This window comes from Shewanella mangrovi (assembly GCF_000753795.1).
GTDB lineage: Bacteria > Pseudomonadota > Gammaproteobacteria > Enterobacterales > Shewanellaceae > Shewanella > Shewanella mangrovi.
In genome coordinates this window covers 57672-115342 of record NZ_JPEO01000008.1, presented here as the reverse complement: position 1 = coordinate 115342, position 57671 = coordinate 57672, and the positions used below count along the sequence as shown (strand labels likewise).

General features: G+C 46.9%; 54 protein-coding genes (1 of these 54 only partly in view). 33 read left to right on the top strand and 21 right to left on the bottom strand.

Annotated features, from left to right (window positions below; all coding sequences use genetic code 11):
• Nucleotides 1-4: 4 nt before the first annotated feature.
• From HR45_RS19070 to sstT, 3 genes are all read left to right on the top strand, one after another.
• Complete coding sequence (locus tag HR45_RS19070) at nucleotides 5-442, top strand: hypothetical protein (RefSeq protein ID WP_052074707.1); 438 nt, start codon at nucleotides 5-7, stop codon at nucleotides 440-442.
• Nucleotides 443-537: 95 nt separating this feature from the next.
• On the top strand, nucleotides 538-1425 hold the full coding sequence (locus HR45_RS12135) for a chemotaxis protein CheV (RefSeq protein WP_037443296.1): 888 nt from the start codon (nucleotides 538-540) through the stop codon (nucleotides 1423-1425).
• 125 nt (nucleotides 1426-1550) lie between these two features.
• Nucleotides 1551-2774, top strand: a complete 1224-nt coding sequence (sstT, locus tag HR45_RS12130; RefSeq protein ID WP_037443294.1) for a serine/threonine transporter SstT — start codon at nucleotides 1551-1553, stop codon at nucleotides 2772-2774.
• A 40-nt stretch (nucleotides 2775-2814) separates the two neighbouring features.
• Here the strand turns inward: sstT and HR45_RS12125 are convergent, their stop codons facing one another.
• Nucleotides 2815-3708 carry a GGDEF domain-containing protein gene (locus tag HR45_RS12125; protein ID WP_037443292.1) on the bottom strand — a complete coding sequence of 298 codons (894 nt, stop codon included), beginning with the start codon at nucleotides 3706-3708 and terminating at the stop codon, nucleotides 2815-2817.
• A gap of 176 nt (nucleotides 3709-3884) precedes the next feature.
• Here HR45_RS12125 and HR45_RS12120 point away from each other — a divergent pair, with 176 nt between their 5' ends.
• Nucleotides 3885-5819, top strand: coding sequence for a monovalent cation:proton antiporter-2 (CPA2) family protein (locus HR45_RS12120; RefSeq protein ID WP_037443291.1), 1935 nt, complete (start codon nucleotides 3885-3887; stop codon nucleotides 5817-5819).
• A gap of 93 nt (nucleotides 5820-5912) precedes the next feature.
• Nucleotides 5913-7295, top strand: a complete 1383-nt coding sequence (locus HR45_RS12115) for a class II fumarate hydratase (RefSeq protein ID WP_037443289.1) — start codon at nucleotides 5913-5915, stop codon at nucleotides 7293-7295.
• Nucleotides 7296-7374: 79 nt separating this feature from the next.
• Here HR45_RS12115 and HR45_RS12110 read toward each other — a convergent pair whose 3' ends face one another.
• The 3 genes from HR45_RS12110 to HR45_RS12100 form a co-directional block, all read right to left on the bottom strand.
• Nucleotides 7375-8484, bottom strand: a complete 1110-nt coding sequence (locus HR45_RS12110) for a patatin-like phospholipase family protein (RefSeq protein WP_037443312.1) — start codon at nucleotides 8482-8484, stop codon at nucleotides 7375-7377.
• Between the two features lie 491 nt (nucleotides 8485-8975).
• Nucleotides 8976-11069, bottom strand: a complete 2094-nt coding sequence (locus HR45_RS12105; protein ID WP_037443286.1) for a TonB-dependent siderophore receptor — start codon at nucleotides 11067-11069, stop codon at nucleotides 8976-8978.
• A 234-nt stretch (nucleotides 11070-11303) separates the two neighbouring features.
• Nucleotides 11304-12305 (bottom strand): DUF4382 domain-containing protein, encoded by a 1002-nt coding sequence (locus tag HR45_RS12100; RefSeq protein WP_052074706.1) that lies wholly within the window; start codon nucleotides 12303-12305, stop codon nucleotides 11304-11306.
• A gap of 215 nt (nucleotides 12306-12520) precedes the next feature.
• On the opposite strand from HR45_RS12100, the gene HR45_RS19065 reads away from it, so the two are divergent.
• Nucleotides 12521-13246, top strand: a complete 726-nt coding sequence (locus HR45_RS19065; protein ID WP_156104068.1) for a 4'-phosphopantetheinyl transferase family protein — start codon at nucleotides 12521-12523, stop codon at nucleotides 13244-13246.
• Between the two features lie 2 nt (nucleotides 13247-13248).
• Here the strand turns inward: HR45_RS19065 and queF are convergent, their stop codons facing one another.
• The gene (queF, locus tag HR45_RS12090; protein ID WP_081933468.1) at nucleotides 13249-14112 is read right to left on the bottom strand and encodes an NADPH-dependent 7-cyano-7-deazaguanine reductase QueF; all 864 of its coding nucleotides are present in this window, start codon (nucleotides 14110-14112) and stop codon (nucleotides 13249-13251) included.
• 58 nt (nucleotides 14113-14170) lie between these two features.
• On the opposite strand from queF, the gene syd reads away from it, so the two are divergent.
• A complete protein-coding gene (gene syd / locus HR45_RS12085; RefSeq protein WP_037443284.1) occupies nucleotides 14171-14812 on the top strand; it encodes a SecY-interacting protein in 642 nt (213 codons plus the stop codon).
• Between the two features lie 9 nt (nucleotides 14813-14821).
• Here syd and HR45_RS12080 read toward each other — a convergent pair whose 3' ends face one another.
• A complete protein-coding gene (locus tag HR45_RS12080) occupies nucleotides 14822-15595 on the bottom strand; it encodes a Zn-ribbon-containing protein (RefSeq protein WP_037443282.1) in 774 nt (257 codons plus the stop codon).
• A complete protein-coding gene (locus HR45_RS12075; RefSeq protein ID WP_037443280.1) occupies nucleotides 15596-15943 on the bottom strand; it encodes a hypothetical protein in 348 nt (115 codons plus the stop codon). It lies immediately after the preceding gene.
• Nucleotides 15944-16097: 154 nt separating this feature from the next.
• Here HR45_RS12075 and HR45_RS12070 point away from each other — a divergent pair, with 154 nt between their 5' ends.
• A complete protein-coding gene (locus HR45_RS12070) occupies nucleotides 16098-16460 on the top strand; it encodes a DUF3192 domain-containing protein (protein WP_037443278.1) in 363 nt (120 codons plus the stop codon).
• Between the two features lies 1 nt (nucleotide 16461).
• Here the strand turns inward: HR45_RS12070 and HR45_RS12065 are convergent, their stop codons facing one another.
• The 3 genes from HR45_RS12065 to HR45_RS12055 all read right to left on the bottom strand — a co-directional run bounded on the left by HR45_RS12065 (nucleotide 16462) and on the right by HR45_RS12055 (nucleotide 18879).
• Nucleotides 16462-16692 carry a DUF2789 domain-containing protein gene (locus tag HR45_RS12065; RefSeq protein ID WP_037443276.1) on the bottom strand — a complete coding sequence of 77 codons (231 nt, stop codon included), beginning with the start codon at nucleotides 16690-16692 and terminating at the stop codon, nucleotides 16462-16464.
• A gap of 790 nt (nucleotides 16693-17482) precedes the next feature.
• Nucleotides 17483-17866: a DUF3301 domain-containing protein gene (locus HR45_RS12060; RefSeq protein ID WP_037443275.1), complete on the bottom strand. Its 384-nt coding sequence runs from the start codon at nucleotides 17864-17866 to the stop codon at nucleotides 17483-17485.
• The gene (locus HR45_RS12055; protein WP_037443274.1) at nucleotides 17863-18879 is read right to left on the bottom strand and encodes a DUF3549 family protein; all 1017 of its coding nucleotides are present in this window, start codon (nucleotides 18877-18879) and stop codon (nucleotides 17863-17865) included. Before HR45_RS12055 ends, HR45_RS12060 begins: the two co-directional genes overlap by 4 nt.
• 98 nt (nucleotides 18880-18977) lie before the next feature.
• Here HR45_RS12055 and HR45_RS12050 point away from each other — a divergent pair, with 98 nt between their 5' ends.
• Together HR45_RS12050 and truC are read left to right on the top strand one after the other, a co-directional pair.
• Nucleotides 18978-19292: a YqcC family protein gene (locus HR45_RS12050; protein WP_037443272.1), complete on the top strand. Its 315-nt coding sequence runs from the start codon at nucleotides 18978-18980 to the stop codon at nucleotides 19290-19292.
• Nucleotides 19273-20091: a tRNA pseudouridine(65) synthase TruC gene (gene truC / locus HR45_RS12045; RefSeq protein ID WP_037443270.1), complete on the top strand. Its 819-nt coding sequence runs from the start codon at nucleotides 19273-19275 to the stop codon at nucleotides 20089-20091. The genes HR45_RS12050 and truC overlap by 20 nt, the downstream gene beginning before the upstream one ends.
• On the opposite strand, the gene HR45_RS12040 is transcribed toward truC, so the two are convergent.
• Entirely contained in the window at nucleotides 20081-20266 is a 186-nt protein-coding gene (locus HR45_RS12040) for a hypothetical protein (RefSeq protein WP_037443268.1), read from the bottom strand. The two genes, truC and HR45_RS12040, sit on opposite strands and share 11 nt — an antisense overlap.
• A gap of 116 nt (nucleotides 20267-20382) precedes the next feature.
• Here HR45_RS12040 and HR45_RS12035 point away from each other — a divergent pair, with 116 nt between their 5' ends.
• From HR45_RS12035 to purU, 3 genes are all read left to right on the top strand, one after another.
• Nucleotides 20383-20832 (top strand): flavodoxin, encoded by a 450-nt coding sequence (locus tag HR45_RS12035; RefSeq protein WP_037443266.1) that lies wholly within the window; start codon nucleotides 20383-20385, stop codon nucleotides 20830-20832.
• Nucleotides 20829-22283 carry a PTS transporter subunit EIIC gene (locus HR45_RS12030; protein WP_037443264.1) on the top strand — a complete coding sequence of 485 codons (1455 nt, stop codon included), beginning with the start codon at nucleotides 20829-20831 and terminating at the stop codon, nucleotides 22281-22283. Before HR45_RS12035 ends, HR45_RS12030 begins: the two co-directional genes overlap by 4 nt.
• A gap of 87 nt (nucleotides 22284-22370) precedes the next feature.
• The gene (gene purU, locus HR45_RS12025; protein WP_037443262.1) at nucleotides 22371-23207 is read left to right on the top strand and encodes a formyltetrahydrofolate deformylase; all 837 of its coding nucleotides are present in this window, start codon (nucleotides 22371-22373) and stop codon (nucleotides 23205-23207) included.
• Nucleotides 23208-23261: 54 nt separating this feature from the next.
• Here purU and HR45_RS12020 read toward each other — a convergent pair whose 3' ends face one another.
• The 5 genes from HR45_RS12020 to HR45_RS12000 form a co-directional block, all read right to left on the bottom strand.
• Nucleotides 23262-23651 (bottom strand): DUF3192 domain-containing protein, encoded by a 390-nt coding sequence (locus tag HR45_RS12020; protein WP_037443260.1) that lies wholly within the window; start codon nucleotides 23649-23651, stop codon nucleotides 23262-23264.
• 102 nt (nucleotides 23652-23753) lie between these two features.
• Complete coding sequence (gene xni, locus HR45_RS12015; RefSeq protein ID WP_037443258.1) at nucleotides 23754-24512, bottom strand: flap endonuclease Xni; 759 nt, start codon at nucleotides 24510-24512, stop codon at nucleotides 23754-23756.
• Nucleotides 24509-25864 carry a nucleotide 5'-monophosphate nucleosidase PpnN gene (gene ppnN, locus HR45_RS12010; protein ID WP_037443256.1) on the bottom strand — a complete coding sequence of 452 codons (1356 nt, stop codon included), beginning with the start codon at nucleotides 25862-25864 and terminating at the stop codon, nucleotides 24509-24511. Before ppnN ends, xni begins: the two co-directional genes overlap by 4 nt.
• A gap of 37 nt (nucleotides 25865-25901) precedes the next feature.
• Entirely contained in the window at nucleotides 25902-27455 is a 1554-nt protein-coding gene (locus tag HR45_RS12005) for a GGDEF domain-containing protein (RefSeq protein ID WP_037443255.1), read from the bottom strand.
• Nucleotides 27456-27594: 139 nt separating this feature from the next.
• On the bottom strand, nucleotides 27595-29742 hold the full coding sequence (locus tag HR45_RS12000; protein ID WP_037443254.1) for a tetratricopeptide repeat protein: 2148 nt from the start codon (nucleotides 29740-29742) through the stop codon (nucleotides 27595-27597).
• Between the two features lie 139 nt (nucleotides 29743-29881).
• Between HR45_RS12000 and HR45_RS11995 the strand changes: the two genes are divergently transcribed.
• Nucleotides 29882-31699, top strand: coding sequence for a M61 family metallopeptidase (locus HR45_RS11995; RefSeq protein WP_037443252.1), 1818 nt, complete (start codon nucleotides 29882-29884; stop codon nucleotides 31697-31699).
• 57 nt (nucleotides 31700-31756) lie between these two features.
• Here HR45_RS11995 and rdgC read toward each other — a convergent pair whose 3' ends face one another.
• The gene (rdgC, locus tag HR45_RS11990; protein ID WP_037443250.1) at nucleotides 31757-32671 is read right to left on the bottom strand and encodes a recombination-associated protein RdgC; all 915 of its coding nucleotides are present in this window, start codon (nucleotides 32669-32671) and stop codon (nucleotides 31757-31759) included.
• Between the two features lie 294 nt (nucleotides 32672-32965).
• Here rdgC and HR45_RS11985 point away from each other — a divergent pair, with 294 nt between their 5' ends.
• The 4 genes from HR45_RS11985 to HR45_RS11970 all read left to right on the top strand — a co-directional run bounded on the left by HR45_RS11985 (nucleotide 32966) and on the right by HR45_RS11970 (nucleotide 37232).
• Nucleotides 32966-33895, top strand: a complete 930-nt coding sequence (locus HR45_RS11985) for a porin (RefSeq protein ID WP_037443248.1) — start codon at nucleotides 32966-32968, stop codon at nucleotides 33893-33895.
• A 188-nt stretch (nucleotides 33896-34083) separates the two neighbouring features.
• Nucleotides 34084-34773: a phosphate regulon transcriptional regulator PhoB gene (gene phoB, locus HR45_RS11980; RefSeq protein ID WP_037443246.1), complete on the top strand. Its 690-nt coding sequence runs from the start codon at nucleotides 34084-34086 to the stop codon at nucleotides 34771-34773.
• A 76-nt stretch (nucleotides 34774-34849) separates the two neighbouring features.
• Nucleotides 34850-36139, top strand: coding sequence for a phosphate regulon sensor histidine kinase PhoR (gene phoR / locus HR45_RS11975; protein WP_037443244.1), 1290 nt, complete (start codon nucleotides 34850-34852; stop codon nucleotides 36137-36139).
• A gap of 121 nt (nucleotides 36140-36260) precedes the next feature.
• Nucleotides 36261-37232, top strand: a complete 972-nt coding sequence (locus HR45_RS11970) for a PstS family phosphate ABC transporter substrate-binding protein (protein WP_037443242.1) — start codon at nucleotides 36261-36263, stop codon at nucleotides 37230-37232.
• A gap of 58 nt (nucleotides 37233-37290) precedes the next feature.
• Here HR45_RS11970 and HR45_RS11965 read toward each other — a convergent pair whose 3' ends face one another.
• Nucleotides 37291-38187 (bottom strand): LysR family transcriptional regulator, encoded by an 897-nt coding sequence (locus HR45_RS11965; protein WP_037443240.1) that lies wholly within the window; start codon nucleotides 38185-38187, stop codon nucleotides 37291-37293.
• 177 nt (nucleotides 38188-38364) lie between these two features.
• On the opposite strand from HR45_RS11965, the gene recN reads away from it, so the two are divergent.
• Nucleotides 38365-40026, top strand: a complete 1662-nt coding sequence (gene recN, locus HR45_RS11960; protein WP_037443238.1) for a DNA repair protein RecN — start codon at nucleotides 38365-38367, stop codon at nucleotides 40024-40026.
• An 80-nt stretch (nucleotides 40027-40106) separates the two neighbouring features.
• On the opposite strand, the gene dapD is transcribed toward recN, so the two are convergent.
• Genes dapD through map form a run of 3 tightly spaced genes read right to left on the bottom strand, consistent with a single transcriptional unit; the run spans nucleotide 40107 to nucleotide 44344 of the window.
• Nucleotides 40107-40931 carry a 2,3,4,5-tetrahydropyridine-2,6-dicarboxylate N-succinyltransferase gene (gene dapD, locus HR45_RS11955; RefSeq protein WP_037443236.1) on the bottom strand — a complete coding sequence of 275 codons (825 nt, stop codon included), beginning with the start codon at nucleotides 40929-40931 and terminating at the stop codon, nucleotides 40107-40109.
• Nucleotides 40932-40950: 19 nt separating this feature from the next.
• Nucleotides 40951-43521, bottom strand: a complete 2571-nt coding sequence (gene glnD / locus HR45_RS11950) for a bifunctional uridylyltransferase/uridylyl-removing protein GlnD (protein ID WP_037443234.1) — start codon at nucleotides 43519-43521, stop codon at nucleotides 40951-40953.
• Between the two features lie 22 nt (nucleotides 43522-43543).
• Entirely contained in the window at nucleotides 43544-44344 is an 801-nt protein-coding gene (gene map, locus HR45_RS11945; RefSeq protein WP_037443233.1) for a type I methionyl aminopeptidase, read from the bottom strand.
• Nucleotides 44345-44701: 357 nt separating this feature from the next.
• Here map and rpsB point away from each other — a divergent pair, with 357 nt between their 5' ends.
• The 14 genes from rpsB to lpxB form a co-directional block, all read left to right on the top strand.
• A complete protein-coding gene (gene rpsB / locus HR45_RS11940; RefSeq protein WP_037443232.1) occupies nucleotides 44702-45427 on the top strand; it encodes a 30S ribosomal protein S2 in 726 nt (241 codons plus the stop codon).
• A 123-nt stretch (nucleotides 45428-45550) separates the two neighbouring features.
• A complete protein-coding gene (gene tsf, locus HR45_RS11935) occupies nucleotides 45551-46402 on the top strand; it encodes a translation elongation factor Ts (RefSeq protein ID WP_037443229.1) in 852 nt (283 codons plus the stop codon).
• 69 nt (nucleotides 46403-46471) lie between these two features.
• Entirely contained in the window at nucleotides 46472-47203 is a 732-nt protein-coding gene (gene pyrH / locus HR45_RS11930) for a UMP kinase (RefSeq protein WP_037443227.1), read from the top strand.
• Nucleotides 47204-47265: 62 nt separating this feature from the next.
• Nucleotides 47266-47787 (top strand): ribosome recycling factor, encoded by a 522-nt coding sequence (gene frr, locus HR45_RS11925; RefSeq protein WP_430742023.1) that lies wholly within the window; start codon nucleotides 47266-47268, stop codon nucleotides 47785-47787.
• A gap of 82 nt (nucleotides 47788-47869) precedes the next feature.
• A complete protein-coding gene (gene uppS / locus HR45_RS11920; RefSeq protein WP_037443223.1) occupies nucleotides 47870-48703 on the top strand; it encodes an undecaprenyl pyrophosphate synthase in 834 nt (277 codons plus the stop codon).
• Nucleotides 48704-48714: 11 nt separating this feature from the next.
• Entirely contained in the window at nucleotides 48715-49572 is an 858-nt protein-coding gene (locus HR45_RS11915; RefSeq protein WP_037443221.1) for a phosphatidate cytidylyltransferase, read from the top strand.
• Nucleotides 49573-49577: 5 nt separating this feature from the next.
• Nucleotides 49578-50765 carry a 1-deoxy-D-xylulose-5-phosphate reductoisomerase gene (ispC, locus tag HR45_RS11910; RefSeq protein WP_037443220.1) on the top strand — a complete coding sequence of 396 codons (1188 nt, stop codon included), beginning with the start codon at nucleotides 49578-49580 and terminating at the stop codon, nucleotides 50763-50765.
• A 16-nt stretch (nucleotides 50766-50781) separates the two neighbouring features.
• Nucleotides 50782-52164: a sigma E protease regulator RseP gene (gene rseP / locus HR45_RS11905; protein WP_037443219.1), complete on the top strand. Its 1383-nt coding sequence runs from the start codon at nucleotides 50782-50784 to the stop codon at nucleotides 52162-52164.
• A gap of 31 nt (nucleotides 52165-52195) precedes the next feature.
• Nucleotides 52196-54679, top strand: a complete 2484-nt coding sequence (bamA, locus tag HR45_RS11900) for an outer membrane protein assembly factor BamA (RefSeq protein WP_037443217.1) — start codon at nucleotides 52196-52198, stop codon at nucleotides 54677-54679.
• Between the two features lie 48 nt (nucleotides 54680-54727).
• The gene (locus HR45_RS11895; protein ID WP_241461115.1) at nucleotides 54728-55234 is read left to right on the top strand and encodes an OmpH/Skp family outer membrane protein; all 507 of its coding nucleotides are present in this window, start codon (nucleotides 54728-54730) and stop codon (nucleotides 55232-55234) included.
• Between the two features lie 3 nt (nucleotides 55235-55237).
• Nucleotides 55238-56263, top strand: a complete 1026-nt coding sequence (gene lpxD / locus HR45_RS11890) for a UDP-3-O-(3-hydroxymyristoyl)glucosamine N-acyltransferase (protein ID WP_037443215.1) — start codon at nucleotides 55238-55240, stop codon at nucleotides 56261-56263.
• Between the two features lie 32 nt (nucleotides 56264-56295).
• Nucleotides 56296-56757: a 3-hydroxyacyl-ACP dehydratase FabZ gene (fabZ, locus tag HR45_RS11885; RefSeq protein ID WP_037443213.1), complete on the top strand. Its 462-nt coding sequence runs from the start codon at nucleotides 56296-56298 to the stop codon at nucleotides 56755-56757.
• Nucleotides 56754-57524, top strand: coding sequence for an acyl-ACP--UDP-N-acetylglucosamine O-acyltransferase (gene lpxA, locus HR45_RS11880; RefSeq protein WP_037443211.1), 771 nt, complete (start codon nucleotides 56754-56756; stop codon nucleotides 57522-57524). Before fabZ ends, lpxA begins: the two co-directional genes overlap by 4 nt.
• 1 nt (nucleotide 57525) lies before the next feature.
• Nucleotides 57526-57671 carry the 5' end (the start) of a lipid-A-disaccharide synthase gene (gene lpxB, locus HR45_RS11875; protein ID WP_037443209.1) on the top strand. 1021 nt of this gene lie beyond the right edge of the window, so only the first 146 of its 1167 coding nucleotides appear in the window; it begins with the start codon at nucleotides 57526-57528; the stop codon falls past the right edge of the window.

The window sequence follows — 57671 nt, the reverse complement described above, 5'->3', positions numbered from 1 at the left end:
GACGATGGAATTCACCAAGTTGGAAAGCGGCCTCGCGCTTGCTGCTGATGTAGATGCCAACACTATTGCTGACACTTTATCTCAACAGGAGATTAAGTCCTGTATCTGGTTAACTGATACTCCTGCTCAAACTATCACTGCGGCAGTGTGTAACGTGCAGACCGTTGCCTTTCCGGTAATTGATACGCCAACTGACAATCTACTAGAGCCTGTTGTGGAAGCCATCCAGAGTGTCAGCATTGATGATGTTAACGCTGACAGTACAGCAGTTGTCGCCAGTTCTTATAACTTGCTCGGTGTTTGGTTAGCGTATTATCTAATGGAAAATGGTGCGGCGCCCGTGCATGCCGTTGCCCGTGTACGCGCGACGTTTGAACAGTGTTTTGTCGAAGATGGCTGGGATCAGTTTGTCTACGATGTGTTATATCGGTTACAAGCTTAAAACTTGTGCAATAGATCAAGCCTAGCTAGCTGAACTATCAGAGCATTATGCTATGCTAACAGCATTCAATTGTGGGATTTTTGAACTGGAACTTTATGAAAAGCAAGGCAAACCAATCTCAAGGACTGCTTTTGTTTCATCTGTCAGCGCGGCAGATGTTTGCCATGGGCACGTTAAAGATCCGCGAGCTAATCCCCTATAAGCCTCTTAATCATCTGCCAAATTCACATCCCGCTATTAAGGGGACGGTCGCGTTTCGCGGGCATACAATTCCAGTTATCGACATGGCGGCGGCGGTGGGATATCGCGCCTTAACCGATGATGAGCTCAAGCAGAGCTATATTATAGTGACTGATTGTCAGCGTATGGTGATTGGTTTTCTGGTACGTGCTATCGATAAAATTATTGAATGTAACTGGCGAGATATTGAATCTCCACCCAATAACTTGGGGCATAATGCACTACTGACTGGAGTGACCAGATTCGACAACCAGTTAATCCAATTGCTGGATTTGGAGCTCTTGCTCGCCAAAATTTTCCCTCAGCACCAGTCCAGTTTAGCGTCTGTGACAGATATTCAACGTGAACAGCTAAAAAGTATGCGGATTTTGCTGGTGGACGATTCCAGCGTGGCTCGTAAACAGCTAAGTGACGCGTTAGATGCACTTAACATTCCATATGACGTCACCTCTAACGGTAAACAAGCGCTAGAGATGATGGAGCAGGGGGCAAAATCTGGCAGACCTGTGACGCTATTAGTCAGTGATATCGAAATGCCCGGCCTTGATGGCTATGAATTAGCATTTGAAGTGCGTGACAACCCTCAGTTGGCCAAAGCTTATATCATTCTGCATACGTCGCTTTCGAGCGAAATCAGTGTCAGTCAGGCGCATCAGGTTGGCGCTAACGAAGCACTGACGAAGTTTGATGCCCATGAGTTGGTGCAGGCAATGTTGCGTGGCGCTCATCAGGCCGCCGCATAAACGACACTTATCGATACATCAATAGGCGTGTTACTTACGCAATGGCGCTGGACAACGGCGCCTATCTTCGATAAAAACGTTATTCCATGGCGCCCGCCATTAAGATAATAACGTTAGGCAATTTCATGAACTTATCCTCTACCTTGTTGGCCCGTATTGCTAACACTAGTCTGGTACTGCAAATCTTTATCGGCATTGTTGCTGGCATATTACTCGCGGTAATTGCGCCTGATTGGGCGATGAATATCGCGTTTTTAGGTTCGCTATTCGTTGGTGCGCTGAAGGCGATTGCACCTATTTTGGTGTTTTTATTAGTAGCGGCCTCAATTGCCAATCAGAAAAAGAATACCCAAACCAATTTACGCCCTATCATCGTGTTGTACCTAGTGGGGACATTATGTGCGGCACTCGCGGCGGTTAGCGTCAGCTTTTTATTCCCATCGACATTGATTTTGCAAACGGGTGACCAGACCATGACCCCGCCACAAGGGATTGGCGAAGTGCTGCATACCTTGTTATTTAAGATGGTTGATAATCCGGTTAATGCACTGTCTAGCGGCAACTACATCGGCATTCTGGTGTGGGCATTGGGGTTAGGACTGACGCTTAAGCATGCCAGCGATGCCACCAAAAAAGTGTTCTGGGATATGAGCCATGGTGTGTCGGTCATGGTGCGCTTCGTGATTCATCTGGCACCTATCGGTGTGTTTGGTTTGGTTGCCGTGTCTATTGCTGAAACGGGCTTTGCCGTTATGCACAGTTATGTGCACCTGCTAATGGTGTTGCTCGGCACTATGCTATTCATGGCCTTAGTGGTTAACCCGCTTTTGGTGTTTATTAAAATTCGTCGTAATCCTTATCCTCTGGTGTTGACCTGTTTGCGTGAAAGTGGTGTTACGGCATTTTTTACTCGTTCAAGTGCCGCCAACATTCCGGTCAATATGGCATTGTGTGAGCGCATGAAATTGCATGAAGATACCTATTCTGTGTCTATACCGCTCGGTGCCACGATTAATATGGGCGGCGCAGCCATCACGATTACGGTACTGACGCTTGCCGCAGTTAATACGCTAGGATATAGCGTTGATATGCCAACGGCGCTATTGCTTAGCCTAGTGGCTTCGGTCTCTGCTTGCGGCGCGTCTGGCGTGGCGGGGGGCTCTCTGCTGCTGATCCCGTTAGCGTGTAGTTTATTTGGTATTGGTAACGATGTTGCAATGCAAGTAGTCGCCGTTGGTATGATTATTGGTGTGTTGCAAGATTCAACTGAAACTGCGCTGAACTCGTCGACCGATGTGGTGTTTACCGCTGCTGCTTGTTTAGCTGAAGAGCGTAAGCAAGGGCAATAAAAATAAAAATGAAGGCCGAGCTAGATGCTCGGCCTTTTTGCTATTGTCTAGCGGCTAGACAATAACGATTGCGGCCGCCGCTTTTTGCGCGATAGAGCGCGTTATCCGCTTGCTCAAACAGTTGCTCGTCAGAAGATGTTTGTTTATCAAACAGGCTAATGCCGATACTGCAGGAGACTTTATTGCTTTGCAAAAATATATCGTCTGCCGTTTGTTGCAAAATCCGTTCGGCGATCAGATGCGCTGAATCTGACTTGCCTTCGGCGATAATCACAAACTCATCGCCACCCAGTCGAAATGCTTGATCAGCAGAACGAATACTATTGCGAACAATATCTGCAAATAGCATTAGGGCCTTGTCGCCTTCTCTGTGCCCCTTGCTGTCGTTCAGCTGTTTGAAGTTATCCAGATCCAGAATTAACAAACTCACTTGATGGGTTGCTTTGGCCCGTTCAGCACGTGCAGTCGCATTTTTTAACGCTTGGTTGAAGAAGAAGCGGTTACCAAGTCCGGTTAATGAATCGAGCATGGCCTGTTCAGCAACTTTTTGATGCCGGTAAGCATTGGCAAGCGGCTGGCTCAGTAAAGGCTCGATACTATCGAGCTGAACAGTTTCACTGATGTTCAGCGGCATCGACAGAAAATAGTCCAATTGCACCGTAACATCATTAAGCAGTACTGTACGAGTGAGTTTGATGCCCTTAGTTCGGCCCCATTTCAGCGGTGTATCGTGGTCATGTAGTGTGACGCCATAAAGCGGCAATGCCGACTGCAGTTGTTTGCCGTAGCTGGCAAAAACTGTCCGTGGGTCGAGACTCGCATGTAATCGTTGCAATAAAGCTAGCATATCAAGTGGCTTTTTCTTGCTGCTGATAGGCTTTTCTTGCCAGTAATAGGTGTCAGCGTATCCTTCGGCTGTGTGTAAAAAATCCATTAAGAATACTCCGTAAAAAACCTTCTTATTCTTTCCTAAGCAATATGCATGCCTAGTTGGTAAACAACAGATTTGTCATTAGTGAATGCTTGATTATGCTTAATAGAGTGATCTAAGCCGCTTTTCGCCGTCGGCTTTTTGACATTATTGAGCGTGAAAAAGCGGGAGTCCTTTGAATGGCGCACCAGATGTTGACGCAATTGCTGATGATGTTGCTGATCGCCATGGTGGCTATTGTGCTGCTGCGCCGGTTAAAACTGCCACCGCTGTTAGCCTATCTCTTCACTGGTGTGCTAAGCGGTCCGGCTGGATTTAACTGGATTTCGCAAAATACCATTCATTCAGCCGCAGAGCTGGGGGTGGTGTTGTTGATGTTTACGCTGGGGCTGGAATTTTCTATTCCTAAATTGTGGTCCATGCGGCGAACTGTATTTGGCTTAGGCAGTATTCAGATGCTGCTGACCGCATTGTTAGTAACGGCCTTAGCGCTGACCTTCATTAATGACTTGCATCAAGCTGTGGTGATCGGATTCGCGGTGGCGTTATCGTCAACCGCAATTGTGCTCAAACTGTTAAGTGATAATGGCCAACTGGCACATCGGCACGGTGAACTAGCTGTCAGTGTTTTACTGTTCCAAGATCTAGCCGTTGTACCTCTGCTTATCTTAATTCCACTGCTGGCTGAAGCGGAACCCGGTGAGTTTATGCCGCTGCTGGGGGTTGCCTTAGCGAAGGGAGTTCTGGCCTTCGTTGCGTTGATGTCAGTAGGAAAGTGGTTGTTGCCAAGACTGTTTGACGAAGTCGCCCGTTCACGAATCAATGAACTGTTCGTATTGTCAGCGTTAGTGGTGGCACTCACTGCTGGCGTCGCAACCTATTGGCTTGGTCTGTCGATGGCGCTGGGTGCCTTTTTAGCTGGCATGATGTTAGGGGAGAGTCAGTATCGACGCCAGCTCGAAGCCGATATTCGCCCGTTTCGTGATTTGCTGATGGGACTGTTTTTCATTTCCATCGGTATGTTGCTAGATATAGGCCATTTGGTGAGTGTCTGGTGGCAACTGTTGCTACTGACTTTGGTACTGATGCTGCTCAAAGGTTTAGTGATTATTGGTTTGATGCGGCTTGCCGGGGAAAATCTCAAAACGTCGGTTGCGACCGCAGCATCGTTAGCGCAGATGGGGGAGTTCTCTTTTGTCATCCTCGCGTTAGCGGTGAGTCAACAACTCCTCGCCAGTGATATTGCTAACCTAATGGTCATGTCTGGGGTACTGTCGATGGCGTTTACGCCGACATTAATCCGTATTGCCACCCGCAAGCTTCCACGATTTTCGACACGTAAAATTAGCCCAGCACCTGCTAAAGGAGCCATTGGTGAAACTCAGGTGTTGCTGCTTGGCTTTGGCCGCGTGGGGCAGGTGATTGCGCGTTTTTTAAAGCAACAACAAATTAGCTATCGCGCCTTAGATTTTGATCCTATGCAGGTGTATCAAGGCCGAGCCGCGGGAGAGCCTTTATTTTTCGGTGATGCGTTTAAGCGTGCCATTCTTAAGCAAGCCGCAATAGCCCATGCGGAAACCATCATCATCACCTTCAGTCAGCATCCTCACATTGATAACCTTGTAGCGTTGTGTCGCCAATTGGCGCCTGACAGCAAAATTCTTGTGCGCACCCGTGACGATAAGCAGATGACCAAGCTAAAGCAGGCTGGTGCAGATCTGGTTATTCCTGAAGTCCTTGAAGGTAGCTTAATGCTGGTATCGCAAGTGTTGCATCATTCTGGTGTTCCCTTAAGCCAGATTTTACGGCTATTAGAAAATGAACGGCGACACCAATACCCCTATTTGCATGGGTATTTTTCGGCGCAGGCAAGCGATCTTGCTTATGAGCAACTTTTTGCGCTGCCATTGGCTGCCGGGGCCTATATCGTCGGTAAATCGATGACGGACATCCCTTGGGATAACTTAGAGATAAAGCTGAGTAACGTGCGGCGGGCCGGTACAGAGCAGGCCGTCGATGAAGCCTGGCAATTTGCAGCGGGTGACGTGTTATTACTGCAGGGCATACCTAGTAAGTTGGAGCGTGCAGAGCAGTGGCTGCTAACCGGGTTATAGCCATTATTAAACAGAGTATTAGACGCATTAAGGCAAAAATTTGAATTCAGAATAGGTATCCATAAACCGTACTAGGTTCAGGTAAGGATTTTTATGAAACACATCTTTCGTATTGAAAAAGACAGTATGGGTGAAGTTAAAGTCCCGGAAAATGCGCTCTATCAGGCTCAAACACAACGGGCCGTCGATAACTTCAATATTAGTGAGTACAAGATGCCTAAAGATTTGCTTGTGGCATTGGCGTATATCAAACAGGCTGCCGCCAAGACTAATGCTGATTTAGGCTTATTACCGCTGGATATTGCTGAGGCAATCTCAAAAGCCGCACAAGCGATTATTGATGGTCAATATCATGATCAGTTTCCCATTGATGTATTTCAAACGGGCTCTGGCACCAGTACCAATATGAATGCAAATGAGGTGTTGGCGACCCTAGCAAGTCGGATTACGAAGGAAAGCGTAAGTCCCAATGACCACGTCAACATGGGACAAAGTAGTAATGATGTGATTCCCACTTCCATTCAGGTGAGTGCCGTCATAACCACGGAAACACGGTTGCTTCCAGCATTAACCCACCTGAGCACTGCGCTCAGAAAAAAACAGCTGCAGCTTGCAGGGGTTGTCAAAACCGGTAGGACACATTTAATGGACGCGATGCCGATTACTTTCAGCCAAGAGTTAAGTGGCTGGGAAGCCCAAATACAGCATGCGTCGGGGGCCATAAGTTCGGCACTGGTATCAGTAAGAGCACTTGCACAGGGAGGAACCGCAGTCGGCACCGGCATAAATGCTCATTCCAGCTTTGCTGCAACGTTTAGCCATCATCTCAGTCAGTTAAGCGGTTTAGCGTTTGAGCCTAGTGAAAACTTCTATTTTAACCTGAGCAGTCAGGACGCGATTGTTGCGCTTTCCGGTCAGTTAAAAACCGTGGCGGTGGCATTGATGAAAATTGCCAATGATCTACGCTGGATGAACTCAGGTCCGCTTGCTGGATTAGGTGAAATAGCACTAAAGGCTTTACAACCTGGCTCCTCCATCATGCCCGGCAAGGTAAATCCCGTGATCCCTGAAGCTGTCGCCATGGCTGCGGCGCAGGTGATTGGCAACGATACCACGATTACTGTTGCTGGCCAGTCGGGAAACTTTCAACTTAATGTCATGTTACCGGTCATCGCACATAACCTGCTTGAATCAATAAATCTGCTGAGCAATGCATGCATTGCCCTTGCTGATAAAGCAATTGAGCCGTTCACTGTGTGTCAGCACAATATTGATAAGAGTCTCGCTAAAAACCCTGTGCTGATCACCGCATTAAATCCGGTGATTGGCTATCTGAAAGCGGCAGAAATAGCCAAAAAAGCCTACAAGGAGGGCAGAGATATCATCGATGTAGCAGAGGAGGAAACTGATCTGAGTCGGCGTGAATTGGAACAGTATCTTGACCCTAAGAGACTCACGATTGGGGGGATTTCATAAACTCATCATTAGTTCTACAGAGCTTCCTTAGTGGCTAGGGGCGCTCTGTATCGGTCTATTGTGAAGCGCTATTGCTGTTTTATCGCAGCGGGAATTGAAAGAAACTCTGCAGTTGATCCATTTGTCGCTGAGCGTCGCGGAAACCCAAATCGATAAGTGCGCTAGTAAAGCTTTTTTCGAACAGCAGGTACGACACAATACTGGATTCAGATTGGCTGTTAATACCAATTAAGCCGAGCAAGCGGCGAATCGCAAACGGCAGATCCATGTAGTAGCGTTTCGCCAGATCACTTAAGTCCTCACTCGGTTTCATCACTAAGGTTTCAATATGGCGCAGTTCTGCTGTTTGCCGTTTAGCCTCAGGGATAAGCGACAAGGTACCGTTGATACGGGTGAGTCGCTCCATATCGCTATTGAGCGTGTCAGAAAAGATGGTATCTAACAGGTGACCAGCAACAGTGGCGGTTTTAGGGTGATACTCCAGCTCTTTGGGCAGATGTTTATGGGGACTTTCAAGGTTAATCACCATGATCCTTTCCGCGCCGAGATGGATCGGGCAAGAAAGCGGCGCTAACTGATGTACTGAGCCATCGCCGTAGTACCATTTACCTAATTTTATTGACGGGAATACCAGCGGAATGGCAGCGCTTGCCATCAAATGTTCCGTATTAAGCCGCGATCTTACCCCACTCCGACGGGCACGCTGCCAATTGCTAATGTTATCTTGCCCCTGAAAAAAGCTGACCGAATGAGAAGTGTTGTAGCACGATGTATCAATGCTCAAGGCTTTAAGATAGCCATTTTGAATATTGCGGTCGATACGCTCAAAGTTGATCAGTTCATTCAGCAGATGGCGCAGTGGATCATTATCTAGCAGACTGCCCGCATCGGTACTTGCCAGATCGGTCTGCATGCCCTTCAGCAAAATAGCCAAGAGATGTCTTAACACGTGTGGTATTGAAGAATGGTAGATTCTGCTGGTATCAAGGTGTTGCCAAATCCATTCCAGCTTTTTTACACCTAAGTGAAAACAAGAAGCATGGGTCGCCATGGCGGTGCCATTGATGGCTCCGGCCGAAGTGCCACAAATAATGCTAAATGGAATCGCGTGATTGCGAGGGTAGTGTTGTACCAGCGCTTTTAGCACGCCAACCTGATAAGCCGCGCGTGCGCCACCACCACCTAACATCAGCGCCGTGTTATTCACCTAATAAAACCTCGTCTAACGTCGTCGACTTACTAATAGCTTAGTAAAGTAACTGTTTATCTGAGTGTTGTTATAGACCAAGGTATCAAGTCCAGCATAGTAGACCAATGACTAGCGTCTCAATCTGCATCGGCAGTTTAGGTAACGGAAATGGGCACTGTAAATGCAAAATAGCAAGTTGGTTGTGGTTTAGTGATTACTAATAAATATTTTCTAATACAGATAGTTAGGAATGTATTATTCTCCGTTGATTTATCTTATAGCCGCTGGTGAACAAGGTTGCTCTGGCTTCAGCACAGCAAGCTCTTTCAGCAAGCATTATAAATTTGAGCAGTCCGATTTCGCTCCTAATCACGGTAGAGTGAGCGGCTTTTTTTTTATTCAGCAAGAGGCAGGGACAGAGCAAGGTCGCGGAAGTGATAAGACGTAATAGCGAAAAACGGCTGAACAGATGTTCAGCCGTTTTATGTGACTTAAAAGCGATAAGTTATCGTCGCAGTATAATCTCTTGGGGCACCGTAAAACGCCTGCGTTACCCGCAAACTGTTGTAGTAGGTTTTGTCGCCTAGGTTGCTGACATTGAGGCCAAGCTCCAAGTTGTCGAGTATTTGGTATTTGGCAAATACCCCATAAATTGCGTAGGCCCCCTGATTAATACGGATCTCACTACTGACATCGGTATAGACAGATGATTGCCAACGGAAGTTTGTGCCTAATGAAAGCTCTGGTGCCCACTCTGGTTGGTAAATCAGCATCCCTTTGAGCGAGCGCTCAGGGATATAAGGACGGATGTCGTCGCCTTGCTGATCTTCAATATCCAGTTGGGTATAACCGAGCATCATCTTCAATTCATCGCTGAGTTTCCCCGAGATTTCTAACTCAAACCCGGTAGATTTAAGGTCAACACCACGAGAATAGCTTTGCCCTTGTGCGTTGCGACCTGCGGTTTCGGCGAGGTTTTGATACTCGTTCTTAAAAATGGCGGCGGTTGTGTTTAACGCGCCATTGAAGAATTCACCTTTAATGCCGCCTTCCAGTGTTTTGCCCGATGTTGGTGCTAAGCGCTGATGGTCTTCGTCAAATTCTGTTTGGGCTCGGAAGGTTTTCGCGATGCTGGTATAAAGCGACAGATGTTCCGTCAAATCATAAACAATACCGCCGTAAGGAATGAATTTGTTTTCATCGCTGACTTCTTGATTACCGTAGCTTTCGCCGCGGCTGCGATAATCTACGAAACGCCCGCCAGCCACAAAAGAAAGCTTATCGGTGGCTTCTATGCGGGTTGCGATATAAGCCGATGCTTGGGTATCACTGATATCTGAGCCTGAGGCATTATCAGCGAAGGTTGGGAAGGGCGTGTTACCGTCCCATTGGGTAAAGTCATCGATATTGGGAAAACCGTTACCTGTGGTGTAATCAAACAGCGATAGGTCTTTAACGCTATGGCGGATCCAACTGGCGCCTAGGGTGAGTTGGTGAGTTCGGCCAAATAGCTGATAGTCACCGTTGGCTTTGGCATCAACTTGGTGTGCCTCACCATCCAGTGTGTAGCGCGAGGCATAGCCGTACAGACCTGAATTGGTCACTGGCGCAATACTACCAGTGACATAGAACAGATTACCTGCCTGATTGTTGGCACGGTAGTTATAGCTAACTAAACCTGTCCAGCCATTGGCAAAGTTATGCTTAAGCTCCGCAAAGGCTTCAGTATTTAGGGTATTCCAGTAGGCCCAGTCCGCTGAAGTGGAGGTAGAACGACCAAAATCGGTCGGCGTGCCATCGGTGTAAGCCAGTGTTAGCGAGCCCCACATAGGAGAGTCAGGCTTGTTTTCAGAATAATGAGCCCCTACTGTCAACAAGGTGCTATCTGAAATATCGGCTTCAAGTACGCCATATACAGATGCCAATTGCTTGCTGTAGAGGTCGATATAAGAATGGTTATCGTGGTAGCTACCGACAAAGCGACCGCGAACATTAGCGGTTAAGCTGCCTGAAACATCTGTTTCGAAACCGTAATTATCCCAACGTCCTGCACTTACTTTAACGTAGCCCTGAGTCTCTTGGGTTGGACGTTTACGAATTAAATTGACGGTTGCCGCTGGGTTACCGACACCTGCAGCAAGGCCATTCGCGCCACGAATAACATCAACTTGTTCATAGATACTGGTATCGGTATCACCATACAGAATATCGGCATAAAAAGGCGCACCAACACCATCTATCTGAATATTACTGACGGTGAAGCCGCGCGAAGTCAGATAGGTGCGATCAGTTTCAACTTTCTCAACCGTGATGCCAGGCGTGAAATCCATGACATCATTGATGGTGTTGAGATTGAAGTTTTCAATGTATTCGTTGCTGATAACGGAAACAGATTGAGGCGTTTCCCGTAACGACATATTCAAGCCAGTAGCGGAGCGGCTAATCTGCTGCGATGATCCAATCACTTCGATTTTTTCAATCTGTGCATGATTCGTACGCGAGGCATCGTCAGCATAAGCGACATTGGTACCTAACGCTGCTGCGATTGCGATTGCGAGTGCAACGGATGTATTAACAAATGACATATCACCTCTAATCTTTTTAAGAACACCATACTTTAATTGGATGCAAATGATAATGATTATCGATAATGTTTCAAGGGTGTGAATTGTAAAGATGGGCAGTAATTGAGGGGTGGAACGTCGATGATTAACTATGCCTCACAGAGTTAATGTGTATAAAGCAACCTGTTGAAATCATAATAAAAAGAGGACTCGGCAGTGGCTGAGTCCTCTTTGTGACAAATTGAGAAATGATGTTTATGGCGCGGTGGCGGTAAAGTCTTGCGTTACATCTTGTCCTGCAGTTACCGTGATTTCATGCACTTGATCGGCAGGATTTGCGATAATTCTGCCATCGAACTCATCTGGATTGTCATTGCCACCTGAGCAGGTAAAGGCAACGGTATAATTACCAGTTGGCAGATAACCAAATTCATACTGGCCATTATTACCTGCCTCATAAGTCACAGGTGCAGATGCATATGGAGCAACTGTGCCTTCTGGCAAATCTGCGGTGTTAGTGTCGGGATCATACAGGTCCGCGAGCAACGTACTATCAAGGCCACTACCGGCATACAAATAAACAAAATTACCGGCGTTATCTGCGTCAGGTGTTAGGGTGTTGGCGCAACCATTTTCGGCGAATAGATTGATATCAACGTTGCCCATTACCGCAGCTACTGCGGCATTGTTAAGGATTTTGACGCCGTGAGGTTTGAGGTTGTAGCGATTTCCGTTTTGGTTTTCGACCAATGACTGACGTAAATCAAACTCAATGGTAAAGGCTTGAACACTATCGGCACCAACGGTGAAGCCACCTAATTGCAGTTTGTTACTTGGTTGTTTTAGTGGAATTTGACCATTTTCACCAACCACATAGCTGAGATCAGAGCCTGCGGTTTCGTCCAAAATGTGTAGGATAAGGTTGTCGTAAGTGCCGGTAGGGATCTGCTGGTTGGATACAATCAGTGTGCTGTCACTGCCTTGATATTGCAGCAGATCGATCTGACGGAAATCAGCACCATTATCCCCGGTAACATCGAGTACGATGTTATCTTGTCCTGCACGAACAAGTTCTATTTGGTCAAAGGCGATAACGACTTGGTCAGCACTATCTACTGGTGCATCTGACACCGCAAAGGATACGTTGGCCATTTGTAGGTCTTTACTATTATCGTCACCTCCGCCGCCACAGGCGGTAAGAAAAAGGGCGGATGTTGCCATAACAAGTAGGTTACGATTGGATGGAATGAGTTTCATTGGATCCTCCAGTTGACTCAATTTATCCCGGCTAGTGTCACATCGGACACCTTAACCGATACTGTACTAGTTTACATTTGTATTCTGAGTGTTGCGTATAGGTAGGGGAAATAAGCCATTATTGGTTATGGTGTTTTCTGCTATGGCCATAACAGGAATGAATAAGAAACTAACCATCCCGTATGGGATACCGCTAAACCTTGGTAGCTAATGATTTGACTTACAAAGTATATTTAAGAAAAATTGCGCCGTTCAACGAAGCTAACATCAGCATGTTAAGTGCAGCACTTTCTGACCGTGAGCGAAAAACTATTAGCGGTTTCAGTCATGAAGGACGGCGTTGGACTGCGTTACAAAGTCGTTATTGGCTGCGGCACTATTTATCTATTTGGGCTCAAAAACCATTGAGCTATTGGGATATTGTTACGGATTCTCAGGGCAAACCGCAGCTCAGTGTTGAGCAACAGGCGCAGTATTCACTGCATTTTAATCTGAGCCATAGTGGTGATTATCTTGCCATTGCTGTCAGCGATCACGCTTGGCTAGGCGTCGATATCGAAAATACTAAGGTGACGCGTAACTGGTCTGAGATTGCCAAACACTATTTTGCTGAATCTGAATATCAGCTATTGCAACGCTTGCCAGAGACGCAACAAGCTGTGATGTTTTATCGATTATGGGTGCTAAAGGAAGCGCTAATGAAGGCGCGTGGTACCGGCCTTCGTGAATCACTTGCGCATTACGATTTTTCTTCAATGTTGCCTTGCAGCTATCATGCTGAAAAGGCGTTAACTTTTGTAGGGAATATGGTCGATGTGGAGCTGCAGGCTTGGCATTGTTATCTCGCTCAAGTGTCATCGTCATTAACATTGGCTGTCATATGCCCAGAGCAGGATGAACTGCCAAAGTGGCAGTTCATCGACGAAACTCAAGTTAATTAACGCTATTGTCGCGCGAGGCGATGCTTTTCTTGCAACTGCTCAAAGTCACTGCGGAATGGATTGATATCTAAGCCACCTCGACGGGTATAACGCGCATATACGGTCAGTTTGGTGCAATGGCATAACTGCTTAAGATCGGTAAATATGCGTTCGACACACTGCTCGTGAAATTCATTATGCTGACGGAAGGAGATCAGATAGCGTAGCAGGCTCTCTCGATTAATTTTTGGCCCTTGATAGCGGATCATTACGCTGCCCCAATCGGGTTGCGAAGTGATTAAGCAGTTCGATTTCAATAAGTTAGAATTGAGTGTTTCAGCGACAATTTGTTTATCATCGGTACTGTCCAGCAACCAATCTCGGGAAAAGGCATAATCAGATACCTCGATATCAAGATCGTCAATACAGTGGCCTGGCAGTTCGCCAACACGCTGATTGCTAAACTGTTTCGGTTCTATAATCGTGACTTTCACTTGGCCGTCGGCACATCGGCTCAGATCTTTGCTCAATACATGTTGTAATGCTTCAACCGATTCAAATTGAGTTTGGTTCAAACTATTAAGATATAACTTGAATGATTTGGACTCGATCAGATTCTGACTAAACGCATCAATTTCTACTTCAGCCAATGCTACCATCGGCTTACCTTTGTGGTTTAGCCAAGATAATTCGTAAGCTGTCCATAAATCGGTGCCGTGAAAAGGCAAGGGTTCTGCCAAGGCAATGGCATCACGATTGAGCTTTCTCGGCACAGGCTGCAGTAGCTCGGGTGCATAATGTTGTTGATAAGAAACTGATTTTCCTAGCGTCAATTCCGCCAGCTCAGGAGCCTGCTGATACGGATCTGAATGAGGATTCTGTGACATTCCAAATAATTCCATGCAAAATAGACCCTGATTATATCGTAATTTAAGGAAAGATCAGGTGTCTTGCCAAGCAGCGCTGCGTCAATGGTTAGTTGAGTATTCGCGACGTTATCAGTCCGATGTTGATGAATTTCCGCGTCACTACGCGTCAGGCGAGTTGTCGTTGTGTCAGCTTGATGAGCACGAAGTTGAACCAGTTCAGTGGCAATTTGTTGAGCGCGAGTCGTTGGGCAGCTTTGCCAATATTGAACATGCGCTGTCGATATCCTTGCATGAGGATATCAGTCAATACTACGGCAGCTTTTGGGCTGGGCCGCTGCACTTCCATTCTCCATGGGGAGAAGGGGAGCTACTCCAAGTATGGAACCAAGCCGATTTTGAGCGGTTGCAGCATAACATTATTGGTCACCTGATGATGAAAGCTAAGCTCAAACAAAGCCCTACATGGTTTATTGGCGTGTTAGCCGATGGCGATGATATGATTTGTGTGAGCAATCAAGATGGGTCGGTATGGCGAGAGAAACCCGGCGATGAACCATCTGTTCAGCTTGCCAACTCTATCAGTGACTTACTCGGTAAGCTGACGCCGAGAGTGACGCCAGCGGTGGAATATGACTTTCCCAATGAACCTACCAGTGACCACCCAGGAATTATGGCCAGCCTTAAGCGGATGTGGCGTAATTTGTTTCCATCAAAGTAAGTTAGCGGCCTACTGAAAATCCCACGAAAGATTCGACACAATGCGGCAGTTGTGGCATTGGAACAGAAATAAATCGAGCAAAGGTTCGGGCTGACGCCAATCAGGATTGCCACAACGCGGGCAACAGCGGTCCATCTCGGCTTGTTTACTGCTACCGCCGATTCGGTAAAGATAATAGTACGTTGGGATTTTTGTCAGATATTCGATGCGGCCGCGTAGATCCCAGCCTCGGCGAAATAGGTCGCTTTGATGGTTTGCTAGTTCGTTTACGGCTGCAAATTCGGCGGCAGATGCCGATGCCATCTGTATTTCATCACAAGCTTGCCACTCGGTCTGCCAGCGGATCACTTGTTTATGATCACCGTTGAAGGTCGCGGGTACCCGATATAATGGAATAGGTTGCAGCGTATCACCACTGCGCAGCGGCGAGCACATATGAACGTAGCTCGTATAAAGTAACTGCCAACTGGACATCTCACTATTGCTGGTCTCTGAATTGATATCTAAGCCGATAAGCTTTTCACGCGGGTGCAGTAGTTTGGCGTGCTTTAGTTCATCTAATGCTTGCTTTGCCCACGGGCTGTTAAACCGGTTAGCTAGGCTATTTTCTTCAGGCAGTAACAGACGTACTTTAAATACGCCGTCTTTTAAGGCAACCGCAAACTCCCGCCCCAACACTTGGCCATTCTGGCGCCAAGCTTCAAGTAGATAATTGATGGCGTGTTCTGCCTCGCTGATAGTCGTGTCAGCGAAGCATTCAAAACTGATTTCACTAACGTACATCTATTGTGGCTCGTTATCTGATGGCTTGATTTGGGATTCCAGCGCTGCAATACGTGCATCCAACTGTTGATGGGATAGCAACAGTTGCTGCATTTGTGCTTTTAACTGCGCGATATCATCTGTTTGTTGTTCAACCTTAGCTTCATTTTGCACGGACTCATTGGCGCGATGTGCTGCCGCTTCAATCTCGTCATCCGACATGGCTTTAAAACGAGACATGCCATCAATGAGTACCGGCAAGGGAATTTTGCCACCAAACTTAGCTTTAACTAAGGCGGTAGAAGGCGTGATGCCAGACTGGTGCAGCTTAGCGGCGATAATAACCACTTGTTCAACCACTGATGACATTTGGTGAGTTCCCTTATTTTTCGGTGTTATTGACTAATGTTAATCATTGCTTGTAAATGTATCAACTTGATAAATATACAATTTATATGTTGGCAATAATTTTGCTTATTAACGAAAGTGATCATACAGATAAATATTCAAAAAAGGAGTGAAAATGAATAGATTTTTGTTGCCGGTATTAGCAGCTGCGAGCTTAAGTTTAACTGCCTGTGTCGTAAAAGTGGGTGGAGATGATCGTTGGGATGATAGTGAATCTTGGCAGCAAGTGCAGCGACATAATCAACAGATCTTATCGCAACTCAACATCGGCATGTCGACTTCTCAGGTAGAGACCCTGATGGGAACCGCTGATTTTAATGAAGCATTCGGCTCTAACGGGGAAATGGTCCAAGTGCTGTTTTACCGTACTCAACATACACATAGTGATGGTAAAACCACTAAAGATGAGTGCACCCCGCTAATTTTTAAGGCTGACAAATTAGCGGGATGGGGTGATAAAGCCTATCAGCAGCTTTAACTTACATATGTAATGCACTATCCAGATGCTCAATGGTTTCGGCCCATTGGGCATCTTGCGTTATGGCCTCTTCAAAAAAGAGTCGCTGGGATGTGTTCCAGTATGGAGCTTCAGCAATACGCACATTGGCTGGCAACTTGTGTGTATCGATGAATTGTTCAATGGCCCTATCGTCGTTGTCTAAACCCAATTGCGCAAACAACGATGTAAAGTCCGGAATGACGGTATCCATATTCTCTCCTTACACTAGCAGTGAGCTCGAGTTTAATTGCTCTATTAAGTGTACTGCAATTAGCTGAAGACGAGGTGAACAGCCAAAATATCGATAATAAATTGCTAGCGATATGGTGCAAACTATATATAGCTTTCCGTTTTTCCCTACATCGGTGTGAGATATGTCTTACACGGATGTGAGACATTCATTGCTTAATTGTGCAGTTTTGTCTTGTATTTTATACCTAACATATTGAAACTAAATTGTTTGTTGTTGTGTGATACGTGTAGGACAACATGCGAGGAAAAATTTATTTTTGTGAGCCATCCTACGCAGATTACCCCTTTAGAGTAATATTAACTCCATCGAAGGATTGGAAGCGCAGGGACTCGTCAGGAAGACGATTCATCAGGAAGATGAACTTGTAGGGACACAATCCAAGGATGATACAAGGAAAGGGCACTGTCAGGAAGACAGTTCTGCAAGGAAAGTTTCCCCGAGGACCGGGGCGTCAGGATGACCTAGGGAATCGGAAAAGGAATTTCAAGGACGATGAGGACACGCTTCAGGACGAGGCAAGGCTGGTAGAAGGAATCTCCAGTAGTTAGGGAAATGTACGTAAGTACAGGGAAACATCAAGGAAAGACAAGGAGCAGGACGCGTCACATTCGCATGGATGGTGCAGGGAAGCACAAGTTATAGCTGGAAGGCTTAGCAAAAAAATAGAAGGGCGCGACTCATTGTCGCGCCCTTTCTCTTTGTGTCATGTGACTGAGAGCGATAACGTAGGCGTGTCGTTCTCGGAAAATTAATGGCAGCGTCCTGAACCACAACTGCTACCACAGCCACCACCAAATTTCCCCTTAGAGGATGGTGCTTGTTGCCATTCTGGTTCTGGAAAAATTGGCCACTCTATTTTTTCAATCTGATTACCGCGCATACGTAATTTCCCGCGAAATTGATTGATGCCGTCGGTGCTAAACTCAAACATAAAGCCGGCACGCCAACCGAGACCTGTTGCGCCGCCCAATGTCGGTCTGGCTGCGTCCATCGCGATGGCAACGAGTTGCACTCTTTGTCTTGCGCATTCTCTTTCCATATAACGGCGCGCGATTTCCGCCATCTGTCTTAATTGCCAAAAAAATGCAGCAATTAAAACTAATGCAGCGATCATCAAAAAGTCGGTCATCATTGAGTCATGGCCTTAAATAACCCACCGATTGCTTGTGAGAGGCGTTCACTACGATCTGGATTGCGTAGTTCACTTAGCAATGGGTGGCGGATGTCTGGAATCGCCACAATATCAGCAAAGATTTGATTAAAAAAGCTTTGCGGTTGCAGGGCTAGTGACTCTAGATAAAATTTGCGGACATCGTCTTGCTTTAGGCTGTTCCAGCAACGCGCGGCAACTGCAATAAGTTGCGTTTGCTCAAGTTTTTCATGGCTTGCGGCCATTTGACGGAGCAAGGTATTACAACAGTCTGGACTGGATGCTACCGCGCGCAGCAAGTAACTGCGTTGCTTAGCTTCGGCATGGCTAAACAGTGTTTCAACGGTTTGCATCACCGATGTCGGTAGCGTCACATGCTCCAACAACTGACAACTGGCGGTTTGGATTTCTACAATCTTTGAACTTAGGGCATTGCTAAGCAGCTGCGCATGCTCGAAATCCTCAGCGCGGGCGCAGATATCCGCTAACCCTTGCAGTCCAACACTCTGCCAAAGTTGTGCATCTGTTTTACCACTCAGATATTGGCATGCGAATTCATATTGTGCTGATGCTGGCTGCTTTAGCTGTCTCCGCAACTGCGCATTGAAGATTGCTAACTTCTCCTGAGAAGGACGCACGTTAAATGGATGATTTGCCATGCGCTGCTGTTCTTCTTCAGTTAATGGACGCGTGATGTCGTCTCCCATGGCATCCGATAACATCTGTAAAAATTGGCTACGTGCAGCCGGATTTAGCAATCCTCGTTCATCCAGCGGGAACTTTAAGAACCAGATAAATGGTTGTTGCTTATTCTCTCCAAAGACAATCGCGAATTGTGCATGCCCTTGAATAGGATATGGATACGCGAGTTGCAAGTTCTCAAAGGCTTGAAATACAGATGTCGCAATGGGTTGTACACGTCGACCTAAATCAAACACTAAATACTCACTATTGGCGGCGTTGAGGAGCTCCCCCAATGTATTGATCGTACTCATAACTCGTTACCTAACGTCTTCAGAAGGGCGCAATTATAGGGATATCTTGTCTCGGATGGTATGATAGGGCGCTTTAAAACGCCGACAAAATTGAAATAATGGTGTATCAACAAACGCAAATCTTACTCGAGACGCTTGAGTGTCACCTAAGAAACCATGAATTGTGGAGTGACGTGCCACCGTCTGCTGCGGCATTAACAAGCACTGCTCCCTTTGCTTGCGACAGCATGAGTTTTGAATCTTGGCTGCAATTTATTTTCTTACCGCGCATGCAGCAATTACTCGATAATCAGCAACCTTTGCCAAAAAAGATTGCTGTCGCGCCGATGGCACAACATGTGTGGGCCGAGTTGCCTGAACGCCAGTTAATTATCGCGACGTTGGAGGCGATAGATGCTTTGCTCAGTGAATGAACATGATGATGTAGCACTCGATGAAGGGTTGAATGAAGTCGCCCCAGACATCCGTATTCTGTTTGAAGATGAACATATGGTGGCAATTCACAAGCCCGCGGGCTTGTTGGTGCACAAAACCTATCTTGCGCGTAAAGAACGCTTTTTTGCGATGCAGCTTACCCGTGACCTAGTGGGCTGCCATGTGTTTCCGGTACATAGATTAGACCGACCGACCTCGGGCGTACTACTGTTCGCCAAAAATAGTCAGGTGGCGAAACTGCTTTGTGAGCAATTTGCCGGACGCGATATTCAAAAGCACTACCTCGCCTTGGTTCGAGGCAATATGCATGAGGCTGGCGAGCTTGATTACCCATTGCGGGAAGAACTTGACGACATCGCCGATAAGCATGCAAGGCAAGACAAAGCGGCGCAGGATGCGGTAACGCAATTTTCGCCACTGTTGAACAGTGAAATCCCTTATCCCTCTGGGCGTTATCCGAGCAGTCGTTTTTGTCTGTTACGTTTAAAACCGTTAACAGGGCGCAAGCATCAACTACGTCGTCACATGGCGCACCTGCGACATCCTATTATTGGCGATACCACTCATGGCGACGGTAAACAAAACCGTTTTTTTCGCGAGCATTTTGGCATCAACCGTTTATGGTTGTTGGCGCAAAAATTGGAACTCACACATCCTATTTTAGGCACGCCAATGACAATCACCACTGAGCTTGAGGCTGAGTGGCTGGAGGTCTTTGCTGGTTTAGGCTGGTCGGACGCCGAACTAGATAGGACGTCACCACAACTTATTTGCTGATCGTAGAACCTTCATCTGATAACCGCTGCATGAGTTCCATCAGCGGTTGATATGACGAAAGCGGATAGTGATGGTGATGATATTCCTGCCGATTTGCTTGGAAATAACATACGCGACGAACATGGGTTGTGCGCTGATGTTGTTTGAGCAATTTTTGTCGACTGCTTTGTCGCATTTTTGCGTCCTTGTCTAGCATGGACTTTATCGACTGCTTTCGTCTAGTTGCAGGCAGCACAGGGGATAAAGTATGTTGAAGATCAGTATCTTCAATTGGTGGGCGCGGAGTATAACATGAAAAAGATCAGCCTAGTGTTCGGATCAGTTTATGGCAGCGCTGAATCAGTGGCAGAGACGCTCTACCGAGAGCTTCAAAATCAAGGGCTTTCTGTTCAATTGCATCAACCAGAATCGCTTACCGGCTATGTGCCAAATGAAGAGGAACTCCTGTTACTGGTGTCATCAACCACTGGTGATGGCGATCTTCCAGAGAATATTGTGCCTTGGTTTGTGCAGATGAAAGATAGTGCTCCATACTTGCCCAATTTAGAATATGCGGTCGTAGCGCTTGGAGACTCTAGCTATGACCATTTTTGTGGCGGTGGTCATCAACTGGATGAGCTCTTTAGCGAATTGGGCGCGAAACGTATTGGCGAAGTGTTTGAAATCGATGCGTGTGAAACCATGGAACCGGAGAACGAAGCGCTTACTTGGCTTAAAAAATGGCTTAAGTTATTAAAATGAGAAAATCGCTGACCTGGTGGTCGACTCAATGGTTTAAGTTTGCGCAGAATCTTAGTCAGACTCTGCTCGCGCCGATCGCGATTTTGCCTGCCGCTGGGGTTATGTTGGGCCTAGCTAGCTCATTACAGGACTATCTGCCGCTGGAATTTGCCGAGTTACTGCGTAATGTCGGTAATTTTGCGTTTCTGATCATGCCGATGCTGTTTGCGGTGGCAATTACCACTGGCTTTTGCAAGGAGCCTGGCACTGCCGCATTAACCTCTGTCTTTGGCTACGGCGTATTTACCTCTTCAATGACGGTGTTGACCGGTCAGCAAATTGACCTGCAATCTACCGCAATTCTTGATAATCAAATGCTTGATACCGGTATTGCGGGTGGCATGGTCATGGGGTTGATGAGCTGTCTGGCAATGTACTTAAGCCAATTCGTGCGCTTGCCGCAGATGTTTTCTTTTTTCGAAGGCCGACGCAGCGCGCCTATGTTAATACTGCCATTAGCGATGGTTGTTGCTTGGGGCTTTTCCTGCATTTGGCCAAGCCTTGCTGAGCATATTGATAAGATTGCGAACTGGGCGGTATACCAACGTCCAGCGTGGGCGTTTGCACTTTATGCGACGGTTGAGCGCTTGTTACTGCCGCTCGGGCTACATCATATTTGGAATACCCCCTTCTTTTTAGAGTTTGGTCAATACGTGCACCAGGGCGAAGTTGTCCGCGGCGAGGTGGCGCGCTATCTGGCTGGCGACCCATTAGCAGGGAATCTGGCCGGCGGTTATCTGATTAAAATGTGGGGCTTGCCGGCGGCTGCAATCGCTATTTTACGCAGCGCCAATCCGTCGGAACGTAATCGCATCGCCGGGGTGATGTTGTCTGCGGCCGCGACGAGTTGGCTGACGGGGGTAACAGAGCCCATTGAGTTTGCCTTTCTGTTCGTGGCGCCGGTGCTTTATCTGGTGCATGCATTGCTTTGTGGCTTGGCTTATATGATTTGTGTGATGCTGGGGATTCACTATGGTGTTACCTTTTCACAAGGGCTAATTGATTTAGTGTTGCTGTGGCATAACTCCAGTAATAGTGGCTGGTTTTTGATCCTCGGCCCAATGACCGCGCTTATTTATTACGCCTTGTTTACCAGTTCTATCCGTATCTTTAATCTCAAAACCCCCGGCCGGCTTGAGTCTTTTGAAATGCCGGCGGCCAGTGCTAGCGAGCGTCCTGCATTATTAATTAATGCCCTAGGGGGCATCACCAATATTGAGCATATGAAAGCGTGTATGACGCGTATTCGTTTAAGTGTGCACACGCCTGAAAACGTCGACAAACGCAAACTGCTAGCCTTGGGTGCGAAAGGGGTGATTGTATTGGGGCATGGGGTTCAAGTGGTATTTGGGACTCAGGCCGAAAGTGTCCGTCAGCAGATGCAATCCCATATTGACGCGAGTTCTGTTTAATATTTTGAAGTAAATCCTGATGTTTATGCAGCCATTTCGCTTTTTCTGTGGCATATTCTTCAGCCTTAATGTTGTATGGGGGCGAAAATGGCACATAAGGTTTTGCTGACAGATTGTGCGGACGAGCCCGGCTTGATTGCCAAAATCACCGGTGTTTGTTTCGAGCATCAGCTTAATATCATTAAAAATAGCGAATTTGTTGATAATCAGCAGCAGCGCTTTTTCATGCGTACCGAATTTGATGGTGAGTTAGATTCAGTGCGTTTTCTTACCGATTTGTCAGCTGTGTTACCGCAGCAAAATCGTACGCGTTTGGTCGATGCTGGCCGTAAACGGGTGGTGATTTTGGTGACCAAAGAGGCACATTGTCTCGGTGATTTGTTAATGAAAGCCTATTACGGCGCGCTTGATGTAGAAATCGCCGCGGTTGTGGGCAACTATGAAATTCTGGAACCTTTGGCGCAGAAGTTTGATGTTCCTTTCCATTATGTCTCCCATGAAGGCTATAGCCGTGAAGAGCATGAGCAAGCCATTCTGAAAGTGGTTGAGCCTTATGCACCAGATTACGTGGTGTTAGCGAAATTTATGCGGGTGTTGACGTCTGGCTTCGTCAGCCGTTTTCCAAATCGGATTATTAATATTCATCACTCGTTCTTGCCTGCCTTTATTGGCGCTAATCCATATCGTCAGGCATGGGAACGCGGGGTGAAAATCATTGGCGCAACGGCGCATTTTGTAAATGATAATCTCGATGAAGGCCCGATTATTAAGCAAGATGTTATTCCGGTGGACCATAGCTATAGCGCTGATGATATGGCGAAAGCCGGGCGTGACGTTGAAAAAAGTGTGTTATCTCGAGCACTTGCATTAGTTGTGAACAATCAAGTTGTCGTCAATGGCAACAAGACGCTAGTGTTTAAATAATGAGTCCATTAAAAAAGCCGCCTGAGGGCGGCTTTTTTAATGCTTCATATTCGGTTAGTTGGTGGCAATACTGGGAGACAGATATTGTTGATAGGTGTCTTCGCCCCACGCGACTAGCTGCTGATCGATAAACAGCAACGGCGTACATTCATCGCGGGTAAGTTGTCCATCAGCAACTTTACGTTGGGTCTGATAAAACAACACCCTGAGTTGCTTACCGTTCGCGAGTTTCGCTTCGGAAAAGTCGGCATTTCCCATTGCCTTTTGCACTTCAGTCAATTGTTCACCAATATATAACTCGCCAATCTTGCCACGGTTATAAGCTTGTCGATCTTCCCAATCCATATCTTCGGGGGATGGCTCATAGACCAGCATAATCACCGAAACAAAGGCAAGATATGAGAGAAAAATAGCGCCAATAATGACAGGAATTTTGCTTTTCATAGGACATTAATGATTGCAGTTAAGTATGTCTATCTTCTGATGACTCTAGGCCGAGATTCAAGTCGTAATTGTAAGATAATTTAGCGAAATGCAGCCACGTTGTTAATTTTGACGGCGGTATTCGCTTAAACGTACCTGCAATGACATATCAGTACGCAGTTTGGCTAATTTGTAGCTTAGTCTTGCCATCTCCCGCCCGTCTGCGAGTTTTTGCGCCTGTTTGGCTCCAAGCTTATCGAGCGCGTTATAGATATTGGCGAGTGAACGGTAACTGCGCAGTAACTCGGCAGCTGACTTGGGGCCGATCCCGGCGATACCGGGGATTTTATTACCACTGTCACCGCTCAAAGCGGCAAAATCCAACAGTTGCTGCCGTGATATTCCAAGCTTTTGCTCAAGTGCCGCAATATCTAACCATTGATTAGCAAAATAATCCCACTGATTAACGCCGTTAAGGTTAAGCTGTGCAAAGCCTTTATCGGTGGAAACGATAATCGCTTCACCGCCTGATTTACTCAGTTTGTAGGCGAGGGTTGCGATGACATCATCAGCTTCTGAATCGGCTTGCAGTGAATTAAACCCCTGGGACTTTAACTCGCTGATTATTGAAGGGAGGCCTTTTGCAAGCGATTCTGGCATAGGTTTACGCCCCTTTTTATAATCGGGGTAGAGTTGTTTGCGCCAAGACACATCTGTGCCATCCCATACCACGACCACATGGCTTGGTTGATGATGACGGCATAATTTTCGACATGCAGATAACGCGCGCAATGCCAAAGCTTGCATATCATCTTGATCCGGTTGCGCCGCTAATATGCGACGCACCAGATTCATCCCATCAATAATCAGTAGTCGGTTCATTTGCTGATTTGATAGCAAGGGGTGTAATGACTCCCCGGAAGCTTCATCCGTTGTTGGCTGACAAATGCTGACAGCAGTTTATCCATTAATACCATCAAGGCAGCATCGCCTTTTAGCTTAAATGGCCCATAATCCTCTACGTATTGCATGGTGTCTGCTTTAACATTCCCCGCCACAATACCAGAAAACGCTTTGCGTAGATTCGCGGCTAATTTGGCTTTATCTTGATTCATGTGCAAATCAAGAGATTCCATTGCGTCGTGTGTTGGCTCAAATGGTAGTTGAAAATCGGGTTCGATTGTCAGCCCCCATTGATATTGGTACGAATCACCGGTCTGCTTACGGTGTTGTTTGACTTGTTCCATTGCGAGTCGCATCTGTCTAGCTGCCGCCGCAGGATCATCAATAATAATTTGATATTTCGCCTGTGCTTCCTTGCCGAGAGTGGCGCCAATAAAGGCGTCTAACTCTTCAAAATACGCCGCACTTTCACGTGGTCCGGTAAGAATTAAGGGAAACGGAATATCAGCATTCTTCTTATGTAACAGAATGCCAAGTATATAAAGTAATTCTTCAGCAGTTCCCGGGCCACCAGGGAAGATGATGATGCCATGGCCCATGCGGACAAACGCCTCTAGGCGTTTCTCGATATCCGGCATGATCACCAGCTCACTCACAATTTGGTTTGGTGGCTCAGCTGCAATAATGCTTGGCTCAGTAATGCCAATATAACGCGGTTTATGAATACGTTGCTTGGCGTGACCAATAGCAGCGCCTTTCATAGGACCTTTCATTGCGCCAGGCCCACAGCCAGTGCAGATATCGAGTTTACGTAACCCTAATTGGTAACCAACTTCTTTGGTGTATTTATACTCTACATGATTGATGCTATGGCCGCCCCAGCACACCACCACATTGGGATCTTGCATGGGGGAAATTGCCCGTGCATTGCGCAGAATATCAAACACCATATTGGTGATATGGGTAGGGTCATTAGGGTTGATATGTTTGAGGTTACTAAATTTGTGGCGAACATAAATGAGGTCGCGTAGCACCGCAAACAGGTGCTCTTGAATACCGACGATGATTTGCTCATCCACAAAGGCGCTAGCTGGCGGATTTATCAGCTCTAATTTGATACCGCGCTCACGCCGTAGCACGTTAATGTCGAAATCTTTGTGCAGGGAAAACAGTGATTTGGCGTCGTCAGTTTGCGCGCCAGAGGAAAGAACGGCGAGTGAGCAATTACGGTAAAGCTGATAAAGCTCGCTACTCGCCCCTTGTTTTAAGCTATCGACTTCGAGTTGAGACAGCTGGTCCATGCTGCCCCGAGGACTAATTTTGACGATCATGCATACTCCTTAAGAAAGCGGGGCAGGCGTTGTCGCGTCAATCGATAATAACCCTGTCCCGATTCTCATGCTTGGCTTTGTAGAGAGCAGCGTCGGCGCGTTCAAACGTTTCAAGAATATGTTCGCCTTCGATAATCTTTGCTGCTCCAATCGATAAGGTAACTGTAATACGCTGATTTTTAAATTTAAATGGAATATTTTTGATTTTTTCTCGCACGCGGTTCAATAAATGACCAATATCGTTATGTGAGACATCAGGGATCAGCAACACAAACTCTTCACCACCATAACGCGCCACAAACTCAGTATCGCGCAGAGAATTCTTCAGCGCCATTGCAATGACTTGCAGGGTCTTGTCGCCGGTACTGTGACCAAAGCTGTCGTTGATCGCTTTGAAATGGTCAATGTCAGCAACTGCGACCCAAAGTGGATTACGGTTACGTTGGTAGTGGCGGTATTCTTGCTCCATGCGCTCGTCCAGTGCGGCGCGGTTGGGCAATTGAGTTAAACTGTCGAGCAAGTTGAGTTTCTGTTGTTCGAACAATTTCTCTTTATACGATGAGGTTTCCGACGTTAGCTCATTAATCTCGTTGCGTAATGTTTCAACGGATTTTTTCAGCATGGCTACTTCGCGTTGCTCTAACGCTTCTTTGCGATTGAGACTGGCACGTAACACTGCGAGCTGTTCGATAACTTGGTGCTTCATCTGCTCCATGTTGTCGGCAACTGCTAAGCCACTTTCCACATTATCAACTTGGCTATTGATATCTTTATTCAGCTGGTTCTTTAGCTGTTGGTTGCGCTGTGCCTGATTGAGCGATTCATTGATCGAATCGCGCACTGACATCAATGCTTCATTGAGAGCGAACAAAAACTCCTGCGAAGCGCTTTTCTCTTTCGCAATATTCTCCAGCAACATACTGAGAATCGTTTGATAGGACTCCAACAGGGCGTCGATATCAATCTCGGTAGCGAGCTGCTCCTTAATAACCAACACTTGGTCACGTTGGGCTTTGGAGAAATCAATCTCGGAGATCATCTGCGCAAGTTCATGCGCCAATTGTCGGTATTTGGGCAGATAGGTGATGGGCTCTTCGCTATCAAAGCAGAGTGCTAACGTTTGCTCATAAAAGGAGATTAATTGCTCTACTTTGGGGATATAGTCCCATACCGTATGAAACGGTTTGCCCACGTCTTGTTTGAAGTAATTTACTTCTTTACGCAGTTTATCTGGAACACTTTCAACACGTTGTAGCTGACGACTAAATTTGACTAACCCGTTACGACCTTGTTCTAGCTTGGTCATCACGTGGCTATATTGGCGTTTCAGAATGCGTTCGATATCGACCAGTTCCGGCAGGATGTCATCTAAACGGTCAACGTCAGAAAAGCTAGCACGTAATTTGGCTAATTTGTTGTCGAGTTCTAAATTCTGGCCTTTACAGGCTAAGCTAAGGTGGCCGATAAAACCTGACAATGCACGAAGTTTGGCATTCCTGTCTTCTTTTAGTTCAGCTAATGCAATCTGAGCAGTTTCGAGTTTCTGCTTCATTAGTGTTTGTTGTGACAGGCCCGCGTTTGCGTCTTTCATTCCTGAGTCATTCCTTCGGCATTTTGCTGCTCTGGGAGGGATAATTGACTGACGCAACAGAGACATTGCGTTATCTGCGTCAATGTTATAGCAATCCCGTGATGCTGCAAATGATTCCTTTCAGATGTTTCTATGTGGATCAAAGAATATTAGCAGATTCTGACGTCTCTAACGGTTGGAAACGTGGCCATGTGATCGCATCTTTATTCGCATTGCTCTCAATACGAATAAAACCTCGTCTTACGCCTTGTGCCAACTGTAGGTAGAGCGGCTGTGAGAATACTGTCGATGGAGTAAATTCTAGCACCTTAATGCTAAGGTGACAGCCTGTCTCAATATCTGTCGACGCGGCTCCCGCCAACATCCACTGTAATGTTTCAAACATCACCTCAGTGGGTAGTGTTACTTCCTCATCAGCAAGTAGTGGTAGGTTGATGACCGCTATGTCGAGTCGCAAAGGATCACCGTCCAGATTGATGCTACGTAACCTTTGATGTAACTCTGACGGATCTATTTCATGGCGAGCTAACAGCGCAAATTGACCTGGAGCAATGCTGTAGATTTGCGCTCGGCATAAAAACTTGAGTTTGTTGTAAATGTTGTCCTGAATGGCTTTAGCCGCAAATTGCCCGCGCTCGATTGGGGCATTGGTCAGTTCGGCAAACTGTACCAGTGCTACGCCTACATTATTCTGCGCAAACTGCTCGAAGAAGGCATGATAGCCGGGCAGTTGATAGACAGCATCCAGCTTAATCTGCTCCATTGTTTGCTGTTGTAACACTAATTCGCGTTGGCGTTTACGGTAGAGATACAAAATATAGGTGCCAACGCACACCAGCAGAATCAGCAAAAAGCCAATGACGATATTACGATTAAGCAGCATATTTTGCTGTTGCTGCAGTTCGGTGCGTTGTTTTTGGCTTTTGAGCAGCAAGCTTTGCTCAGTGATTTCCTGTTCAGTCTTAGGCGTTTCAGATGTTTTCGCCTGCTCCAACATTTCTTTGGTTAACTGAGTGATCAATTGCTGATTACTCAATGCTTCTGCATAAAGCCCTTTATTCTGTTGGCTCGTCACCAGATAGGTAAGCGCTTCTATCTGCTCATCCTTAAGTTGTAGTTTTTGTGCAAGGGCTAAGGCGGTTTGCGCATGTAATAATGCGACATCATCTTGACCAGCTTTAGACGCAACTTGTGCCAGCATGGTTTCGTTGTAAACCAAGTAGTGGGTGCTGTTACGTTCACGAAAGATTTTGTTAGCTTGCAGCAGGTATTCTAATGCTTTGTCAAAGTTATCAATGTGGAAATAAGCTTCGCCTAGGTTATGGAAATTACGCGCCTGGGCGGTAAGGCTTTGGTACTTCGCATCATACTGTTGTGCATTCAAGTAATAGTCGATTGCTTGATTCCACTCACCTTGCTCCGCATAGATGATGGCAATGACCGTCATACTGGTAGAAAGAAATTTATGATCACCTTGTTGGCGGAATAGGTCGATAGCCTTATGAATGTGATTAAGCGCTTCATTCCACTGCTGCATATCGCGATAAAGTTTGGCTAAGTTCAGCTCTAACATTGCGGTTTGATATGGCTTTTTATCTTTAAGCGATGCGCTATAGGCGGCAGTGTAATGTTGCAACGCCAGCGGCATTTTATCGACTTCGCGATAGTATTTGGCCAGCCTCGCTTCGGCCTCGGCAATAAGATAGTTGTTGCGAAGCAGGGTGGCGGCTTCAAGCATCTGTTTGAAGTTGTTTAGGGCGGCATCGTCGCGCTTCAGAATAAGATTAACCACCCCCATTTCGTCGTAGATGACGACTTTAAGCTGGAGTGAACGCACATCTTTAGCGTTGCGAATATAGTTCGTCGCTTGTTCATTGAAACTCACGGTATCGCGATACTGCTGCTTGATGCGCCCTGCATAACGCCCCGCAATATTGAGTGCAGCGGCTCGCTGATAATCATTAGTTGCGACACGTTGTAGCGCATCATGCAATGTCGTGGCGTCTGTTTGTTTTCCTTCGTATTGGACGCGGCTCTCTAACGCGAGTCGCGCCAGAAAATATAAACTTTGAAAGAGGTCATCATCGCTTTGGTTGCTCGCGATGGCAGCTTGATGCAACTCATCTGCCGTATTGAAAACGGTTTGGGGCACTGATTCATGTAATTGCTGGTACAGCTGTTGTGGCGTCTCACGATAGATAACTTCAATCTCATCAGCTGACTGAGCTTGGAGCGGTAAACTCAAGGTGAAAGCAAAGGCGGCAAAGCAGCAAATAAACCAACGCATTAATAAGAACTCTCTCGGTTGTTGATAGGGTTCGGCAATATTTTAATTGTTAATGATTATGTTATCGGCGTGAGTGGTCACCGTGAACTTGTTATACTCTGGATTCAGCATTACAACAATCATTCAGCAAGGATTTCGTGTGAAAATCAGCAGTTTGTCGATTCAAAGTGCCGTTTTATTGGCCGGTGTGACTTTCTCTCAAGCACCCTTTGCCGACGTTTTATATCAGGTCAATATTACAGAACCTGAACATCATCTGGCGCAAGTTTCCGTCACCTTTCCTAAAACCTCTGAAGATTCGCTTCAAGTCAATTTGCCAGTTTGGCGTACTGGTAAATATACCGTTTTGCCGTTGGCTGATGGTGTCAGAAATTTTGCCGCCACAGACGAGCAGGGAAATAAACTTAACTGGCAAAGGAGCGCGAGTGGCGAATGGCGTGTGAGTCTCGATAAACCCACGCAAGTCACTGTGTCTTATCAGTTGTATGCCAATGAACTCGGGCAACGGGTGCGGGATATTAGCAGCACACATGCCTATTTGGATGCCAGCGGTGTGATGATGTATAGCCCAAGCTTCCGTGAACAGCCAGTACAAGTGGCGTTGCAAGTTCCAGACGCATGGAAAAGCTACTCAGGCATGGCATCAGGCAATGCACCTCATAGTTTTGTTGCTGATAACTACGATATCTTAATTGATTCGCCAATCGAAACGGGCATCAGTCAGCACCGCAGTTTTACTGCCAACGGTAAAGCGTTTGAGCTGGTGGTGTGGGGCGAAGGGAACTATAACCTCGATCAGATTGTGACTGATTTAGAAAAGGTCACCAGTAAATCTCAAGATATTTGGAACGGCTATCCGTTTGAACGGTATCTTTTTATTGTGCATGCCACCAGTGGCGCCCGTGGTGCGACCGAGCATATCAACTCCACGGTAATTCAACTGCCACGCTTTAATTTCCGCGAGCGCAAAGACTATCTGCGTTTTATCAGTACTGCCTCGCATGAGTTTATCCATACGTGGAACGTTAAAGCTTATCGCCCCGAGGGATTAGTACCGTACGACTATCAGCAGGAAAATATGAGCGATCTGCTGTGGATGGCTGAAGGTTCAACCAGTTATTTCCAAAATCAACTGCTGTTGCGCGCCGGTGTCATGACGCCTAAGGAATACCTAGAGGACTTAGCCAAGCGCATTGACCGAAATCAACACACGCCTGGCCGTGAACAGCAATCTGTGGCGGAGACGAGTCTGGGTGAATGGGTTGCCACGGGCGGTGATTATGCTCGCAACCACAGTGTGAATATCTACTCAGAAGGATATTTGGTGTCGATGGCGCTTGATTTCCAACTGTTAAACGACACTAAACTCAAAGCATCGTATCGCGACCTTCACAAGTTGTTATACCGCGATTACCGTATTCCGAAAGGCTACAACAGCACCATCATCAAACAAATTCTGCAGCAGTTAGCCGACAAAGATTACAGCCATTGGTGGCAGGTTAACGTTGAATCACCTATCAGCTACGACTTTAACAAGATCTTTGATGAGGCAGGGTTGAGGCTAAGTTATGGTGACGAAGCCAAGACTAAAGCGTTTTTGGGGGCGAGCTTAGCGAGTAATAGCCTGAAATTTGCTTATGTTGAGCGCAATAGTCCGGCATGGAAAGCCGGAATCGCCGCGGGTGATGAATTGATCGCTATAAACGGACTCAAGGTTAGCCATGACGGTTTCGACAAGCGCATTGGTGACTTTAACGCGGGTGACGACGTTGAGGTGACGCTGTTTAAAGATGACACATTGCAAACTAAACGCGTTTCTTTGAGCAAAGCGCCCGACGGTAAATTACAAATTAAGTCAGTGAAAAAGCCTGCTCGTTCGCAGAAGGCGTTATTTGAAGCGTGGCTTGGGGTTGATTGGCCGTTTGACAGTGATGGCAACTTCAAGAAATCTAAGTGATTTTTTACCAATAAAAAAGCGCCAATGGCGCTTTTTTATTGGTTGCAACTTAACGGCTTAAATTGCTTGCTCTTCCACACCACCGAGTTTGATAAACAAGGTGTTGAGTAGTGCAATAATTTCGCTGCTCATTAACACAAAGTCGGCGTCAAGTTTGGCGAGCGGATCTTCACCGGCAACATCATCGGTTTGCGCGCGGAACTCTTCGGCAAACTTAAGACGCTTAATTCCAGCATCTGACTGCAGCACAAAGCTAATAGATTGCTCAAATTGAATCGCCAGTTTATGCACTTGTTTGCCTGACTCTAGGTGAGCAAGCACTTCTTCTTCGGTGAGGTCTTGCTGTTTAAAGCGCACGATACCACCTTCATCTGCAGCGGATTTAAGCTCAGCCTCATCTTGCATGTAGAAGGGGACTGGTAGCTCGCCTTGTTTTAACCAATCAGTGAGTTGCACTTCGATAGGTGTTGCAAAACTCACAGGTACAACAGGTAAGCTGCCAATCGCCTTACGCAATAGCGCCAGTAACTCTTCTGCTTTAGTGGCACTGCTGCTGTCGACTAATAACAACTGTTGTTCTGGCAGAATGAGTGCACGAATTTGACTACGGCGACTGAAGGCACGTGGCAACAAGGTTGTTGTAATTTCGTCTTTAAGGGCGTCTTTCTCTTTTTTGGTGATTTTGCGCTGCTCTTCGGTTTCAAGATGCGCCACCTTTTCATCAAGTGCCTCTTTAATCACCTGCGATGGCAGAATTTTCTCTTCTTTCGTTGCACAGATTAAGTGGCGATTTTCGGCGCTGTGCACCAATGATTGGCCGAGTTTGCCAAGCGCGTTGCTAAAACCAAATTTGCTGATGTCTTGGCTAGAGCAGGGATGGAATACAAACGCATCCAGCGCTTTTTCCAGTTGTTCTGTCTCGATAGAAAACGGTTTATTGAAACGGTAAAGGGTAAGATTTTTAAACCACATATTCGCTGCTCATTCAAAATGGAGTCGGCAGTGTAAGCCATCTTTTTTTAGGCGTAAACCTCGCTCAAAAAGTGACCAAAAGTCACAAATTCAAAGATTTAACCAAATTGTCATATTTAACTTAAGCGCCCGCCAACCCGCGCCGTTTAAGGCTTTAGTCGATGTTGCTGGCAAAAAATTATTATTGGTCTACGCCTGCAGCGTTGGAGTGAAATAAAACTGCAACACGCCAACTGCACACTTTCGCACGTTCCAAATCCATAACCAAGACGAACATAACGTCGAAAGGAAATAATGATGAACTCTATTTGCAAAACCCTACTCGCTACCGCTATTGCTTCTGCTTGTATCACCTCTGCATATGCAGCAGATCCTTTGACTGTTTACGGCAAATTGAACGTAACTGTACAGTCAAATGATGAAGGCGGTGAGTCTGAAACTGCCGTGCAAAGCAACGCTTCTCGCCTTGGCGCTAAAGGTGAGTACGACTTGGGTAACTCTTTGAGTACTTTCTATCAAGTTGAATATGAAGTTGCGACTGACAGCTCAGACAGCACTAACTTCAAAGCACGTAGCCAGTTCGTCGGTCTGAAAGGTAACTTTGGTGCTATCTCTGTTGGTCGCCAAGACACCATGATGAAAGTTTCTCAAGGTAAGGTTGACCAGTTCAACGATTTGTCTGGTGACTTGAAACATTTGTTCAAAGGTGACAACCGTATTGAACAAACAGTTAACTATGTTTCTCCTTCAATGGGTAACGTGAAGTTCGGCGTAACTTATGCGGCCGAAGCTTCAAGCTCACAAGATGGTGAAAGTGGTGTATCTGCAGCATTGATGTATGGTGATGCTGGCCTGAAGAAGACGCCAATCTATGCCGCTATCGCATATGATTCAAAAGTGAAAGGCTATGACACTGTACGTGCGACTGTTCAAGGTAAAATCGCTGACCTGAAACTGGGCGCAATGTGGCAGTCTCAAGAAAAATCTGAAGGCGATGCGGATAGCATCGACGGTTATTTGCTGAGTGCAGCTTACAGCATCGACGCTGTAACCCTGAAAGCTCAGTACCAAGACATGGAAGACACTGGTGATTCTTGGTCAGTGGGTGCAGACTACAAGCTGGCTAAACCAACGAAACTGTTTGCCTTCTACACTACCCGTTCTATGGACGGTGTATCAGACGACGATAACTACGTAGGTCTGGGTTTAGAACACAAGTTCTAAGACAAGCTTTGTGAATAAAAACGCCAGTCATTGACTGGCGTTTTTATTTTCTGCAGTTCATCAGGTTACTCGCTTAAAAATATATGCAAAAATGGCAGCTATATGACGGATAAGTTGCTGGTTATTCATAAATCTGTCATAAAATTGTCCAATAATAGCAGCGTGTTATTTTACTGAAAGAAGCACCCATGACTGCAAGAATTTTGATTGTTGAAGATGAAGCCGCCATTCGAGAAATGCTCTCGTTTGTGATGGAACAACATGGCTTTGCAACCACTGCAGCCGAAGATTTTGAATCTGCATCAGCGTTGCTGACGGAACCGTATCCCGATCTGATTTTGCTTGATTGGATGTTCCCAGGCGGAAGCGGCATTCAGTTTGCTAAGACGCTGAAGCAGGACGAGTTCACTCGCCAAATTCCTATCATCATGCTGACAGCGCGTGGCGAAGAGGAAGATAAAGTGAAAGGGTTAGAAGTTGGTGCCGATGATTACATCACCAAGCCATTTTCACCTAAAGAGCTGGTGGCGCGTATTAAAGCTGTGTTACGCCGTGCAGCGCCAACACGACTGGAAGATACGATTGAAGTACAAGGATTGACGCTGGATCCGGTGAGCCACCGTGTTACTGTTGGTGAATCAGTGCTCGATATGGGACCCACTGAGTTCCGTTTGTTGCACTTTTTTATGACCCATCCTGAGCGTGTTTATTCTCGCGAGCAATTGCTAGACAACGTTTGGGGAACTAACGTTTATGTGGAAGATCGTACAGTGGATGTGCATATCCGTCGTCTTCGTAAGGCGGTTGAGCCTTCTGGACATGACCGTTTAATCCAGACCGTACGTGGTGCTGGATATCGCTTCTCTGCTCGTACCTAAACGCAATGTTTTGCTGAGCCAAGTCCGGCATAGGGCTTTTGGCTCAGTAAGCCTTACCCGACTGGCGCAATAATCTATGTTTGATTCCTATTCAGGATACCGACTGTTCTTACGCTTAGCGCTCTTCCTTTTAGCGTGTTTATTGGTCGGCCTCGCGGCCGGACATCTGCTGCTTGTGCTCTGTATTGGAATGGGGATCCTGCTGCTGTGGAATTACCGCCAGCTTATTCGGCTCAATCACTGGTTGTGGAAAGATAGACGACTGACGCCGCCGCAAGGCAGTGGCAGTTGGGAAGGGGTGTTTAACGGTATCTATCGTTTACAGGGAAAGAACCGTAAACGGGTAAGTCAGTTAGCCGGCTTACTTGGCCGCTTTCGTCAGGGTGCCGAAGCTCTACCAGATGCCGCCGTCGTGCTGGACCCCGCGCTTAACATTATTTGGTGCAACAAGTTAGCGCAATTAATGCTGGGGTTAGTTTGGCCACAAGATAATGGTCAGCGGGTGGATAACCTCATTCGCCATCCCGATTTCTCTGCTTATCTGAAAGGTGGCCGTTTTGAGGAGCCGTTGGCGTTGCCGTCGCCAGTGTCTGAAAAACGTATCGTTGAGATCCGTATCATTGCTTATGGTGAGCAGCAGATGTTGCTTATTGCGCGTGATATCACGCGCGTTCGCCAACTTGAAGGGATGCGCAAGGACTTTGTGGCCAACGTTTCTCACGAATTAAAAACACCACTGACCGTGTTGCAAGGCTATCTCGAAGTGATGCAAAGCATGGCCGATGAAGATGATCCAAATCAGCGCGCATTGAGCCTGATGCAACAACAAGCAAGCCGCATGAAATCTATGGTAGAACAGCTGCTTGTGTTGTCGCGAATCGAAGACTCGGCGGAAATTAATCTCGAAAAAGTGGTCGACATGCAGAAGATGTTTGCCATTTTGCGTTCAGAAGCAGATGCACTGGCCCGCGACGAATATGAGATCAGTTTTGAGTTAGATCCGCAATTGAATATTCATGGTGACGAGCTCCAACTGCGAAGCGCATGTTCAAATCTGATTTCCAACGCCATTCGCTATACAGAGCCAGGCGGTAAAATTCACATTGGCTGGCAACGCGTTGCGACTGGGGCCCGCTTTAGCGTGACCGATAGTGGCATTGGTATCGCGCAGCAACACGTTGCGCGGCTTACTGAGCGCTTTTACCGTGTGGATAATGCGCGCTCACGGCAAACCGGCGGCTCTGGTCTTGGCCTTGCTATCGTAAAGCATGCGCTCAACCATCATCACAGTGAGTTGCTAATCAACAGTATCCCAGGTAAAGGCAGTACCTTCAGTTTTATTATTCCACAGCATTTAGTGGTGTAATCGCTGACATGGCCAAAATGGCTGTCATTTAAATGTCATTAAAGTGCAATAAAATATTCAAGTTAACACTGAATACTGACGCGAATTTAATCAGTACAACCTGTTTCACTACGGAGATAACATGAAACTGAATTATCTGGTGGGCGCAATGGCGATGATAGCTGCAAGCGTCTTGCCGTTCACGCTGCAGGCGGCGGTTGATGCGACTTTGCCTGACTATCAAAAATCCAGCGGTGTCTCAGGTAATCTGTCATCGGTAGGCTCAGATACGCTTGCAAACATGATGACCTTGTGGGCGGAAGAGTTTAAACACATCTACCCGAATGTGAATGTGCAGATCCAAGCCGCTGGTTCATCAACTGCCCCTCCGGCATTAACTGAAGGCACCTCGCAGTTCGGCCCAATGAGCCGCGCGATGAAGCCCAATGAAGAAGAAGCGTTTGAAAAGCACTTTGGTTACAAGCCAACTCGTATTCGTGTTGCCATTGATGCCTTAGCGGTGTTTGTTCATAAAGACAACCCAATTAAAGGCCTCAATATGGAACAGATTGACGGCATATTTTCAACTACGCATAAATGTGGGTCTCAGGAACTAACACGCTGGAGTGATGTTGGACTGACCGGTGGCTGGGGGGTGAAAGACATTCAGCTTTATGGTCGTAATTCAGTCTCTGGCACTTATGGTTTCTTTAAAGAGCATGCGTTATGCAAAGGTGATTTTAAGCCGAGTGTTAACGAGCAACCGGGAAGTGCGTCAGTGGTTCAATCTGTGTCACAGTCGCTCAATGCGATTGGTTACTCTGGAATAGGCTATAAAACGGCAGGCGTTAAAGCGGTCGCCTTAGCGAAGAACGGTAATGACTATATTGAAGCAACGCCTGAAAATGCTGCCAGTGGTAAATACCCTTTGTCCCGCTACCTGTATGTGTATATTAACAAGCATCCCAATCAGCCATTGGAGCCGATGCAAAGAGAGTTCTTAAAATATATTCTTTCTAAGCAAGGCCAGACAGTGGTGGAGAAGGACGGCTATGTGTCTTTGCCCAGCAGTGTGATTGATAAAGACCTCGCTAAAGCAGGTATCAGTTTGTAATGCTACTCATTATAAAGAGCCCCGAAATTCGGGGCTCTTTTGTCGCAGTAGGAGACGGCTATCGCTGCGAAAATATGGTGGCTGATTTCGATAGCATAAAGTCGATGAAGAGTTTTACCTTAAGCGGCTGTTGACTGCGCTGATGCTGCAGTAGCGATATTCGACGCTTTTCACAATGCCAGTCTGGCAGTACGACTTGTAACCTGCCGTCTTCAATCTGTTGCCGCACAAACAACTCAGGCCCATAGAGAATGCCACCGTTACGTTCGGCGGCAATAATCGCGCCATTGAGGTCCGTAAGCGTGAGCTTGGCGGGAGCATCGTAGTAAAAGCTATCACCATTAGGATGACGTAGTGAAAAGTTATATAACGGCCAAGCTTTAATGATTTGATGATGCTGCAACTGCTGAGGGTGTTCCAACGCTGGCGCTTTGTGTAAATACGCTGGTGATGCCACTAGGCTGTAGTCCAACACTCCCATAGAGCGAGATATCCAAGAGGAGTCCGGTTGGGTGCCACCGACGATTGCCACATCAATCCCTTCATCGATCAGATCGAATTCCTCATTGCTCTGAACCACGTGCAGACGAATATCTGGGTAGCTGTCACAGAACTCATTGAAGGCATCGATAAACAGTGCCGTCACGATGGAGATCGGCGCAGAGACTCGTAACGTTCCTTCGGGGGTTTCTGGTGCGCCATTGAGCGCATCAAACTGGGCAATGAGTGCCTGATATTTTTGAAATAGTGCCAAGCCTTCTTCGGTCAGTCTTAGCTTACGGGTACTGCGCATCAACAGTTGTTGGTTTAACACCGCTTCCAACTTGGCCAGTTTACGGCTGACTGTCGCAACCGGCATGGTCAGTTCTTTTGCCGCAGCAGAAAAACTACCCGCATTCACCAAGTGAATAAAAAGATAAATAAGCTGAAATTCAGCGGCTTGTTGACCCTGCATGAGATTCCTAGAGCAGTGAAATGGGGGCTAATGCGTACATGTTAATACATGCATCGCCCTGCGGCGATGACCAAATTCCAACTTCCATCGTTTACACTGAGAAAAATTTATACAGCATATTTACTGTATAAAAAATCAGTATATACTGTTCATCAATACAGTACTTCGGGGGCCATTATGCTTTGCCAACTTAGCGTGACAAATTATGCCATTGTGCGGTTTCTAGAGTTAGATTTTAGCGCCGGTATGACCACGATCACCGGTGAAACGGGTGCTGGTAAATCCATTGCGATTGACGCGCTGGGCTTATGTCTGGGGAATCGCGCTGACACAGCATCTGTGCGTCCGGGGGCTGATAAAGCTGAAGTAAGTGCCCGTTTTTCGCTTGCAGATGTGCCGTTGGCCAAACGTTGGTTAGAAGATAATGACCTTGAGCTCGACAATGAATGTATTTTAAGGCGCACAGTGACGGCTGATGGCCGCTCTCGCGGGTATATCAATGGCAATCCTGTCCCTGTTGCTCAGCTTAAATTGCTTGGAGCGCTGTTGATCGGCATTCATGGTCAGCATGCACATCACGCCCTGTTACGCAGTGATCAGCAGTTGCAGTTACTAGATAGTTATGCCGGGCATAACCTGTTAATCGAAGCAGCAGCCAAGTCATATCACAACTTACGCCATGCACAGCAGCAATTGGCTGAGTTAGCGCAGTCTGCACAAGAGCGTCATGCCAGACGCCAGTTGCTTAGCTATCAAGTGGAAGAGCTAAATGACTTTGCGCTGGGGGAACACGAGTATAGTGAGCTTGAAAATGAGCATAAACGCTTAGCCAATAGCACTGCTTTAGCCGAAAATTTACAGGCGAGTTTGATGTTACTGAGCGACGATGATGATGCCAATCTTGAGTCAATGCTAAATAAAGTCTTGGGCATTACTGAAGAACTTGTCAGCTATGATGACACGCTCGGTTCCGTTAACAACATGCTTAATGAAGCCTTGATCCAAGTGCAAGAAAGCCGCAGTGAACTGCAACATTATGCTGACAATCTGGAGATGGACCCAGAGTATTTTGCAGAGTTAGAAAGCCGGTTGTCGAAAGCTATGCAACTCAGCCGTAAACATCATGTGGCACCTGAAGAGCTTTACCAACATCACCAGTCATTGGTAGTTGAGCTGACATCATTAGATTCTAATGATGAGTTACTGGAGCAGTTGCAAGCGGAAGTCGGGTTATATCTGGCGCAATATCAACAAGCTGCACAAAAGCTTAGTAGTAGCAGACAGCGACACGCTAAAGCGCTCGATAAGTTGGTGACAGAGTCAATACGTGAACTCAACATGCCTAAAGCAAAATTTACGATTGAGGTGAATTTTGACGCTGAGGTGGTGTCATCACACGGCAGTGATGCGCTTGATTTTAAAGTCAGCACTAACCCTGGGCTGCCGTTAGACAGCTTGTCGAAAGTGGCGTCCGGAGGTGAGTTATCGCGTATTGGCTTAGGCATTCAAGTCATCACTTCGCAAAAAGTGGCGACGCCAACGCTGATTTTCGATGAGGTTGATGTGGGGATTTCGGGGCCGACAGCGGCGGTGGTTGGCCGTATGTTGCGTCAGCTTGGAAGCTCTACCCAAGTCATTTGTGTTACCCATTTACCACAGGTGGCGGGCAGTGGACATCAGCAGATGTTTGTTGCTAAACAAAGTAAAGCTGGTATGACCGAAACCTCAATGGTGCCGCTAAGTCGTGAACAACGTATTGAAGAGTTAGCGCGGCTACTCGGTGGTGATACGATTACCAGTAACACGCTTGCTAACGCCCGGGAGTTGCTAGCGGAATAGTGTTTAGCGGTTTGTGATACAAAAAAGCCAATCTGATTGCAGACTGGCTTTTTTAGTGTTTATGCGGGGCTAATCAACGATTAGTCCACGATGCGCAGCAGTTCGTTGATGCCGACTTTACCACGAGTCTTAGCGTCAACTTTCTTCACGATAATCGCAGCGTACAAGCTGTACTTACCGCATTTAGACGGCAGGTTACCTGAGACGACGACTGAACCAGCTGGTACGCGACCATAGTGAACTTCGCCAGTTTCGCGGTCGTAAATTTTGGTGCTTTGACCAATATATACGCCCATTGAGATCACTGAACCTTCTTCAACGATAACGCCTTCTACGATTTCAGAGCGGGCGCCGATAAAGCAGTTATCTTCAATGATGGTTGGGCCAGCTTGCAGTGGTTCTAAAACACCACCGATACCAACACCACCAGACAAGTGCACATTTTTACCAATTTGCGCACATGAACCAACGGTTGCCCAAGTGTCAACCATAGTGCCTTCATCAACGTAGGCGCCTAGGTTAACGTATGATGGCATCAGCACGGTGTTTTTGGCGATAAATGAGCCTTTACGTGCTGCTGCTGGTGGTACCACGCGAATAGATTCTTCACGGAAACGTGCGTCATCGTAATCAGCAAACTTCATTGGTACTTTATCGAAGTACTTGGTTTCTGCACCTTCCACAACGGCGTTGTCGAAAATACGGAATGAAAGCAATACCGCCTTCTTCAGCCATTGATTAACATGCCATTCCCCATCGATCTTTTCGGCAACGCGCACTTCGCCACGATCCAGCATATCAATGACTTTTTCGACATCAGCTTTCAGTGTTGCGTCTACAGTCGCAGGGCTGATTGTCGCGCGGGCTTCAAAAGCCGCCTCAATACGTTGGCGTAAAGCCTCCATTGTGTTCTCCCTAAAATCTTTATTGAGTGGGTTGATTGGATAAAGTTGTTACTAATGCTTCCTGCAATTGTTGCTGCTGGAGTTCGTCCAGAGCTTTGCCTTCCTCTGTTTGTAAGATGAAAAAGTCTTCCGCCCGTTCACCAATGGTGGTGATTTTGGCTGATTGCAGTGTAAAGCCACAGCGATAGAAGGTTTCGCCGACTTTAGCCAACAAGCCTGGCGCATCGAGCGCTATTAATTCCATCATGGTTGCGCGTTGGCGCTTGCTCGGAATGAAGCTTACCTGCGTCGGCACACTAAATGGCTTCATAATGCGCGCCATTTTACGGAATTTTGGCATTTTAGGCACGTCTGCTAAGGCTTTTTCTAACGCTTTGCGAATACTTTGAATACGTGACAACTGTGAGACAGGTTTACCGTCTTGCTCAAGAATGACAAAACTGTCGAATGCGTAGTTGTCTTTAGTCATCATGATGCCGGCATCGTGAACATTTATATTTTTGTTGTCCAGTACGGCCATCACGGTAGCAAATAATTTTGGTCTGTCTTTGCAGTAAATGAAAAGTTCGGTGCCGCCACGGGTCATATGTTTAGAAATCAGCACCAACGGCGTATCTTCGCGATGTTTAATAATCGCTTCTGCGTGCCAGGCAATTTGGGTCGGCTGATAGCGTAAAAAATAATCAGCGCGCAGACGGTGCCACAATTCGTCGAGGTTTTTCTCTTTTATACCCCGACGTAACAAGTCTTTTTTTGCCTTCGCCTGGTGTTCGCGCACGCGGCCACGAATATCCACTGGCTTTTCCTTACCCCGCGCCAACACCCGTTGGGCAGAGTAATAAAGATCTCTCAGTAATGAGCCTTTCCAACTGTTCCATGTATGTTCGTTGGTGGCGCAGATATCGGCGACAGTTAGGCAATAAAGATAGCTGAGGTGAGAGGCATCGCGTACTTTATCGGCAAAGTCTGCGACGACATCAGGATCGGAAATATCGCGCCGCTGCGCGGTAATCGACATGGTGAGGTGGTTTTCAACCAGCCAACTGACGAGACGGCCATCATGGCTATTTAAACCATGCAGTTGGCAAAATTCTAGCGCATCAACGGCGCCAAGTTTGCTGTGGTCGCCACCGCGACCTTTGCCGATATCATGAAAAATTGCCGCTAATACTAATAAGCCTTTTTTGGGGAGTTGGTTGATCAGTATCGCACCTAACGGAAATTCATCTCGTTGCTCTTGCTGAGAAAACTTATCGATATTGAGCAGTAGGCGATGGGTATGCTCATCCACTGTGTAGGCGTGGAATAAATCAAACTGCATCTGGCCTTCAATTGCACGCCATGCGGGCAGATAGGCGGATAAAATGCCGTGTTTGTGCATCAAGGAAAAGGCGAAAATACCACGAGGGTGTTTAAGTATTTCCATCAACACCTTACGACAATCGGCGCGCTCCATCAGCGGTTGTACTAACTGACGGCGGGCATTGCGTAGCGCACGTAGTGTCGGTGCGTAAATGCCCTGAATATTAGAGTTGCGTGCCGCGTACAAGAACAGCCGAATAATCTCTTTGGGCTTTTTGAAAATATCGGGGCTTAACGCTTCTAAGAAGCGCCCACGGCGCTGATAAAGCTCATCGATAGGCTGAATTTCTAACGCATGAGTGTCGCCCAAGGTGGCGCGTTTAAACAGCTGTAACAACATCTCATTGAGCTCCATGATGCGTCTTACCGTGCGGTAATAGCGTTTCATCATTTGCTCAACGGCAAGCTGAGTGGCATCTTTGTAGCCCATCATCTCCGCCACTTGTCGTTGTAGATCAAACAACAAGCGGTTCTCATCACGGCCAGCAATCATGTGCAGCGCAAATCTGAGTTCCCAAAGAAAGCTTTGGCTTTCTAATAACTCGTCAAGTTCCAGCGGTTCGAGGAAGTCATGGGCCACCAGTTCAGTAAGGTTCGCAGCATTAAAATGACGGATGGCCACCCAAGCGACGGTTTGAATGTCTCGCAGTCCGCCGGGACAGGTCTTGATATTAGGTTCTAAATCAAAGGCGTTAGCTTTGGCGTGACGCTGCCGCTGCTCATCACGTTTGGCCTGAAAAAATAAGCTTGATGGCCAAAAATCATGCTCGCGGATTTTGTCATAGAGCACGTCAAAGGCCGATTCTGGGCCCGCGAGTAGCCGTGCTTCAAGTAAGTTGGTGGCGATAGTAATGTCATCGCGACCATGTTCCAGCGTCTGCTCTAATGTTCTGACACTGTGCCCAATTTCCAGACCGGTATCCCATAGAAATGCGATAAACTGGGTAAGTTTAGCTTCCTCATCCGCCGTTAATACGGGAGGAACCAAAAACAACAAGTCGATATCGGAATGGGGCAGGAGTTCGCCCCGGCCATAGCCACCCACGGCGATTAACGCGATGGCATCATGCACCAATCCGGCCTGATGCCAATGTTCAATGAGTAACTCATCGACAAAGCGGGTTCGCTCCTTCACTAATTCGCTAATCTTTTCTCTGGCGACAAATCGTTGGCTCAGGGACTGTAAATGCTCGTTGAGTGAGGCTTTAACCGCTTGTGCGTTACTCATTATGATCCTTCAATAGCTGACATCAGTTGTGGTTGATGATGCGTGGGAAATCTTCGTCACTACGTAGTGTCAGTACTTCAACACCTGTGTCGGTGATAAGCAATGTGTGTTCCCACTGCGCTGATTTTTTACCATCGGCGGTAGATACAGTCCAGCCATCTTCTTGATTCAATACAGTTTGGTAACGACCTGCGTTAATCATGGGTTCAATAGTAAAGCACATGCCTGGGCGCAAAATGGTGCGATCATTATTGCGATAGTGAACTACTTGTGGCTCTTCGTGGAAACCTGCACCAATGCCATGACCGCAATAGTCACGCACGATAGAGAATTTATCTACGCCGCTTTTGCTGTTTTTAACGAACTTCTCGATGGTGGTACCAATTTCACCCAGTTGCATGCCCGGGCGTACTTTTCGAATCGCCGCGTACAGACTCTCTTGGGCGATACGGCATAGGCGCTTGTCTTTTGGTGTGACATCGCCGACTAAAAACATGGCTGAAGTATCACCGTGATAGCCATCTTTAATTACGGTGATATCCATATTGATGATGTCACCTTCTTTGAGTTGACGGTCACAGGGAATGCCGTGGCAAACCACTTCATTGATTGAAGTACAGATAGATTTCGGGAAACCATGGTAATCCAGCGGCGCAGAGATCGCGCCCGCAGCTTCGGTAAATTTAGCGCAGCGCTCGTCGAGCTCGTTGGTGGTGACACCGGGTTTTACGAAGGGGGCGATCATTTCTAGTACGTCGGCGGCGAGTTTGCCCGCCGCGCGCATTTTTTCAATTTCTTCAGCAGTTTTAATTGTGATACTCATAATAACTCTCGATTCGTCAGTGTTTGACGGAATTTTGTCTTGAATAATAGTAAGTTAAATTCACATGTTCGAAATCCGAAGGCAAAACCTGCGGCGAAAGTAAACCAGTTTTAGGTTTGTCTTTTAGGGCTAATTATGGTATAAAGCGCGCCGTTAGATTTGACTCGGAATTTAGTGTCTCAAGCAGCGGAAGTTTCCTCAAGCTGAGCCTAAACTGAGTGAAAGATGGCGGCCATTATATGGCAAATGAATTAAATACGAAATCACACACGTGTCGACACATGTTCCGGGGTGCCTTTTTAGGTCGGATTCATGGGATACGTGGAGGTATAACCCCTTTACTTTAAGGTATTGAAAATGACTACAGTTTCTATGCGCGATATGCTGCAGGCCGGTGTACACTTCGGTCACCAAACCCGTTACTGGAACCCTAAGATGAAACCTTTCATCTTCGGCGCTCGCAACGGTGTACACATCATCAACCTGGAGCACACTGTGCCAATGTTCAACGAAGCTTTGGCTTTCTTGAGCAACACTGCTTCTAAAAAAGGCAAAATTCTGTTTGTAGGCACCAAGCGTGCAGCAAGCGAAGCTGTTAAAGAAGCTGCAATTTCTTGTGAACAGTTCTACGTTGATAAGCGCTGGTTAGGCGGTATGCTGACTAACTGGAAAACCGTTCGTCAGTCAATCAAGCGTCTGAAAGATCTGGAAACTCAATCTGTAGACGGTACTTTTGACAAACTGACCAAGAAAGAAGCTCTGATGCGCAGCCGCGAATTGGAAAAGCTTGAAAAATCTTTGGGCGGTATCAAAAACATGGGCGGTTTGCCAGATGCGATCTTCGTTATCGGTGCTGACCATGAACACATCGCGATTAAAGAAGCTAACAACCTGGGTATCCCAGTTGTAGCTGTTGTGGATACTAACGCAACTCCAGCTGGTGTTGATTATGTTATCCCAGGTAACGACGACGCAATGCGCGCTATCCGCCTGTATGCTGACACTGTTGCTGCAGCAGTTAACTCTGGCCGTGGTCAGGACTTGGCTGTTCAAGCTGAAGAAGCTTTCATCGAAGCTGAATAATAAGGTTGATGTAATACGTCTCCCTTATTAACCAAAATGCTTTGGTTAACAGGGGCCGCTACTGGCCCCTGTTTTATAAGTATTCATGGTAACTTTTTCGAATTATCAATTGAGGATTTAACAATGGCAATTACTGCTGCCCAAGTTAAAGAACTGCGCGACCGTACCGGCGCAGGCATGATGGATTGCAAAAAAGCGTTGACCGAAACTGACGGCGACATCGAGCTGGCAATTGAAAACATGCGTAAGAGCGGTGCTGCCAAAGCTGCCAAGAAAGCCGGTAACATCGCTGCTGAAGGTACCATCCTGATCAAGCAAGGTGCTGGTTTCACCGCTCTGCTGGAAGTTAACTGCCAAACTGACTTCGTAGCTAAAGATGGTAACTTCCTGGCCTTCGCTAACGAAGTTCTGGAAGTGGCTGCTGCTGGTAAAGTGACCGTTGAAGACCTGAAAGCACAGTTTGAAGAAGCGCGTGTTGCACTGGTTGCTAAGATCGGTGAAAACATCAACGTACGTCGTGTTGAGTACATGGACGGTGAAAACGTTGCATCTTATCGCCACGGCGACCGTATCGGTGTCGTGGTTGCTGGTGACGCTGACGAAGAAACTCTGAAGCATCTTGCAATGCACGTTGCGGCTTCTAAGCCTGAGTTCATTAACCCATCAGACGTACCTGCTGAAGTTGTGGCTAAAGAACGTGAAGTTCAGGTTGAAATCGCCATGAACGAAGGCAAGCCAAAAGAAATCGCTGAGAAGATGGTTGAAGGCCGTATGAAGAAGTTCACCGGTGAAGTTTCTCTGACCGGTCAGCCATTCATCATGGAACCTAAGAAGACTGTTGGCGAATTCCTGAAAGAGAAAGGCGCTTCAGTGACTAACTTTATCCGCTTAGAAGTGGGTGAAGGTATTGAGAGAAAAGAAGAAGACTTCGCTTCTGAAGTAGCTGCTCAAATCGCAGCTTCTAAAAAGGCTTAATCAACGCTTTTTTCAATATTCAAGACCGCGGCAACTGCTGCGGTCTTATTATGACTAGGACCGAAAAATATGAGTACCAATCCAAAACCAGCCTTTAGACGTATCCTATTAAAATTAAGTGGCGAAGCCCTGATGGGTGAAGAAGGGTTCGGCATCGATCCAAAAGTACTGGATCGTATGGCGCAGGAAATTAAAGAGTTGGTGGAGCTCGGTATTCAAGTTGGTGTGGTCATCGGTGGTGGTAACCTTTTCCGTGGGGAAGGTTTGGCTAAGGCGGGCATGAACCGCGTTGTTGGCGACCACATGGGCATGCTGGCCACAGTAATGAATGGCTTAGCGATGCGTGATGCTCTGCACCGTGCGTATGTGAATGCGCGTTTGATGTCAGCTATTCCGCTTAACGGCGTATGTGACGCGTATAATTGGGCGGAAGCAATTAGCTTGCTGAAATCTGGTCGTGTGGTAATTTTCTCTGCTGGTACCGGCAATCCTTTCTTTACCACAGATACCGCAGCATGTTTGCGTGGCATTGAAATTGAAGCTGAAGTCGTGTTAAAAGGCACCAAGGTTGATGGGGTCTACACCGACGATCCGATGAAAAATCCTGACGCGACTAAGTACGATTGTCTGACCTATGATGAAGTGTTGGATAAAGAACTGAAAGTGATGGACTTGGCTGCGTTCACCATAGCACGCGACCATAATATGAATATTCTGGTGTTCAACATGAATAAGCCCGGCTCGCTTCGTCGAGTTATCATGGGGGATTCCACAGAGGGAACTCTGGTAAAAGCTGGGTAACAGATATTAATTAAAGGAACTCTAACGTGATTGAAACCATTCAAAAAGATGCGAAAACCCGCATGGAAAAATGTGTAGATGCGACCAAAGGACAGATGTCAAAAGTTCGTACCGGTCGTGCACATCCTGCTTTGTTGGATTCCATTCAGGTTTCTTACTACGGCACTATGACACCGCTGAAGCAGGTGGGTAACATTTCTGTTGAAGATAGTCGCACTCTGGCAGTAAATCTGTTTGACCGCACTATGACCCAAGCGGTTGAGAAAGCGATCATGAGCTCAGACTTAGGCCTGAACCCAATGTCTGCTGGCGCTACCATCCGCATTCCTTTGCCTGCACTGACTGAAGAGCGTCGTCGCGATCTTGTGAAAGTTGTACGCGCAGAAGCGGAAAACGGCCGTATCGCCATCCGTAACGTACGTCGTGATGCAAACTCTGAAGTGAAAAAGCTCGAAAAAGAAAAAGAGTGCACTGAAGATGATGTACGTCGTAGCGAAGACGAAATTCAAAAAATTACTGACCAATTCATTAAGCAAGTAGATGATCTGTTGGCTGCTAAAGAAGCAGAACTGATGGAAGTTTGATATTGCTTTGTTAAACTGGTTTTAAAGCGCCGTGTAGCGTTATACTACGCGGCGTTTTTCTTTTATGAGGGATTTGAAGTCGATGTCATCCAACATGGAGACCGTAGCTGAAGCATTACCAAGCTCGGAAATTCAGACATCTGAACAGTTGCCAGAAAACCTGTGCGATCTGGTCAACCAAAATATCCCCAACCATGTTGCCATCATTATGGATGGCAATGGTCGTTGGGCGCAGTCGCGTGGCAAAGCTCGTGTGCTTGGGCACAAAGAGGGCGTTAAAGCGGTGCGTCGTACGGTCAGTATGGCACGTAAAATCGGGATTAAATCCCTGACGCTTTTTGCATTTTCAAGTGAGAACTGGCGCCGTCCAGATAAAGAAGTCAGCTTGCTGATGGAACTGTTTCTTACTGTGCTACAACGCGATATCAAAACTCTGCAAAAGAACGGCGTGCGCCTGAATATTATTGGCGACACCAGTCGTTTTTCTGAACGCCTACAACGTCAAATTGACAAAGCCGTAGCGCAAACTGCCGACAATCAAGGATTAATTTTAAACGTTGCGGCAAACTATGGCGGACGTTGGGATATACTTCAGGCGGCCAAAAAAATGGCCGATCAGCTCGCGGCTGGTGAAATAGACAGCGAACAGTTCACTGAAGAGGCCTTAAGTCAGCATTTAAGCATGCACAATCAGTGCGAAGTTGATTTAATGATACGTACGGGCGGTGACTTTAGAATTAGCAATTTTGTGCTATGGCAAGTGGCCTATGCCGAATTGGTGTTTACCGATACGCTATGGCCCGACTTTGACGAGCAGACTTTCAAAGAGGCGATACAAACCTTTAATAGCCGTCAACGTCGCTTTGGCCTCACCGGAAAACAGATTGAAACGATAAAAAGCAAGCAAGGCCTTTAAGAGGAAATCTTTTGCTAAAACAACGTATAATAACCGCAATTTGGTTGATCCCACTCGTTTTGGGAGCTATTTTTTATCTCCCGCCATTCTATTTCTCATGGGTATTAGTACCAGTTTTTGCTATCGCAGCTAGGGAATGGGGACGCATTATTGACCCAAGTTGCCAGGTGACTAAGTGGAGCTTCACCGCCACGATTGCCGCCGTACTGATAGCACTCAATTTTATTGTACCTGCCGATAACATTTGGCTACGCGGCCATATCCATCCGGTTATGTTGGCGTTACTGTTTTTGGGCGCATTCTGGTGGTTAGTTGCGTTGCTGTTAGTGGTGTTTTTCCCCAATAGCAGCCGTTGGTGGCAAGGCAACCATATGTTGAAGTCGATGTTTGGCCAACTGACCTTACTACCATGTTTTGCTGGATTTACGACCATCAAGGCGCTTGATAGTGAGGCGAACCCATACATGGGCGGTACCTTATTGTTACTGGTATTGCTAGTGGTTTGGGCGGCTGACTCTGGCGCCTATTTCGCAGGTAAGCGCTTTGGTAAAACTAAATTGATTGCACGCGTTAGCCCTGGAAAAACCGTCGAAGGTTTATTCGGTGGTTTACTCACTACGCTGATCGTTGTTGCCGGCGTCATGTATTTTTCTCCTGAGCAGGAATGGAAATTGGTTACCGCAGTCACCTTGATTACGGCGTTAGCCTCGGCTCTGGGCGATCTTTCCGAAAGTATGTTCAAGCGTGTCGCTAAGATTAAAGACTCCGGTACAATTCTTCCGGGACATGGTGGCGTTCTCGATCGTATCGATAGTCTGACCGCCGCATTACCGGTATTCGCACTTCTCTATCTCGCTTTTTGGATGTAACCCATATGCAATCGATGGTGATCCTTGGTGCCACTGGCTCGATTGGAACAAGCACATTAAATGTGATTGCCCAAAATTCAGCGCAATATAGTGTGTATGCGCTGGTGGCAAATACGAATGTCGACAAAATGGTGGAGCTCTGTGAGTTACATCGGCCTAAAGTCGCTCATATGGTGCATGCTCCAGCGGCTCTAGCGCTTGCTCAACGTATTGCGCATCTTGATATTGAGGTTACTTCAGGTGCTGATGAGTTAGTGTCTTTGGTCTCCAGCTCACAAGTAGACACTGTAATGGCCGCCATCGTAGGTGCAGCAGGTATGCAGCCAACGCTAGCGGCAGTAAAAGCCGGTAAACGCGTGCTGCTTGCTAACAAAGAAGCGTTAGTGATGTCGGGCCGTCTGTTTATTGATGCGGTGGCTGAATACGGCGCAACGCTGCTGCCGGTTGATAGTGAGCACAACGCAATATTTCAATGTCTTTCTATTGAAGCGCAACAAACGTTGGGGAAATGTGATTTAGCCGCTTCTGGGATCAGTAAAATCTTGCTGACTGGTTCTGGTGGGCCATTCTTAACGGCTGAGCTATCGTCGTTGGCGAATGTGACGCCGGCTCAAGCCATTAAACATCCGAATTGGTCGATGGGGCCTAAGATCTCGGTCGACTCCGCCACCATGATGAATAAGGGCTTGGAATATATTGAAGCGCGTTGGTTATTCAATGCTACCGATGCGCAGATTCAGGTTGTTATTCACCCTCAAAGTGTTATCCATTCCATGGTGCAATATTGCGATGGCAGTGTACTGGCACAACTCGGTAATCCCGATATGCGGACACCAATTGCGCATTGTATGGCCTATCCGACAAGAATTCGCCCCGGCGTGGAACCTTTAGACTTTTTCAAAGTCGGACAATTGAGCTTCTTTGAGCCTGATTTTCAACGCTTCCCTTGTTTGGCGTTGGCGATGGAAGCTAGCCGTCGTGGCCAAGAGGCAACGACAGTGGTGAATGCGGCGAATGAAATCGCTGTTGCGGCATTCCTCGCCGGGCAAATAGGTTTTACCGATATCGTAAGAGTGAACGAGCACTGCTTAAATATTGTGCCGCAATCGCCTCTGGATTCGATAGCTGATATCCTAGCGCTCGATGAGCAAACGCGTTGTTACGCGAATGAATTTATTACTCAGGTTAGTTGAGGATTGATAACAATAGATGATTGAAATTTTACGCAATGTAGCTGCTTTTGTCGTACTGCTGGGTATTTTGATTACTGCCCATGAGTTCGGCCATTTCTACATCGCACGTCGGTGCGGCGTAAAAGTACTTCGTTTTTCTGTTGGCTTTGGTAAATCCTTGTGGCGTCGCGTGGGTAAAGATGGCACTGAATATGTCATTGGTATGATCCCGCTTGGCGGCTACGTCAAAATGCTGGACGAGCGAGTTGAAGATGTACCAGCAGAACAAGTCGAGCAGGCATTCAACCGTAAAAGTGTTTGGGCGCGTATTGCGATAGTCGCCGCGGGGCCGATTGCTAATTTTATCTTCGCGATTATTGCACTCTATTTTATGTATCTACTGGGGCTACCAGCCGTTAAACCAGTGGTGCAAAGTGTCAGTGCTAATTCACCGGCAGCGGTGCTACAGGTTGACAAACCGCAACAGATTATCGCGGTGTCAGGCCAAGCGGTGCGTAACTGGGAAGAGGTGAGTTTAGCCTTGGTCAGTCATATCGGCGAGTCTTCGCTGTCGCTGACGTTAGCACCGGTTTCTGATCTCTCAGAACCTAGCGATGTTGATACGTCAGCAGGCAAAACCGTTCAGCTCGATATACGTCGCTGGTCATTTGATCCCGACAAGCAATCACCTATTACCACGCTGGGGTTGGTGCCATACCGTCCCAATCTTGTACCCGAGATAGCGGTTGTTAACAAAGACAGTGCGGCAGAAAAAGCGGGATTGCGCATCGGTGATGTTATCCAAGATATTAACGGAGCTGCGTTTGAAGATTGGCAAAGTTTTGTCGATTTAATTAAAGCATCTCCTAATCAAACTATTTCTTTGACAGTATCGCGCCAAGGGCAGTTACAACAACTGACCATAGTGCCTGATGCGCGTCAAAGTGATAATGGCTCCATGGAAGGCTTTATTGGCGTTGCGCCTAAATTGCCGGAATGGCCAGAAAACATGAAAGTCGATCTACAGTATGGACCTGTAGAAGCGGTTGCTATGGCTGCAGATAAAACCTGGCAATTGGCCGTCGTCAGTACCAAGATGATTGCTAAATTGTTTACCGGGGACGTATCTGTTAAAAGTCTTAGTGGCCCGATATCAATTGCCCAGGGTGCGGGCAGCAGTGCCGATATCGGCCTAGTATATTTTTTGGGTTTTCTTGCGCTAATCAGTGTAAACCTCGGGATTATTAACCTGTTGCCTTTACCTGTATTAGACGGTGGACACCTGTTGTATTACTTCATCGAAGTGATCACCCGTAAGCCTGTTTCCGAGCGGATTCAGGAAATTGGATTCAGATTTGGGGCGGCGTTGCTGTTAGTGATGATGAGCATCGCCCTGTTCAATGATTTTGCCCGACTCTGAGCAAGGACTGACAAATAATTAGAAGTGCTCTATGCGATTAAATAAACTTTTTGCCTCTATGTTACTGGTCGGCGCCGCTTTTTCAGGGAATGGATGGGCCGACACTTTCCAGCCTTTTAAAGTTGCGGATATCCAGGTTGAAGGATTACAACGTGTCGCCTTAGGTGCGGCCTTGTTGAATTTGCCCGTCAAAGTTGGCGATATCATCGACCAAGTGAAACTACAACAGGCAATCAAGAGCTTGTATGCATCGGGTAACTTTGAGAATGTGCAAGTTGCTCGCGACGGGGACGTGCTCATTATTGACGTGCGTGAACGTCCGACCATCAGTGCTATTAGTTTTGATGGCAACAAAGATATTAAAGATGAACAGCTGCAGGAAAGCTTAGATAGCAGCGGCGTGAAAGTGGGTGAATCGCTTGACCGCACCATGTTGGCTGATATTGAAAAAGGCTTACAAGACTTCTACTACGGTGTCGGTAAATACGGCGCTAAAGTTGAAGCGCAAGTGATTAACCTGCCACGTAACCGTGTCGAGTTGAAGTTTAAGTTTACTGAAGGTTTAGCCGCCGAAATTCGTCAGATTAACTTTGTGGGTAATGAACACTACACCGACGAAGAACTGGCTAACCTGCTGGAGCTGAAAGACTATGTAGCTTGGTGGAATCTGTTCGGTGAACGTCGTTACCAAAAACAAAAGCTGCAGGCTGACCTCGAAAGCTTAGAAACCTTCTATCACAATAATGGTTATATCCGTTTTGAAGTGACCTCCACTCAGGTGTCTATGACCCCTGATCGTAAGGGCTTGTATATCACTGTCAACGTTAAAGAAGGTGAGCAGTACAAGGTTAAAGAGATTAACCTTACCGGTGACCTGCAGGGCCGTGAAAATGTATTGAAGACCATTCTGCCGCTAAAATCTGGTGTGCAGTATAACGGTGCAGACGTCACCTTTACCGAAGAGATGTACAGCAAGTACCTCGGCCGTTTTGGTTACGCTAATCCAGAGGTGAAAACCTACCCAGAAATTGATGATAAGACCAAAGAAGTCACCCTTAACATCAACATCAAACCAGGTAAACGTGTATACGTGCGTGGTATTAACTTCACCGGTAACACAGTCACCGCTGATGAAGTGATGCGTCGTGAATTGCGTCAAATGGAAGGTGCTTGGTTAAACGATGCCTTGGTCGAAGTATCAAAAGCGCGTTTGAACCGTCTGGGTTACTTTGAAACAGTTGATACTGAAACTGTGCCAGTGCCTGGTGCAGACGATTTGGTTGATGTGCAGTTTAAAGTGAAAGAGCAACCATCAGGCTCGTTCAACGCCGGTATTGGTTACGGTAGCTACTCAGGTATGAGCCTACAGTTTGGTATTCAGCAGTCCAACTTCTTGGGTACTGGTAACCAGGCGGGGATTACGCTGAACACTAACCGTTATCAGAAGAGCGTTAACTTGTCATACACCGACCCTTACTTCACCAAAGATGGTGTGAGTTTAGGTGGTTCTGTGTACTGGAGTGCGTTTGACGCCAACAACGCTTATCTGGAGCGTTATAAGAATAACTCCTATGGGGTGGCCACAACTTTGGGCTTCCCTATCAACGAATACAACCGTGTTAGTGTTGGTTTAGGCTACCGCCATAACGAAATTTCAGATGTATCTGGTTATCAGCAAGCATTGCGTTTCTATAATTTGTATCGCAACAGTGCCGACCCAAGCAGTAGCTTGAGTTTTGATAACTTTGAACTGAGTTTAGGTTGGTCTCGTTCTACGCTTGACCGTGGTACCTTCCCAACAGACGGTAACTCACAGCGTTGGAATGGACGCATGACGGTTCCAGGCTCTGATCTGCAATTCTTCAAGACAGACTTTGAAACTAGCTTCTACTTCCCAATCAACCGTTCGCACAGCTTTGTATTCCTGACCCGTGCTCGTCTGGCATATGCCAACGGCTATGGTAAGTACAATAGCAATGACCAGATCTTGCCGTTCTGGGAAAACTATTACACAGGTGGCAGCAGCTATCTGCGTGGCTTTAAGTCTAACTCGGTAGGACCTCGTGCGTTTTACGTTACGCGTGATCCGCAAGCATGTTCACCTGATGCATCGGGCGATAGTTGTTCATTGCCTGGCGACTTAAACAACGTGTATGTGCGTAGTAACCGTTCAATCGGTGGTAACGCGCTCGCGACAGCAAGTGCTGAGTTAATTGTACCGACCCCATTCTTAGATGAGGCCTATAGTAATTCCGTACGTACCAGCTTCTTTGTCGATGCTGGTAACGTTTGGGATACTGAATTTGACTACAGCTTGTATGAATATTTGCCTGCCGATCAGTATGCTCAGTTAGCAGATTACAGTGATGCAAATCGAATTCGGGCATCCTGGGGGATGAGTGTTCAATGGCTTTCACCTATGGGCCCAATGGTATTCAGCCTCGCTTGGCCAATTAAGAGTTACGAAGACGACGACATGGAGATCTTCTCCTTCAATATTGGCAAAACATTCTAAAACACATAAACTCGGCAGCATTGCTGAATCCTAACAAGGAGTTTGATTTTGAAAAAGATAGTAAATGGCGCTCTGGTGTCTATGATGTTGGCGGGTGCGCCTCTTGCTGCTCAAGCAGAAAAGCTAGCTGTAGTGGATATGGGCACTGTGTTCCAACAGATCCCACAGCGTGAGCAGATGACCAATGCATTGAAAGCTGAATTCGGTGACCGTATGGCTGAAGTTCAGAAAATGCAAGACGATCTGAAAGGCATGATGGAAAAGCAGCAACGTGATGCGGCCTTGATGACTGAAGCTCAAAAAACTGAGCTGGGTCGTAAGATGGAACAAACCAAAGCAGATCTGCAACTGAAAGGTAAGGCATTGGATGAAGACCTGCGTCGTCGTCAGGGCGAAGAGCAGAACAAACTGCTGGTTAAAGTGCAAAAAGCGATTAACGATATCGCTAAGCAAGATCAATACGACATGGTGCTGCAACGCGGTGCAGTTATCTACGTTAAGCCAGAAGCTGATATCAGCAACAAAGTGGTAGAAGCGCTGAGCAAAGGTCAGTAATTGATGAAAGCTGTTTCACTAAAACAGCTCGCTGAACATTTGGGCGCAGAATTGCGAGGAGATGGTGATATCACTGTTTCCTCTGTTGCACCTTTAGAAAGTGCCGCTGCCGGTCAGGTGGCGTTTCTGTCTAACCCCAAATTGAAACAGCAGCTGGAAGCAACGCAAGCCTCAGTGGTGATCTTGAAAGCCGACATGGCTGAATCATACACAGGCAATGCGTTGATTGCGTCAGACCCCTATGTGGGGTTTGCTCGTACTGCGCAACTATTAGATAGCACGCCAAAAGCGGCGGAGAATATTCATCCGTCAGCGATAATCGACCCGAGCGCTAAATTGGGGCAAGGGGTTGCAGTCGCAGCAAATGCAGTGATTGGAGCTAATGTTGTGGTTGGCGAGAACGTCCAAATCGGTGCCGGTTCGGTCATCGGTCAGCATTGTATTATTGGCTCTGACTCCATCTTGTGGGCGAACGTGACGCTGTATCACAACGTGCACATGGGACAAGCGTGTATCATTCATTCCGGTGCCGTGCTTGGTTCTGATGGTTTTGGTTACGCCAATGAACGCGGTACTTGGATCAAAATTCCGCAAACGGGCGGTGTGCGTATTGGCAATCGTGTTGAAATCGGTGCCGGTACAACAGTTGACCGTGGAGCGTTAGAGCATACTGAGATTCACGATGGTTGTATCATCGATAATCAGGTGCAAATCGCGCATAACGATATTATTGGGGAAAATACTGCTATTGCAGGATGTACAGTTTTAGCTGGCAGCGTGACGATTGGGCGTCATTGCATTATTGGCGGAGCTTGTGCGATTTCCGGTCACTTGACCATTACCGATGGTGTGCACTTATCCGGTGGCACCAATATCACCAACGACGTTAAAGAGCCTGGTCTATACTCATCTGCTACAGTAGCAATGGATAATCGACTTTGGCGTAAAAACACCGTGAGATTCCGTCAGTTGGACGAACTGTTCACGCGTGTACGTAAGTTGGAAAAGTCGGTAACACCGAAAGAATAATAACGCCGTAAAAACGGTTTGAGGATTAATTCATGTCGAATGAATTGAATACTATGGATATTCAGGAAATTCTGGCGTTTTTGCCACACCGATATCCATTTTTGCTGGTCGACCGCGTGATTGACTTTACACCGGGTGAAACCTTAACAGCAATCAAGAACGTCACTATCAATGAACCCTTTTTCCAAGGGCATTTCCCGATCCAGCCTGTTATGCCTGGCGTGTTAATTCTTGAAGCAATGGCACAGGCTACAGGTCTGCTGGCATTTAAAACAATGAGTGACAAACCATCGCCAAACGTACTGTATTACTTCGCCGGTATCGATAACGCGCGCTTCAAACGTGTTGTTGGCCCAGGTGATCAATTGCGTTTCGATGTGAAAATGATCAAAGAACGCCGAGGAATTGGCGTGTTTTATGGTGAAGCAAGCGTCGATGGTGAACTGGCTTGTTCCGCTGAAATCATGTGTGCCCGTAGAGAGATTCGTAAGTGATTCATGAGACCGCTATTGTCCATTCGGATGCTCAGATAGGAAAGAATGTCACCATTGGTCCATGGACCTATATTGGTGCGGATGTCGTTATTGGTGATGACTGTTGGATTGGCAGCCATGTGGTCGTCAAAGGTCCAACTGTCATCGGTAAAGGCAATAAAATTTTCCAATTTGCCTCTGTCGGTGAAGAGTGCCAAGACAAGAAGTATGCCGGTGAAGCAACGCGGTTAGAGATCGGTGACAATAACGTGATTCGTGAATCAGTCACTATTCATCGCGGCACAGTACAAGATGAAGGACTGACAAAAATTGGTTCCAATAACCTGCTGATGGCCTATGTACACGTAGCCCACGACTGCGTGGTGGGCAATAACGTCATCATGGCAAACAATGCGTCTATTGCTGGTCACTGTAAGGTGGATGATTGGGCAATTTTGGGCGGCATGACCGGTGTGCATCAATTTGTCCATATTGGCGCCCACGCCTTTACCGCAGGGGCTAGTTTGGTGCTGCAGGATGTACCACCATTTGTGATGGCATCAGGCCAAGCGGCATCACCACGAGGTCTTAATTTTGAAGGCTTGAAGCGTCGCGGTTTTTCTAAAGAAAGCCTTCAAGCGCTGCGTCGCGCCTATAAAGCGTTATATCGTAGCAGTATGACCGTAGATGAAGCTGTGGCGGCATTGCAAGACGATATTGCCAATGATGAACAGGTGAAGCTGTTTATTGATTTCGTCACGTCATCACAACGAGGCATTATTCGCTGATATGACCGAGTCAATCCAGCCAAAAGTATTTGCCATGGTCGCCGGAGAAGTCTCCGGCGATATTTTAGGTGCCGGCTTAGTCGCTCAGTTGCAGCAACGTTATCCAGATGCTCGCTTTATCGGTATCGGTGGCCCGCGCATGGAAGC

Excerpts from the sequence above, each read along its gene's own strand:
- HR45_RS19070 (WP_052074707.1), top strand. The coding sequence starts at position 5 with ATGGAATTCACCAAGTTGGAAAGCGGCCTCGCGCTTGCTGCTGATGTA.
- HR45_RS12135 (WP_037443296.1), top strand. The coding sequence starts at position 538 with ATGAAAAGCAAGGCAAACCAATCTCAAGGACTGCTTTTGTTTCATCTG.
- sstT (WP_037443294.1), top strand. The coding sequence starts at position 1,551 with ATGAACTTATCCTCTACCTTGTTGGCCCGTATTGCTAACACTAGTCTG.
- HR45_RS12125 (WP_037443292.1), bottom strand. The coding sequence starts at position 3,708 with ATGGATTTTTTACACACAGCCGAAGGATACGCTGACACCTATTACTGG.
- HR45_RS12120 (WP_037443291.1), top strand. The coding sequence starts at position 3,885 with ATGGCGCACCAGATGTTGACGCAATTGCTGATGATGTTGCTGATCGCC.
- HR45_RS12115 (WP_037443289.1), top strand. The coding sequence starts at position 5,913 with ATGAAACACATCTTTCGTATTGAAAAAGACAGTATGGGTGAAGTTAAA.
- HR45_RS12110 (WP_037443312.1), bottom strand. The coding sequence starts at position 8,484 with ATGTTAGGTGGTGGTGGCGCACGCGCGGCTTATCAGGTTGGCGTGCTA.
- HR45_RS12105 (WP_037443286.1), bottom strand. The coding sequence starts at position 11,069 with ATGTCATTTGTTAATACATCCGTTGCACTCGCAATCGCAATCGCAGCA.
- HR45_RS12100 (WP_052074706.1), bottom strand. The coding sequence starts at position 12,305 with ATGAAACTCATTCCATCCAATCGTAACCTACTTGTTATGGCAACATCC.
- queF (WP_081933468.1), bottom strand. The coding sequence starts at position 14,112 with ATGTCACAGAATCCTCATTCAGATCCGTATCAGCAGGCTCCTGAGCTG.
- HR45_RS12080 (WP_037443282.1), bottom strand. The coding sequence starts at position 15,595 with ATGTACGTTAGTGAAATCAGTTTTGAATGCTTCGCTGACACGACTATC.
- HR45_RS12075 (WP_037443280.1), bottom strand. The coding sequence starts at position 15,943 with ATGTCATCAGTGGTTGAACAAGTGGTTATTATCGCCGCTAAGCTGCAC.
- HR45_RS12070 (WP_037443278.1), top strand. The coding sequence starts at position 16,098 with ATGAATAGATTTTTGTTGCCGGTATTAGCAGCTGCGAGCTTAAGTTTA.
- HR45_RS12065 (WP_037443276.1), bottom strand. The coding sequence starts at position 16,692 with ATGGATACCGTCATTCCGGACTTTACATCGTTGTTTGCGCAATTGGGT.
- HR45_RS12060 (WP_037443275.1), bottom strand. The coding sequence starts at position 17,866 with ATGATGACCGACTTTTTGATGATCGCTGCATTAGTTTTAATTGCTGCA.
- HR45_RS12055 (WP_037443274.1), bottom strand. The coding sequence starts at position 18,879 with ATGAGTACGATCAATACATTGGGGGAGCTCCTCAACGCCGCCAATAGT.
- HR45_RS12050 (WP_037443272.1), top strand. The coding sequence starts at position 18,978 with ATGGTGTATCAACAAACGCAAATCTTACTCGAGACGCTTGAGTGTCAC.
- truC (WP_037443270.1), top strand. The coding sequence starts at position 19,273 with ATGCTTTGCTCAGTGAATGAACATGATGATGTAGCACTCGATGAAGGG.
- HR45_RS12040 (WP_037443268.1), bottom strand. The coding sequence starts at position 20,266 with ATGCGACAAAGCAGTCGACAAAAATTGCTCAAACAACATCAGCGCACA.
- HR45_RS12035 (WP_037443266.1), top strand. The coding sequence starts at position 20,383 with ATGAAAAAGATCAGCCTAGTGTTCGGATCAGTTTATGGCAGCGCTGAA.
- HR45_RS12030 (WP_037443264.1), top strand. The coding sequence starts at position 20,829 with ATGAGAAAATCGCTGACCTGGTGGTCGACTCAATGGTTTAAGTTTGCG.
- purU (WP_037443262.1), top strand. The coding sequence starts at position 22,371 with ATGGCACATAAGGTTTTGCTGACAGATTGTGCGGACGAGCCCGGCTTG.
- HR45_RS12020 (WP_037443260.1), bottom strand. The coding sequence starts at position 23,651 with ATGAAAAGCAAAATTCCTGTCATTATTGGCGCTATTTTTCTCTCATAT.
- xni (WP_037443258.1), bottom strand. The coding sequence starts at position 24,512 with ATGAACCGACTACTGATTATTGATGGGATGAATCTGGTGCGTCGCATA.
- ppnN (WP_037443256.1), bottom strand. The coding sequence starts at position 25,864 with ATGATCGTCAAAATTAGTCCTCGGGGCAGCATGGACCAGCTGTCTCAA.
- HR45_RS12005 (WP_037443255.1), bottom strand. The coding sequence starts at position 27,455 with ATGAAAGACGCAAACGCGGGCCTGTCACAACAAACACTAATGAAGCAG.
- HR45_RS12000 (WP_037443254.1), bottom strand. The coding sequence starts at position 29,742 with ATGCGTTGGTTTATTTGCTGCTTTGCCGCCTTTGCTTTCACCTTGAGT.
- rdgC (WP_037443250.1), bottom strand. The coding sequence starts at position 32,671 with ATGTGGTTTAAAAATCTTACCCTTTACCGTTTCAATAAACCGTTTTCT.
- HR45_RS11985 (WP_037443248.1), top strand. The coding sequence starts at position 32,966 with ATGATGAACTCTATTTGCAAAACCCTACTCGCTACCGCTATTGCTTCT.
- phoB (WP_037443246.1), top strand. The coding sequence starts at position 34,084 with ATGACTGCAAGAATTTTGATTGTTGAAGATGAAGCCGCCATTCGAGAA.
- phoR (WP_037443244.1), top strand. The coding sequence starts at position 34,850 with ATGTTTGATTCCTATTCAGGATACCGACTGTTCTTACGCTTAGCGCTC.
- HR45_RS11970 (WP_037443242.1), top strand. The coding sequence starts at position 36,261 with ATGAAACTGAATTATCTGGTGGGCGCAATGGCGATGATAGCTGCAAGC.
- HR45_RS11965 (WP_037443240.1), bottom strand. The coding sequence starts at position 38,187 with ATGCAGGGTCAACAAGCCGCTGAATTTCAGCTTATTTATCTTTTTATT.
- recN (WP_037443238.1), top strand. The coding sequence starts at position 38,365 with ATGCTTTGCCAACTTAGCGTGACAAATTATGCCATTGTGCGGTTTCTA.
- dapD (WP_037443236.1), bottom strand. The coding sequence starts at position 40,931 with ATGGAGGCTTTACGCCAACGTATTGAGGCGGCTTTTGAAGCCCGCGCG.
- glnD (WP_037443234.1), bottom strand. The coding sequence starts at position 43,521 with ATGAGTAACGCACAAGCGGTTAAAGCCTCACTCAACGAGCATTTACAG.
- map (WP_037443233.1), bottom strand. The coding sequence starts at position 44,344 with ATGAGTATCACAATTAAAACTGCTGAAGAAATTGAAAAAATGCGCGCG.
- rpsB (WP_037443232.1), top strand. The coding sequence starts at position 44,702 with ATGACTACAGTTTCTATGCGCGATATGCTGCAGGCCGGTGTACACTTC.
- tsf (WP_037443229.1), top strand. The coding sequence starts at position 45,551 with ATGGCAATTACTGCTGCCCAAGTTAAAGAACTGCGCGACCGTACCGGC.
- pyrH (WP_037443227.1), top strand. The coding sequence starts at position 46,472 with ATGAGTACCAATCCAAAACCAGCCTTTAGACGTATCCTATTAAAATTA.
- frr (WP_430742023.1), top strand. The coding sequence starts at position 47,266 with ATGGAAAAATGTGTAGATGCGACCAAAGGACAGATGTCAAAAGTTCGT.
- uppS (WP_037443223.1), top strand. The coding sequence starts at position 47,870 with ATGTCATCCAACATGGAGACCGTAGCTGAAGCATTACCAAGCTCGGAA.
- ispC (WP_037443220.1), top strand. The coding sequence starts at position 49,578 with ATGCAATCGATGGTGATCCTTGGTGCCACTGGCTCGATTGGAACAAGC.
- rseP (WP_037443219.1), top strand. The coding sequence starts at position 50,782 with ATGATTGAAATTTTACGCAATGTAGCTGCTTTTGTCGTACTGCTGGGT.
- bamA (WP_037443217.1), top strand. The coding sequence starts at position 52,196 with ATGCGATTAAATAAACTTTTTGCCTCTATGTTACTGGTCGGCGCCGCT.
- lpxD (WP_037443215.1), top strand. The coding sequence starts at position 55,238 with ATGAAAGCTGTTTCACTAAAACAGCTCGCTGAACATTTGGGCGCAGAA.
- fabZ (WP_037443213.1), top strand. The coding sequence starts at position 56,296 with ATGTCGAATGAATTGAATACTATGGATATTCAGGAAATTCTGGCGTTT.